General features: G+C 72.5%; 52 protein-coding genes and 1 pseudogene (1 of these 53 only partly in view). 20 read left to right on the top strand and 33 right to left on the bottom strand.

From position 1 onward, the window contains the following. From ACFPFQ_RS11310 to ACFPFQ_RS11320, 3 genes and pseudogenes are all read left to right on the top strand, one after another. Positions 1-534 (top strand): annotated as a pseudogene (locus ACFPFQ_RS11310) (hypothetical protein); the annotation flags it as partial. Positions 535-657: 123 nt separating this feature from the next. After that, entirely contained in the window at positions 658-1329 is a 672-nt protein-coding gene (locus ACFPFQ_RS11315) for a hypothetical protein (protein WP_379617632.1), read from the top strand. Beyond that, positions 1326-2510: a PrsW family intramembrane metalloprotease gene (locus ACFPFQ_RS11320; RefSeq protein WP_379617634.1), complete on the top strand. Its 1185-nt coding sequence runs from the start codon at positions 1326-1328 to the stop codon at positions 2508-2510. Before ACFPFQ_RS11315 ends, ACFPFQ_RS11320 begins: the two co-directional genes overlap by 4 nt. A gap of 10 nt (positions 2511-2520) precedes the next feature. Here the strand turns inward: ACFPFQ_RS11320 and ACFPFQ_RS11325 are convergent, their stop codons facing one another. Then, positions 2521-3312, bottom strand: a complete 792-nt coding sequence (locus ACFPFQ_RS11325; RefSeq protein WP_379617636.1) for a hypothetical protein — start codon at positions 3310-3312, stop codon at positions 2521-2523. A 130-nt stretch (positions 3313-3442) separates the two neighbouring features. Beyond that, positions 3443-4033 (bottom strand): helix-turn-helix domain-containing protein, encoded by a 591-nt coding sequence (locus ACFPFQ_RS11330; RefSeq protein WP_379617638.1) that lies wholly within the window; start codon positions 4031-4033, stop codon positions 3443-3445. Positions 4034-4140: 107 nt separating this feature from the next. Here ACFPFQ_RS11330 and ACFPFQ_RS11335 point away from each other — a divergent pair, with 107 nt between their 5' ends. After that, complete coding sequence (locus tag ACFPFQ_RS11335; protein ID WP_379617640.1) at positions 4141-5583, top strand: MFS transporter; 1443 nt, start codon at positions 4141-4143, stop codon at positions 5581-5583. A 15-nt stretch (positions 5584-5598) separates the two neighbouring features. On the opposite strand, the gene ACFPFQ_RS11340 is transcribed toward ACFPFQ_RS11335, so the two are convergent. From ACFPFQ_RS11340 to ACFPFQ_RS11350, 3 genes are all read right to left on the bottom strand, one after another. Next, positions 5599-6396: a molybdenum storage protein subunit alpha gene (locus ACFPFQ_RS11340; RefSeq protein ID WP_379617642.1), complete on the bottom strand. Its 798-nt coding sequence runs from the start codon at positions 6394-6396 to the stop codon at positions 5599-5601. 8 nt (positions 6397-6404) lie between these two features. Continuing rightward, on the bottom strand, positions 6405-7232 hold the full coding sequence (locus ACFPFQ_RS11345) for a uridine kinase (protein ID WP_379617644.1): 828 nt from the start codon (positions 7230-7232) through the stop codon (positions 6405-6407). Between the two features lie 274 nt (positions 7233-7506). Next, on the bottom strand, positions 7507-11649 hold the full coding sequence (locus ACFPFQ_RS11350) for an efflux RND transporter permease subunit (protein ID WP_379617646.1): 4143 nt from the start codon (positions 11647-11649) through the stop codon (positions 7507-7509). 79 nt (positions 11650-11728) lie between these two features. Between ACFPFQ_RS11350 and ACFPFQ_RS11355 the strand changes: the two genes are divergently transcribed. Beyond that, positions 11729-12190, top strand: a complete 462-nt coding sequence (locus tag ACFPFQ_RS11355; RefSeq protein WP_379617648.1) for a MarR family winged helix-turn-helix transcriptional regulator — start codon at positions 11729-11731, stop codon at positions 12188-12190. A gap of 11 nt (positions 12191-12201) precedes the next feature. Further along, positions 12202-12594, top strand: a complete 393-nt coding sequence (locus ACFPFQ_RS11360) for an alpha/beta fold hydrolase (protein ID WP_379617650.1) — start codon at positions 12202-12204, stop codon at positions 12592-12594. Positions 12595-12852: 258 nt separating this feature from the next. Here the strand turns inward: ACFPFQ_RS11360 and ACFPFQ_RS11365 are convergent, their stop codons facing one another. The 5 genes from ACFPFQ_RS11365 to ACFPFQ_RS11385 all read right to left on the bottom strand — a co-directional run bounded on the left by ACFPFQ_RS11365 (position 12853) and on the right by ACFPFQ_RS11385 (position 18626). Beyond that, a complete protein-coding gene (locus ACFPFQ_RS11365) occupies positions 12853-13860 on the bottom strand; it encodes a sugar phosphate isomerase/epimerase family protein (protein WP_379617652.1) in 1008 nt (335 codons plus the stop codon). Beyond that, positions 13860-15011, bottom strand: a complete 1152-nt coding sequence (locus tag ACFPFQ_RS11370) for a Gfo/Idh/MocA family protein (protein WP_379617833.1) — start codon at positions 15009-15011, stop codon at positions 13860-13862. The genes ACFPFQ_RS11365 and ACFPFQ_RS11370 overlap by 1 nt, the downstream gene beginning before the upstream one ends. A gap of 17 nt (positions 15012-15028) precedes the next feature. Further along, positions 15029-16093: a substrate-binding domain-containing protein gene (locus ACFPFQ_RS11375; protein ID WP_379617654.1), complete on the bottom strand. Its 1065-nt coding sequence runs from the start codon at positions 16091-16093 to the stop codon at positions 15029-15031. 20 nt (positions 16094-16113) lie between these two features. Further along, complete coding sequence (locus tag ACFPFQ_RS11380) at positions 16114-17058, bottom strand: ABC transporter permease (protein ID WP_379617835.1); 945 nt, start codon at positions 17056-17058, stop codon at positions 16114-16116. 86 nt (positions 17059-17144) lie between these two features. Further along, positions 17145-18626, bottom strand: a complete 1482-nt coding sequence (locus tag ACFPFQ_RS11385; protein ID WP_379617837.1) for a sugar ABC transporter ATP-binding protein — start codon at positions 18624-18626, stop codon at positions 17145-17147. A gap of 176 nt (positions 18627-18802) precedes the next feature. Here ACFPFQ_RS11385 and ACFPFQ_RS11390 point away from each other — a divergent pair, with 176 nt between their 5' ends. After that, positions 18803-19960 carry an ROK family protein gene (locus ACFPFQ_RS11390; RefSeq protein WP_379617656.1) on the top strand — a complete coding sequence of 386 codons (1158 nt, stop codon included), beginning with the start codon at positions 18803-18805 and terminating at the stop codon, positions 19958-19960. Positions 19961-20068: 108 nt separating this feature from the next. Here ACFPFQ_RS11390 and ACFPFQ_RS11395 read toward each other — a convergent pair whose 3' ends face one another. Genes ACFPFQ_RS11395 through ACFPFQ_RS11430 form a run of 8 tightly spaced genes read right to left on the bottom strand, consistent with a single transcriptional unit; the run spans position 20069 to position 28588 of the window. Beyond that, complete coding sequence (locus ACFPFQ_RS11395; RefSeq protein ID WP_379617658.1) at positions 20069-20845, bottom strand: hydroxypyruvate isomerase family protein; 777 nt, start codon at positions 20843-20845, stop codon at positions 20069-20071. Positions 20846-20876: 31 nt separating this feature from the next. Further along, the gene (alc, locus tag ACFPFQ_RS11400; RefSeq protein WP_379617660.1) at positions 20877-21887 is read right to left on the bottom strand and encodes an allantoicase; all 1011 of its coding nucleotides are present in this window, start codon (positions 21885-21887) and stop codon (positions 20877-20879) included. Position 21888: 1 nt separating this feature from the next. After that, on the bottom strand, positions 21889-23193 hold the full coding sequence (gene allB, locus ACFPFQ_RS11405; RefSeq protein WP_379617662.1) for an allantoinase AllB: 1305 nt from the start codon (positions 23191-23193) through the stop codon (positions 21889-21891). Beyond that, a complete protein-coding gene (locus ACFPFQ_RS11410; RefSeq protein ID WP_379617664.1) occupies positions 23190-23558 on the bottom strand; it encodes a gamma-glutamylcyclotransferase in 369 nt (122 codons plus the stop codon). The genes allB and ACFPFQ_RS11410 overlap by 4 nt, the downstream gene beginning before the upstream one ends. A gap of 15 nt (positions 23559-23573) precedes the next feature. Further along, positions 23574-25892: a xanthine dehydrogenase subunit D gene (pucD, locus tag ACFPFQ_RS11415; RefSeq protein WP_379617666.1), complete on the bottom strand. Its 2319-nt coding sequence runs from the start codon at positions 25890-25892 to the stop codon at positions 23574-23576. Further along, on the bottom strand, positions 25889-27229 hold the full coding sequence (locus ACFPFQ_RS11420; RefSeq protein WP_379617839.1) for an 8-oxoguanine deaminase: 1341 nt from the start codon (positions 27227-27229) through the stop codon (positions 25889-25891). Before ACFPFQ_RS11420 ends, pucD begins: the two co-directional genes overlap by 4 nt. 11 nt (positions 27230-27240) lie before the next feature. After that, on the bottom strand, positions 27241-27705 hold the full coding sequence (locus ACFPFQ_RS11425; protein WP_379617668.1) for a (2Fe-2S)-binding protein: 465 nt from the start codon (positions 27703-27705) through the stop codon (positions 27241-27243). Position 27706: 1 nt separating this feature from the next. Continuing rightward, positions 27707-28588: an FAD binding domain-containing protein gene (locus ACFPFQ_RS11430; RefSeq protein ID WP_379617670.1), complete on the bottom strand. Its 882-nt coding sequence runs from the start codon at positions 28586-28588 to the stop codon at positions 27707-27709. A 94-nt stretch (positions 28589-28682) separates the two neighbouring features. Between ACFPFQ_RS11430 and ACFPFQ_RS11435 the strand changes: the two genes are divergently transcribed. From ACFPFQ_RS11435 to ACFPFQ_RS11450, 4 genes are all read left to right on the top strand, one after another. Beyond that, positions 28683-30188 carry a PucR family transcriptional regulator gene (locus ACFPFQ_RS11435; RefSeq protein WP_379617672.1) on the top strand — a complete coding sequence of 502 codons (1506 nt, stop codon included), beginning with the start codon at positions 28683-28685 and terminating at the stop codon, positions 30186-30188. A gap of 49 nt (positions 30189-30237) precedes the next feature. Further along, positions 30238-30819, top strand: coding sequence for a TetR/AcrR family transcriptional regulator (locus ACFPFQ_RS11440; RefSeq protein WP_379617674.1), 582 nt, complete (start codon positions 30238-30240; stop codon positions 30817-30819). Between the two features lie 80 nt (positions 30820-30899). Continuing rightward, a complete protein-coding gene (locus ACFPFQ_RS11445) occupies positions 30900-31724 on the top strand; it encodes an alpha/beta hydrolase (protein WP_379617676.1) in 825 nt (274 codons plus the stop codon). Then, a complete protein-coding gene (locus ACFPFQ_RS11450; protein WP_379617678.1) occupies positions 31721-32335 on the top strand; it encodes a GNAT family N-acetyltransferase in 615 nt (204 codons plus the stop codon). Before ACFPFQ_RS11445 ends, ACFPFQ_RS11450 begins: the two co-directional genes overlap by 4 nt. Before the next feature lie 52 nt (positions 32336-32387). On the opposite strand, the gene pucL is transcribed toward ACFPFQ_RS11450, so the two are convergent. The 5 genes from pucL to ACFPFQ_RS11475 form a co-directional block, all read right to left on the bottom strand. Then, a complete protein-coding gene (pucL, locus tag ACFPFQ_RS11455) occupies positions 32388-33239 on the bottom strand; it encodes a factor-independent urate hydroxylase (protein ID WP_379617680.1) in 852 nt (283 codons plus the stop codon). A gap of 6 nt (positions 33240-33245) precedes the next feature. Further along, entirely contained in the window at positions 33246-33560 is a 315-nt protein-coding gene (uraH, locus tag ACFPFQ_RS11460; protein WP_379617682.1) for a hydroxyisourate hydrolase, read from the bottom strand. A 70-nt stretch (positions 33561-33630) separates the two neighbouring features. Further along, the gene (uraD, locus tag ACFPFQ_RS11465; RefSeq protein ID WP_379617684.1) at positions 33631-34101 is read right to left on the bottom strand and encodes a 2-oxo-4-hydroxy-4-carboxy-5-ureidoimidazoline decarboxylase; all 471 of its coding nucleotides are present in this window, start codon (positions 34099-34101) and stop codon (positions 33631-33633) included. Continuing rightward, positions 34098-36014 (bottom strand): 2-oxo-4-hydroxy-4-carboxy-5-ureidoimidazoline decarboxylase, encoded by a 1917-nt coding sequence (gene uraD, locus ACFPFQ_RS11470; RefSeq protein WP_379617686.1) that lies wholly within the window; start codon positions 36012-36014, stop codon positions 34098-34100. The genes uraD (ACFPFQ_RS11465) and uraD (ACFPFQ_RS11470) overlap by 4 nt, the downstream gene beginning before the upstream one ends. Before the next feature lie 138 nt (positions 36015-36152). Further along, a complete protein-coding gene (locus tag ACFPFQ_RS11475) occupies positions 36153-37748 on the bottom strand; it encodes a peptide chain release factor 3 (protein WP_379617688.1) in 1596 nt (531 codons plus the stop codon). Positions 37749-37854: 106 nt separating this feature from the next. On the opposite strand from ACFPFQ_RS11475, the gene ACFPFQ_RS11480 reads away from it, so the two are divergent. Together ACFPFQ_RS11480 and ACFPFQ_RS11485 are read left to right on the top strand one after the other, a co-directional pair. Then, positions 37855-38991 carry a serine hydrolase domain-containing protein gene (locus ACFPFQ_RS11480; protein WP_379617690.1) on the top strand — a complete coding sequence of 379 codons (1137 nt, stop codon included), beginning with the start codon at positions 37855-37857 and terminating at the stop codon, positions 38989-38991. Further along, the gene (locus tag ACFPFQ_RS11485; protein ID WP_379617692.1) at positions 38981-39352 is read left to right on the top strand and encodes a YchJ family protein; all 372 of its coding nucleotides are present in this window, start codon (positions 38981-38983) and stop codon (positions 39350-39352) included. The genes ACFPFQ_RS11480 and ACFPFQ_RS11485 overlap by 11 nt, the downstream gene beginning before the upstream one ends. On the opposite strand, the gene ACFPFQ_RS11490 is transcribed toward ACFPFQ_RS11485, so the two are convergent. The 6 genes from ACFPFQ_RS11490 to paaA form a co-directional block, all read right to left on the bottom strand. After that, positions 39349-39969: an L-threonylcarbamoyladenylate synthase gene (locus ACFPFQ_RS11490; protein WP_379617694.1), complete on the bottom strand. Its 621-nt coding sequence runs from the start codon at positions 39967-39969 to the stop codon at positions 39349-39351. The genes ACFPFQ_RS11485 and ACFPFQ_RS11490 overlap by 4 nt on opposite strands. Positions 39970-40196: 227 nt before the next feature. Next, positions 40197-41273 carry a 1,2-phenylacetyl-CoA epoxidase subunit PaaE gene (paaE, locus tag ACFPFQ_RS11495; protein WP_379617696.1) on the bottom strand — a complete coding sequence of 359 codons (1077 nt, stop codon included), beginning with the start codon at positions 41271-41273 and terminating at the stop codon, positions 40197-40199. 82 nt (positions 41274-41355) lie between these two features. After that, entirely contained in the window at positions 41356-41847 is a 492-nt protein-coding gene (paaD, locus tag ACFPFQ_RS11500) for a 1,2-phenylacetyl-CoA epoxidase subunit PaaD (protein WP_379617698.1), read from the bottom strand. Continuing rightward, positions 41841-42737 (bottom strand): 1,2-phenylacetyl-CoA epoxidase subunit PaaC, encoded by an 897-nt coding sequence (gene paaC / locus ACFPFQ_RS11505; protein WP_379617700.1) that lies wholly within the window; start codon positions 42735-42737, stop codon positions 41841-41843. Before paaC ends, paaD begins: the two co-directional genes overlap by 7 nt. Beyond that, entirely contained in the window at positions 42734-43021 is a 288-nt protein-coding gene (paaB, locus tag ACFPFQ_RS11510; RefSeq protein ID WP_379617702.1) for a 1,2-phenylacetyl-CoA epoxidase subunit PaaB, read from the bottom strand. Before paaB ends, paaC begins: the two co-directional genes overlap by 4 nt. After that, a complete protein-coding gene (gene paaA, locus ACFPFQ_RS11515) occupies positions 43018-43956 on the bottom strand; it encodes a 1,2-phenylacetyl-CoA epoxidase subunit PaaA (RefSeq protein WP_379617704.1) in 939 nt (312 codons plus the stop codon). The genes paaB and paaA overlap by 4 nt, the downstream gene beginning before the upstream one ends. Before the next feature lie 404 nt (positions 43957-44360). Here paaA and ACFPFQ_RS11520 point away from each other — a divergent pair, with 404 nt between their 5' ends. Next, the gene (locus tag ACFPFQ_RS11520; protein WP_379617706.1) at positions 44361-44690 is read left to right on the top strand and encodes a hypothetical protein; all 330 of its coding nucleotides are present in this window, start codon (positions 44361-44363) and stop codon (positions 44688-44690) included. Between the two features lie 81 nt (positions 44691-44771). Here the strand turns inward: ACFPFQ_RS11520 and ACFPFQ_RS11525 are convergent, their stop codons facing one another. Both ACFPFQ_RS11525 and ACFPFQ_RS11530 read right to left on the bottom strand, forming a co-directional pair. Then, a complete protein-coding gene (locus tag ACFPFQ_RS11525; protein WP_379617708.1) occupies positions 44772-45380 on the bottom strand; it encodes a TetR/AcrR family transcriptional regulator in 609 nt (202 codons plus the stop codon). 10 nt (positions 45381-45390) lie between these two features. Beyond that, positions 45391-46413, bottom strand: coding sequence for an enoyl-CoA hydratase/isomerase family protein (locus tag ACFPFQ_RS11530; protein WP_379617709.1), 1023 nt, complete (start codon positions 46411-46413; stop codon positions 45391-45393). Positions 46414-46507: 94 nt separating this feature from the next. Between ACFPFQ_RS11530 and ACFPFQ_RS11535 the strand changes: the two genes are divergently transcribed. Both ACFPFQ_RS11535 and ACFPFQ_RS11540 read left to right on the top strand, forming a co-directional pair. Next, positions 46508-47467: an alpha/beta hydrolase gene (locus ACFPFQ_RS11535; protein ID WP_379617711.1), complete on the top strand. Its 960-nt coding sequence runs from the start codon at positions 46508-46510 to the stop codon at positions 47465-47467. Then, a complete protein-coding gene (locus ACFPFQ_RS11540; protein ID WP_379617713.1) occupies positions 47464-48624 on the top strand; it encodes an alpha-hydroxy-acid oxidizing protein in 1161 nt (386 codons plus the stop codon). The genes ACFPFQ_RS11535 and ACFPFQ_RS11540 overlap by 4 nt, the downstream gene beginning before the upstream one ends. A 67-nt stretch (positions 48625-48691) precedes the next feature. On the opposite strand, the gene larA is transcribed toward ACFPFQ_RS11540, so the two are convergent. Continuing rightward, a complete protein-coding gene (gene larA / locus ACFPFQ_RS11545) occupies positions 48692-49963 on the bottom strand; it encodes a nickel-dependent lactate racemase (protein ID WP_379617715.1) in 1272 nt (423 codons plus the stop codon). A gap of 130 nt (positions 49964-50093) precedes the next feature. Between larA and paaZ the strand changes: the two genes are divergently transcribed. Genes paaZ through ACFPFQ_RS11560 form a run of 3 tightly spaced genes read left to right on the top strand, consistent with a single transcriptional unit; the run spans position 50094 to position 53754 of the window. Then, positions 50094-52121 (top strand): phenylacetic acid degradation bifunctional protein PaaZ, encoded by a 2028-nt coding sequence (gene paaZ / locus ACFPFQ_RS11550; protein ID WP_379617717.1) that lies wholly within the window; start codon positions 50094-50096, stop codon positions 52119-52121. Beyond that, positions 52121-53452, top strand: coding sequence for a phenylacetate--CoA ligase PaaK (gene paaK / locus ACFPFQ_RS11555; protein WP_379617719.1), 1332 nt, complete (start codon positions 52121-52123; stop codon positions 53450-53452). The genes paaZ and paaK overlap by 1 nt, the downstream gene beginning before the upstream one ends. Further along, the gene (locus ACFPFQ_RS11560) at positions 53449-53754 is read left to right on the top strand and encodes a hypothetical protein (protein ID WP_379617720.1); all 306 of its coding nucleotides are present in this window, start codon (positions 53449-53451) and stop codon (positions 53752-53754) included. The genes paaK and ACFPFQ_RS11560 overlap by 4 nt, the downstream gene beginning before the upstream one ends. 197 nt (positions 53755-53951) lie before the next feature. On the opposite strand, the gene ACFPFQ_RS11565 is transcribed toward ACFPFQ_RS11560, so the two are convergent. Further along, positions 53952-54218 (bottom strand): hypothetical protein, encoded by a 267-nt coding sequence (locus ACFPFQ_RS11565; protein ID WP_379617722.1) that lies wholly within the window; start codon positions 54216-54218, stop codon positions 53952-53954. Between the two features lie 203 nt (positions 54219-54421). Between ACFPFQ_RS11565 and ACFPFQ_RS11570 the strand changes: the two genes are divergently transcribed. Further along, positions 54422-56046, top strand: the 5' portion of a protein-coding gene (locus ACFPFQ_RS11570) for an SDR family oxidoreductase (protein ID WP_379617724.1). 82 nt of this gene lie beyond the right edge of the window; the window shows 1625 of its 1707 coding nt (coding positions 1-1625); its start codon is at positions 54422-54424; its stop codon lies beyond the right edge, outside the window.

A 56046-nucleotide genomic window follows, 5' to 3' on the forward strand; every position in this document is an offset into this window, starting at 1 on the left:
CCCGCGCCCGCGCCTGCGCCCGCCGCCGCGCCCGCACCCGCGCCTGCGCCCGCCGCCGCGCCGGCACCTGCGCCTGGCGAGGAGCCCGCGCCGCTGGCAGCGGCGGCACCGGTCGCACCCGATGTTCCCGCGCCGGATGCCCCAGCAGCCGAGGCCCCCGCACCCGAGGCCCCCGCACCCGAGGCGGCAACACCCGCCCCGAACATCGCGGCCCCGACGAATCCTGAGCTCGCACCCGTCGAAACCGCACCCCCGGCGGCACCGGACCAGGGCGCTTCCGGCGACAACGGAACCGGGGACAGCGCCGGATCCGGGGACGCTACCCCCAACGCTGCCGCCACCGACCCGGACTGGCGCCCCTCACCGTTCCCGCGCTCGGCACCCGCGGAGCAGTCCGACGGCAGCAACTCCGATGGCAGCGGCTCGACCGACCGTCAGGGCGCGTCCGACCAGCACGGCGCAGACAAGGGTGGCGCGCTCGGCGCGGTCACCGGGCTCGTCACCGACACGCTGGGCGCACTCCTCGGCGGCTAGAAGGAGCGCACTCCCGATCGGGGCAGGGCAATGCCCTTTCGGGACATTTCGGGATGATGTTGCTAGCGTCGCCTTCCCTCGTCTGCGCGGGAGGTGCGGGCGCTGCGTGACAGGCGGATGGCCATGTCCCATGTCCTGCACACGTCCTCGGTCGAGGATGGCGGTCCGCCCGACGGCTGGGTTCCGGTCGAGCGTCGCCGGCTGGGCCTCGATCGACAGAGCCTCCTGCCGGGCCTCGCGGTCGCGGTGGTCGGGATCCTGCTGTCCGGGGTGATCCCGTTCATCAACGATGCGGTCCCGTGGGACAACGCGATCGCGGCAGGCGATCGCGTGGCGCTGGGTCCGCAGCTGGTCGTGACGCCTCCGGTCGGCTGGCAGCTGGTCAACGGTGTCCGGGTGGGCGAGCGGACCGTCGCCGGGCCCGCTCCCGTGGCGGAGCTCACCGATGCGGGTGTGACGATGGTGCTGACGGCCGAGGCACTCCCCGGCGGCGTCGAGGCGCTGCTGACCACGGTCACCGACGACATCGCCGGCTCCGACCAGGGGGCCGGACTGCGCGTCGACGGCGATCCGGTGCACCTCATCACCGACAGCGGCCGCACCGGCGTGACGCAGCGGTGGAGTTCGCCATCCACCACCGGGATCGTCGCCGTGATCGCCGTCCCGCCCGCCGATGCCTCCCAGCGCCCGACCGGCGTCGTCATCCGGGTCTCCGGGAGTGGCAACGCCACGGACGTGGTGAACCCCGACGTCGAACGGACCCTCCGTAGCGTGGCCCGAGGTGAGGGACGATGAGCGCGCACACCGCCCCCACCGGGGAGGCGATGGACCGCCGGTTCCTGGCGATCCACGAATCCGGGTGGGGCACACCCTTCCACCTGGTCCAGCCCCGCAACCTCTGCTTCTGGGTGCTCCTGTGGGGCCTTGCCGCCGGCGCCATCCACATGATCCAGTACCTGGTTCCCGCCGGGCAGTACGGAGTGGCCCTGGGCAGCGGCATCCTGCTCTTCGGCATCTACACGGTGCCGTGGCTGCTGCTCCTGCACTACCACAACCGCTACACGTCGATCCCGGGTCGACCGCTGGTACTGGCCTTCATCTGGTCCTTCGTCGCCGGCACGTTCTGGATGGGGTTGCAAGGCAACCCGGCGATCCTCTCGCTCTACAGCAAGGCCTTCGGCCCGGCGTTCGGCCAGAACTGGGCCGCCGGGCTCACCGCCCCCTTCACCGAGGAGATCATCAAGGCCACCGCACTCGTGCTCGTCGTCGGACTGGCGCCGCGCCTGGTCAACAGCGCCTACGACGGCCTGATCATCGGCGCCTACTCCGGGCTCGGCCTGCAGATCGCCGAGGACATCATCTACGTCGTCAACGGCGCCGCCGGCTCGCACGGCACCAACCAGATCAGCGCCGCGGTCAGCACCCTGACCAACCGCGGCTTCGTCGGACTCTTCCAGCACGTCCTGTTCAGCGCCGTCTACTGCGCCGGGCTCGGCTGGCTCCTCGGCCGCGACAGCCGCCACCGGGTGCGCGGCGCGCTGCTCATCCTCGCCGTGACCGTGCTGCACTCCTGCTGGGACAACGCGGTCGCCCTCGGGACGCTACTCGCCGGCCCCCTCGGGCCGCTCGTACTCGACTGGCTGCTGCTCCCGATCATCGGCCTGCTGCTGCTGTGGGCGACCTTCCGGCTCGCCGCTCCACGCGAACAGGCCTGGATGCGGGACATCCTCGGCCCCGAGGTCGAAGGCGGCATCATCACCGAGGCCGAACTCCTCGCCGTCAGCGGCGGCTTCCGCGCCCGCCGCCGCCACATCCGGCAGGCCGAGCACCACCGTGCCGAGCGACACGTCATGCACGCCGTCAGCGACCTCGCCGCGGAACTCGCCCGCGGAGGCGGACGGGAAACCGCGCGGGTGGACCACGCCCGCGCCGAGATCGGCCGGCTCCGCACCCTTTCTGGCCCCGGGCCCGACTAGCTGCCTGCCCTCACGCAGGCGTCCGCCGGGATGTCTCCTCACCGGGAGGAGGTGGTGGCGCGGTGGTGGCGGAGTCGATGGCTGCCGGCTTGCCCGCGAAGAGGTCCACGAGTGCGTCCCAGCGCTCGCGGCGGCCCTCGGGGAACCGGCGACGTGACCGGCTGCGCCTGCGAGAGCCCTCGGCGTACCAGCGGCGCGCCCACATCGATCCCGGGCGGGCCAGCCTGCAGACGGCGACGAACGCGACCAGCGGGACGAACAGCCCGGTCACCGCGAGCACGGTTCGTCCCTTCAGGATCGCTCCGAGCACGAAGACGACGTTGACCGCGATGCTGATCCCGAGCACGACCTCACCGTCGCTCGTGTCCTGGTCGAAGGGCGAGAGCCCGAGCAGCATCATGACCCCGACGAGCACGGCGAGGAGCACGGCGTCGACCGAGCGCCGCCCCTCCGGGCCCCAGTAGACGTCGTCCAGCCGCAACCACAGCGCGAACTCGTCGAGCGTGAGCGCGGCACCGACGCCGAAGAGGACCGCGAGCACCTCCAGCCACGGGCTGCCGGGGCGGTAGGCGAACTCGACGGTCCCGGCACCGAGCAGGAGGAAGATCCCGAACACCTGGTGATGGAGGTGCACACCACCGACCGACATGTCGCGGAACGGACCGCGTCCGCGACGGATGAGATGGGTGATGGCGCGGGTGATCGCGAAGGTGACGACGAAGGCACCCAGCATCCAGAGCACCACGTGGGTGTCGGAGGCGAGCACCGCGCCGCTGCCGTCCGCGTCGTTCTCGAGATCCATGGCCGCACGCTCCTCCGGCACGGGTCGCGACGGTGCGAGACTACCGGCGACGGCTCGCCCGGCCACCCGACGCGCGACCACCCACCGACCGCGACGATCAGCGTGCCGCGGAGGCTGGTAGGCCGTCGGCCTACGAGGAATTCGCGCGCGGTTTCGCGCGCACGTGCATGCGCTCCCCCTGTCTCCCGAACAGGCTCAGTATCTCCACCGGCCTGCCGTCGGCGCTGCCGAACCAGTGGGGCACCCGGGTGTCGAACTCGGCGACCTCGCCCGCGCCGAGCACCAGGTCGTGCTCGGCGAGCACGACGCGCAGCCTGCCGTCCAGCACGTAGAGCCACTCGTAGCCCTCGTGGGTGCGGAACTCCGGTTCACCCCGGTCGGGGATGATCAGCTTGTAGGCCTGGAGCGGGCCGGGCCGGCGTGACAGCGGCACGAACGTGCCCCCGCTGGCCAGCCTGCGGGGGGTGAGCCGGACCCGCGGGTCGCCCACCTCCGGAGCGCCGACGAGGTCGTCGAGCGGCACCTGGTAGGCGCTCGCGAGCGGCAGGAGCAGTTCCAGGCTGGGACGGCGCTGTCCGGACTCCAGCCGAGACAGCGTGCTCTTGGAGATGCCGGTCGCGCCGGCGAGCGCGGCCAGGGTGAGGCCCCGCTGATCCCGCAGCCGCCGCAGCCGCGGCCCGACCTCGTCGAGAACGGCCTGGTGTGCCGGGGGTGAGTCCATGCGGCCATTCCACCGCGCCGTCCCGGAAACAGCAACGGAAGTTGCCGCTGCGCACCCCGCGGGCGCACCCTCCGCAGCATGAGCCCGCACCCCGAACGGAGTTCCCGATGAGATCCGGTCCCGCAGGAAGCCCCACCTCCCGGACCGCAGGAGCGTCGGTGCGGTGGGTGCTCGCCGCGCTGGCACTGTCGATGCTGCTGTCCTCGCTGGGCACCAGCATCGCCAACGTCGCGCTCCCCACGCTCGCGCAGGCCTTCGACGCCACGTTCCCGCAGGTCCAGTGGATCGTGCTGGCCTACCTCCTCGGCGTCACGACCCTGATCGTCAGCGTCGGCCGGCTCGGGGACATCATCGGGCGTCGCCGGCTGCTGCTCGCCGGGATCGGCCTGTTCACGGCGGCGTCCGTGCTGTCGGGGGTCGCCGCCGAGCTGTGGGTGCTCATCGCCGCGCGGGCCGCGCAGGGCGTCGGGGCCGCCGTGATGATGGCACTGACCATGGCGTTCGTCGGCGACACGGTGCCGAAGGAGCGCACCGGCAGCGCCATGGGGCTGCTCGGCACCACGTCGGCGATCGGCACCGCGCTGGGGCCGTCGCTCGGCGGCGTGCTGATCGCCGGGTTCGGCTGGCGGGCCATCTTCCTCGCCGGCGTACCACTGGGTGTCGCCACGCTGCTGATCGCGCTGCGCCACCTGCCCCCCGACCGGCCCGCGGCCTCCGCACGCAGCCACTTCGACGGCGTGGGCACGCTGGTGCTGGCGCTGACGCTCGCGGCCTACGCGCTCGCCATGACCGTCGGCAGCGGCTCCGCGATCCGCACCGTCGCCCTGCTGGCGGTGGCCGCGATCGGGGTCGCGGTGTTCGTCCGGACCGAGGCCCGGGTGGCATCACCGCTGATCCGGCTGCCCCTGTTCCGCGACCTCGTGCTGAGCGCGAGCCTCACGTCGAGCACGCTGGTCTCGACGGTGATGATGGCGACGCTGGTGGTCGGCCCGTTCTACCTCGCACGCACGCTCGGGCTCGGGGCCGCGCCGGTCGGGCTCGTCCTGTCGGTCGGCCCGGTCGTCGCGGCACTGACCGGAGTGCCCGCAGGCCGCATCGCCGATCGCATCGGCGTGCAGCGCATGACGATCGCGGGCCTCGCCGGGATCGTGGTCGGCGCTGCCTCGCTGGCCCTGCTGCCGTCCGGGGTGGGCGTCGTCGGCTACCTCGTGCCGATCGCCGTCACCACCGCCGGCTACGCGGTGTTCCAGACGGCCAACAACACCGCGGTCATGGCCGGCGTCGCCGCGGACCAGCGCGGTGTCGTCTCCGGCATGCTGAACCTGTCGCGCAACCTCGGCCTCGTCACCGGGGCCTCGGTCATGGGCGCCCTGTTCGCCTACGCAGCGGGCACCGCCGACATCACGACGGCCGGTCCCGACGCCGCCGCGACCGCCATGCGGGTCACCTTCGCCGTGGCGGCCCTGATCGTCGTCGCAGCCCTGATCGTCGCAGCGATCGGGCTGGTCGCGGGCGGCCGCGTCCACGCCCGGCACACGATCGTCGGTTGACCGGCTGCCGCAGTCTCAGCCGGCGACGACGAGGGTGCCGACCTGCTCGCCGGCCAGCGCCTTCGTGATCGAGCCGGGCACCAGCCCGTTGACGATGCGGATCTCGCGCAGGTGCTTCGCCCGACCGATGAGCTCGAGCACGATCGGGTCGACCGGCGACGCCGCCGGCCCGAGCGCCTGCAGCTCCGACGCGCTGATGCGGGGCACGAGATCGTCGCCGTCGAGCACGCCGTCCACGTCCTTGACGTAGACCAGCCGCGCGGCACCGTAGGCGTCGGCGAGCAGGAACGCGCCGGAGTCGCTGCGGTGCACCGGCAGCTTGCCGACGGCGGGCGGGAACTCGTGCAGCCCGTAGGGCGGGAAGCCGTTGGACACCGCCGCAGGCGAGGCCGCGAGGTGGGTGGCCAGCTGGTGGGCCACGGTGGCGTGCGACAGGTAGGACACACCCTCGGCTGCGAGCAGCGCGGCGACGAGGTGCCCGTTCTGCTCGGCCTCGACGGCGGCGAGCCCGGCGAGCACGCCGGTGGGCAGGCCCAGGTCCAGGCCGACGCCCATGACGTGGCGGGCCCGGATGCCGGCGCCGGTGAGGATGAGCATGCGGTGCTCGGGCAGCAGTGCGCGCAGCTCGTCGACCACGGGGAGCACGACGTCGCGTCCCCGGTCGATGATGGCGCGGCCGCCCAGCGTCACGACCTCGAGCCAGGGCAGCAGCCGGATCACGGGACGCTCGATCGGCTTCACCAGCTCGCGGTCGAGCAGGGTCTGGCGCATGAGCGCGGAGGGGACGTCCTTGGCGGCAAGTGTGTTGGTCATGATCGTCCTCACGCAGCCGTGATCAGGGTGCCGACGTGCTCGCCGTTGACGGCGCGGGTGATCGTGCCGGGCTTGAGCCCGTTGACGATCTGGATGGACCGGACGTGGCGGGCGTTGCGCATCAGCTCGAGCAGCGGGCGCTCCACCACGAGGTCGGGGAGGTCGAGTCCGATCAGCTCGTCCACGGTGATCTCGGGGATCAGCGTGGCGGCCGGGTCGGTCTTGGGGTTGGCCGTGTAGAGGCCGTCCTCGTCCTTGATGTAGATCATGTCGGCGCAGCCGTAGGTCTCGGCGACCAGGTAGCAGCCGGCGTCCGTGCGGTAGGGCGGGATCACGCCCGTGGCGGGAACGGGCTGCCACATGTCGTACGGGGGCATGCCCGCGAAGATCGCCGCGCCGGACTCGCGCAGGTAGAGCGCCAGCGCGCTGAACGCCGCGGCGCCGACCACCGGCACGCCGTGGCGCGCCATCAGGTAGCCCAGCATCTGCGCGTTCTGACCGGCGACCGCCGAGCCGACCTCGCTGAGCACACCGGTCGGCATCCCGAGCTCGGCCGCGAGCGAGTAGGCGTGGCGGGCCCGCGTGCCGCCGCCGGTGCCGATCAGCAGCCGGTGGGTGCGGATGACGTCGGCGAGCTCGGCGACCACCGGCAGCACCGCCGCCGCACCGCGGTCCATGAGGCTCTGGCCACCGACCTTGACGACCGTGACGTCGGGCAGGATCCGGTGATCCGGTGCGTCATCGCTGGCACGCTGCAGCTCCGGATCGTCGAGCGAGCGCTCCATCAGCAGCGCGGCGAGCGCCGACACGCTGCCCTCTGCGATGTCTCCAGCCATTCGATTCCACTCCCGATCCGTACCGTCTCTGACCTGCACCGATCGCTCACCCTAGCGGCCCGCGGCACCGCCGGGCACCAGCTCGACACACCCCGCCAACCGCCGAAGCGGCCCCGATCAGTGCCTCTCCCCGCGGAGGCGGCCACGGCCGATCCACCACGCCGCGACCGCGCCCCGCTCGCCCGAACCGGTGATCTGCCCCACAACCCCGTCGAGAACGACGTTGTCGTGATCAACAGGCCCTGATGATCATGGCAACGTCGTTCTCGACGGGTCATTGGTGGCCGTTGGTCGCGTGCCGGGGCGCCGTGGGGTCGCCGAGTTCGAACTCCGCGGTGGTGACCGCGCCGTCGCGCACCCGGACGGCCTGCACCGCAGGGGTGCCGACCGCGGCCGTCACGGTGTAGGTGCCGTCGGGCAGGCCGCTGACGCGGAAGGAGCCGTCGGACTCCGTGCGGCCGGTGGCCACCACGGCGCCGGTCTCGTCGGTGACGGTGGCGACCGCGTCGCTCACCCCGTGCCCGGCACCCGAGCGGACGGTGCCGGTCAGCACGCCGCTCGCCGGCACGGTGACGTCGCACCGCACGGTGCCCGTGGTGGGCACGGTCACCCGTTGCGCCACCGACGGCCCGCCGGGCATCGCGACGACCAGGTGCAGCTCGCCGCTGGGCACCTGGCCCATGCGGTAGCGACCGGCGGCGTCCGCCCGGGTTCCGGCCACGCGCTCACCGGCCATGTCGATCATCGTGACGAGCGCGGACACCCCGGCACCGCCGGACTGGCGGACGGTGCCCGCGACCACCGCGGGCGCCTCCACGCGGATCTCGCGGCGGACGGGTGCCTGCACCCACTCCGCCGTGGGCTCGCGGCCCTCGAACTGCGCCACCACCAGGTACTCCCCCGCCACCGGGAGGTCGAGCACGAAGCGCCCCTGCGGGCCGGACGGGCTGCTGGCCCGCTGCACCCCGGCGGTGTCGAACACCGACACCACCGCGCCCGGCAGGGGGTGACCGTCGTGCCCGGTGATCACGCCCCACACCGCGGGCCCGGCCGGTACCTGCTCCGGTTCGGGAGCCGGTGCCGGGGCCGGGGCGGCGAGCGCCACGGCGGCAACCGGAGCCGCTGGGACCGGGGCCGATACCGCCGCGACCGGGGCCACTGCGGCGACGTACTCCGCGACCGTCGCCTGCTCCTGCTCCTGCTCCTGCTCCTGCTCCTGCTCCTGCTCCGTGTCCACCGGGCGGTTGGCGGCGCGGCGCCCCCGCACCCGCTCGACCAGCACGTACAGGACCGGCACGAGCACCAGCGTCAGCAGGGTCGACGACACCAGCCCGCCGATCACGACGACGGCCAGCGGCTGCGAGATGAACCCGCCCCCGCCGGTGAGCCCGAAGGCCATCGGCAGCAGCGCGAAGATCGTGGCGACGGCCGTCATGAGGATCGGCCGCAACCGCTGCGCCGCGCCCTCGGTGACGGCGTCGGACACGGTGGCGCCGCGCCGCCGGTACTGGTTCACCAGATCGATGAGCACGATCGCGTTCGTCACGACGATGCCGATGAGCATCAGCATGCCGATCAGCGCCGGGACACCCAGCGGCGTGCCGGTGAGCAGCAGCAGCCCCAGCGCCCCGGTGGCCGCGAACGGGATCGCGACGAGCAGCAGCAACGGCTGCAGCAGGCTGCGGAACGTGATCACCATGACGAGGTAGACCACCGCGACCGCGAGCAGCAGCGCGAGGCCGAGCTGGCTGAACGCGTCGGACTGCTGCTGGCTGACGCCGCCGATCTGGGCGCTCGCCCCGGCCGGCAGCCGCAGGTCGTCGAGGGTCGTGCGCAGGTCGGTCGTGACGGCGCCGAGGTCGTCGGCAGCGGGCCGCGCCGTGATCTGGGCGCTGCGGGTGCCGTCGGTGTGGCTGATGCTGGGTGCGGTGCTGGTCTGCGTCACGCTCGCGACGTCACGCAGCGCGACCGGCCCGCGGGCCGTGGTCAGTGGCAGCGCCTGCAGCGCGGCCAGGTCGGCCGGGGCCGTGCCGGTGCGCAGCACCACGTTCTGGTCGACGCCGCCGATCGTGAGGGTGCCGACGGTCGATCCGCGCAGCGCAGTGGCCACGGACTGCCCGATCTGGGCCTCGGTGAGGCCCGCGTCGGCGGCCTTGCGGCGGTCCACGGCGACGTCGACCACGGGCTGGGCGGCCGCCAGGTTGTTGCGCACCTCGACCGCGCCGGGGATGGCCGCAACGGCCTTCTCCACCTGGTCGGCGGCCGTGGCGAGCACGGCCGGGTCGTCGGCGCGGACGTCGACGGCGAGCTGGCTGCTGCCGAACCCGCCCTGCCCGCCCGCGACGGTGAGCGTGCCGACCTCGTCGGTGCCGCCCAGCCCGGTCAGCCGGGCCCGCATGTCGTCGGCGACCTTCGTGGAGTCGGCGTCGGCGTCGAGCGTGACCGCGAACCGGGTGGCCGTCGACGCCGACTGGCCGGGCGGGGCGAACCCGCCCGACGCGCCTGCCGGCGAGCCGACCGTCACCTGGTAGCTCGCGACGCCCGGGGTCGCCTCGACCACCTTCTCGACGCGCTGGGCGGCGGCGTCGGCCGCGGGCAGACCGACACCCGGTGCGAGCTCCTGGCGCACCGACAGTGTGTTGCCGCCCGCGTCGCCGAGGAAGTTGGTCTTCATCAGCGGCACCAGTGCGAACGTGCCGACGAGGATCACCACGGCGATGCCGAGCGCGATCACCGGGCGCGCGATCGCGGCGTGCAGCACCGGAAGGTAACCGCGCTGCAGCCGGGTGCGGACGGGCACGGCCCCGGCGGGGACGTCCTCGGGCCGCGGCTCGATCACCGTGGGGCGTCGCAGCAGCAGCGAGGCGAGCACCGGAACCACCGTCAGCGAGACGACGAGCGACGCGAGCAGCGCCGCCGTGACCGTGACCGCGAACGGCCGGAACAGCTCACCCACCTGGCCGCCGACCAGCCCGATCGGCGCGAACACCGCGACGGTGGTGATCGTGGAGGCGGTGATGGCACCGGCCACCTCACGCACGGCGGTGAGGATCGCGGGACGGCGGGGCCCGCCGTAGCCGATGTGGCGCTTGATGTTCTCGATGACGACGATGGAGTCGTCGACCACCCGCCCGATAGCCACGGTGAGCGCGCCGAGCGTGAGGATGTTGAGGGTGTAGCCGCCGACGTTGAGCACGATCATGGCGATGAGCACCGACAGCGGGATCGACACCGCGGTCACGAGCGTCGCCCGCACCGACAGCAGGAACCCGAGTATCACCAGCACCGCGAACAGCAGGCCGAGCAGGCCCTCGGTGGTGAGGTCCTCCACCGACTGCTCGATGAACGGGGCCTGGTCGAACACGACCGTGGCCTGCGCGTTCTGGGCGGCGCCGCCGATCGCGTCGGTCACCTGCGGCAGGGCGTCGCGCACGGTGTGAGCCACCGTGACGGTGTTGGCGTCCTCGTTCTTGGTGACGCTGATGCCGATGCTCGTTACGCCGTTGGTGCGGGTGTAGCCGGTGGCGGGTGCGGGGGCCTCGGTGATCGTGGCGACGTCACCGAGCCGGACGGGAGCCGCGGGCGCCGCTGCGGTGGCGGTGCGGCCGGTCGGGGCGGGGGTGGCCGTGCGCCCGGTGCCGGCGGTCGGGGCGGCAGCGGTCGGGGTGGCGGCGGTGCTCGCGGCCGGGGTGAGGTAGAGGTCGCGCAGCTGGTCGACGGTGGTGATGGTGGCGCCGACCTCGACCGTCAGCGGGTTGGTGTCGGGCGTGAGCTGCCCTGCCGGCACGCGCACGCCGTTCTGCTGCAGCAGCGTGGAGATCGCCGTCGGGGAGATGCCCTTGGCCGCGAGCGCGGCCGGGTCGACCTGGATGGTGACCTGCGGTGCGCTGATGCCCGACAGCGTCACGTCCTTGACGCCGTCGAGCCCGGCCAGCAGCGGCCGCACGCGGTCGCGCAGGATCCCGGCGACCTGGTCGGCCGGCAGGTTCGACGACACCGCCAGCTGCACGACGGGCAGGCTGTCGGTGCCGCCGGTGACCACCGTCGGCGTCACATCGGTGGGCAGCCGCGCGCCCTGCGCCGCCCGTTCGGCCAGCGTGGAGAACGCCGTGAGGTCGGTGCCGTACTCGAGGTTCAGCGTGACCACCGAGGTGCCGCCGGTGCTGGTGGAGTGCGTGTCGGTGACGCCCTTCAGCTTCCCGACGGCGTTCTCGACCGGCTTCGTCACCTGCTGCTCCACCACCTCGGGCGACGCGCCGGGGTAGGGCGTCACCACCGTGGCGACCGGCAGGTCGAGCGAGGGCAGGAGTTCCTGCCGCAACGAGGTCGTGCTGATCACGCCGAAGGCGATGACGAGCACGGTCACCAATCCGACGATCGCGCGGTTGGCAACGCTGAGGCGGGCAAGCCAGGTCATGGACCCGAGTGAATACTATGCCTGAGACAAACCTTCACCGACTTGCTGAGACTTCACTGAGTCGGGAAGGTTCCAGGGGGTGAACGTGAGCGGTTCCGGTGATCCAGAGCGGGAGCGCCTCATCGCGGCCGTCACCGCCACGGAGGCCGAGCTGCAGCGCACGTTGGCCCGCGGCCAGAGCCCCTTGTTCGACAGCGGTCTCACCATGCAGCAGCTGCGCGTCCTGCTCTTGCTGGGCGCCGACGGGCCCCACGCCCAGAGCGAGCTCGCCCAGGCGCTGGCGGTCGGGCTGGCCACCGTCACCGGGCTCGTCGACCGGCTCGTGCGCCGCGGTCTCGTCGCACGCACCCGTGACCCGCAGGACCGCAGGGTGCACCGGGCCGCACTGTCGGACGAGGGCCGCGACCTGCTGGCCGGCATCCAGTCGGCGGGACAGGAACGGCGCAGGCGGCTGCTCGGCAGCATCGACATCGACGCGCTGCGCGGCCTCGCCATCGGCCTCGACGCCCTGCGAGCGGCACTGGAGGCGGACATCCGCTAGGAAGGCGGGCGATGACCACCACTTTCGTCCTCGTCCACGGCGCGTTCGGCAACGCAGGGGTCTGGAGCCCGACCGCCACCCAGCTCACCCTGCACGGGCACCGCGCGGTCGCCGTCGACCTTCCCGGGCACGGTTTCGGCGCCACGATCCCGACCGGATACCGCGGCACACCGGACGCCGACCGGCTCGCCACGGCACCCAGCGGTATGAGCGGGATCACCACCGCCGACGACGTGGCCGCGGTCGTCGCGACCGTCCGGGGCGCCGCCGCTCACGGGGCAGTGTTCCCCGGCTTCAGGCGCCCTCACCGGGCCGGCAGATCAACAGGAGGGGGGTGTGCCCTCCCGCCGACCTCCCTATCGGGCTATCACGCGCCCGCCCCACGCGCAGGCTTGGGAACGTGACATCACGGTGGCGGGGGGTGCGGGTGATCAACGCCCACTGGTTCGGTGTTGACCATGAGCCAGTGGGCGTTGATCAGCGCGTTCGCCGCCGAGCGCGTACTGGCTCATGATCGAACCGGAACCTGTGGGCGTTGATCACTCGCCCGGCGCGGCGGCGGGCTCTTGCGTTGCAGGAAAGTGGCTTTCCTGCAACGCGAGGGTGAGTGGCCCGACCCTCGTTGCCGTAAGGCCACCGTCCTGACGTCGCTCCGCCGCCCCTCAGCCGCCGCTGCTGAACGCCGCGTCGAAGGCCGCCGAGGGCGGGTCGAAGGCCGCGCGCCGCACGAACGCCAGCGCGTCGGGCGCCCCGACCAGCCGGTCCATGCCCGCGTCCTCCCACTCCACGGAGATCGGGCCGGTGTAGCCGATCGTGTTCAGCATCCGGAAGCACGCCTCCCACGGGACGTCACCGTGGCCGGTGGACACGAAGTCCCAGCCGCGGCGCGGGTCGGCCCACGCCAGGTGCGAGCCCATCCGGCCGTTGCGGCCGTTGCCGACCTGGCGCTTCGCATCCTTGCAGTCCACGTGGTAGATCCGGTCGCGGAAGTCCCACAGGAACCCGACGGGATCGAGGTCCTGCCACACGAAGTGGCTGGGGTCCCAGTTGAGCCCGAACGCCTCCCGGTGCCCGATCGCCTCGAGCGCGGCCACCGTCGTCCAGTAGTCGTAGGCGATCTCCGAGGGGTGCACCTCGTGCGCGAACCGCACGCCGACCTCGTCGAACACGTCGAGGATCGGGTTCCAGCGCTCGGCGAAGTCGCGGTAGCCGTCGTCGATCATCGACTGCGGCACCGGCGGGAACATCGCCACGGTCTTCCAGATCGACGATCCGGTGAACCCGATGACCGTGTCCACGCCCAGCTTCGCCGCCGCCCGCGCCGTGGTCTTCATGGCCTCGGCCGCGCGCTGCCGCACCCCCTCGGGCTCGCCGTCGCCCCAGACCCGGGCCGGCACGATGCCCTGGTGGCGCGCGTCGATGGGGTCGTCGCAAACGGCCTGGCCGGTGAGGTGGTTGGAGATCGCGTACACCGACAGGCCGTGCTTGGCGAGGATGTCGAGCCGGCCCTGGACATAGGAGTCGTCCTCGACCGCCGCCCACGGGTCGAAGTGATCACCCCAGCAGGCGATCTCCAGGCCGTCGTAGCCCCACTCCCCCGCCAGCCGCGCCACCTCCTCGAACGGCAGGTCGGCCCATTGCCCGGTGAACAGCGTGATCGGCCGTGCCACTACGCAACCTCCTCGATCGACTGCCAGCTGCTGCCACCCTCCGCCGAGCGGGACACGGCGTCGAGCACGAGCTGCACCTGCAGCCCGTCGGCGAACGACGGTGACGGGTCGGTGCCCGCGCCGAGGTCGCGCACGAGATCGGCGATCTCGTGGGTGAACGTGTGCTCGTAGCCCAGCCCGTGCCCCGGGGGCCACCACGCGCCCGCGTACGGGTGGGTCGGCTCGGTGACGAGGATCCGGCGGAAGCCCGCCGTGTCCGGGTCATCGGCGCCGTCGAAGAACTCCAGCTCGTTCATCCGCTCGAAGTCGAACGCGAGCGAGCCCGCGCTGCCGTTGACCTCCAGCCGCAGCGCGTTCTTGCGTCCCGTCGCGAACCGGGTGGCCTCGAAGTTGGCCAGCGCGCCGCCGGTGAAGCGGCCGACGAACAGCGCCGCGTCGTCGACGGTGACGGCCCCGCGCTGCTCCGACGCGGACGCCGACAGCCCGCTCGACGCCCCCGCGATCGGCCGCTCCTTGATGAACGTCTCGGTCAGCGCGCTGACCCCGGCGAGCCGGTCCCCGATCACGAACTGCGCCATGTCGACGATGTGCGCGCCGATGTCGCCCAGCGCCCCGGACCCGGCCTTGTCCTTCTGCAGCCGCCAGACCAGCGGGAACTCCGGGTCGACGATCCAGTCCTGCAGGTAGACCGCCCGCACGTGGCGCACCGTGCCGATGCGGCCCTGCTCCACCAGCCGCTGCGCCAGCGCGACCGCGGGGGTTCGCCGGTAGTTGAACGCCACCATGCTGCGCACCCCGCGCGCCCGCGCGCGTTCGGCCGCCGCGACCATCGCCCGCGCCTCGCCGACGGTGTTGGCGAGCGGCTTCTCGCACAGCACGTGCTTGCCGGCGTCCAGCGCGGCGATCGCGATCTCCGCGTGGGTGTTGCCCGGCGTGCAGATGTCGACGAGCTGCACGTCGTCGCGGGTGAGCAGCTGCTTCCAGTCGGTCTCGACGCTGCGCCAGCCGAGCTTGGTGGCGGCGGCCTGGGCCGCCGCCGCGTCCCGCCCGCACAGTACGGCCATGTCCGGAGCCAGCGGCAGGTCGAAGAACCGGCCGGCCGTGCGCCACGCCTGGGAGTGGGCAGCGCCCATGAAGGCGTAGCCCACCATCCCCACCCCCAGCGCGGTCACGACTCGAAGCCCAGCGGCAGGTAGGTGTCCACGTTGTCCTTCGTGATCGTGGCCGAGGCCAGCGTGATCGAGGTGGGGACCTCCTTCTCCACGAGGTCGCCCATCCCCTTGTTCTGCGCCACCAGCCGGGCCAGCGCGATCGCCGACGACGCCATCGACGGGCTGTAGGTGACGGTCGCCTTCAGCACGGTGTTGTCGGCCTTGATGTCTCGCATGGCGTTGGCCGAGCCGGCGCCGCCGACCATGAAGAACTCGCTGCGCCCCACCTGCTTGATCGCGGCCAGCACGCCGATGCCCTGGTCGTCGTCGTGGTTCCACAGCGCGTCGATCTTCGGGGCGGCCTGCAGCAGGTTGGCGGCGACCTTCTGGCCGCCCTGCGCGGTGAAGTCGGCGGCCTGGCGCGGCCCGACGGTGAAGCCGTAGGACTTCAGTGCGTCGGCGAAGCCCTTCGAGCGCGCCTGGGTCAGCGGCAGGTTGTCGATGCCGGCGATCTCGGCGATCACCGGGTTCGTCACGCCCTTGGCCTTGAGCTGCTCGCCGATGTAGGTGCCGGCGCTCACGCCCATGCCGTAGTTGTCGCCGCCGATCCAGGTGCGGTACGCCAGCGGCGAGTCGAAGATCCGGTCCAGGTTGATCACCGGGATCCCGGCCGCCATCGCCTTGCGCCCCAGCGTGGTGAGCTGGCTGCCATCGTTGGGCAGGATCACCAGCGCGCTGACCTTCTTGGTGATCAACGTGTCGACGGCCGCGATCTGCGCGGTGATGTCGTTGGTGGGATTCACCGCCTCGAACGTGACGTCGGGGAACTGCCCGGCCTGCGCCTTGGCGTTGTTCGCGATCGCGGCGATCCAGCCGTGGTCGGCCGCCGGAGCCGAGAAGCCGATGGTCACGGCCTTGCCCGCGGCCGCGTTGCTGCCGGTGGCGGCGGCGACGTTCGCCCCGCCACCGGCGGCGGCGGGCGGCGCGTTGCTCGTGCAGGCGGCGAGTGCTGCGGTGGCACCGACGCCGAGGACGCCGGCCAGCAGACCCCGCCGCCCCAGTGCGGGAAGGGTTTCGGACATGACGGGCACTCCTTCTGTGGTCACGATCGATCGGCTGACGAGCGCCGTGCACGGGTCTGGATCAGCACCGCGACGACGATGATCACGCCCTTGGCGATGTTCTGGACCTCGGTGTCGAGGTTGTTGAGGACGAACAGGTTGGTGATGGTGGTGAACACGAGCACGCCGAGGATCGAGCCGATCAGCGTGCCGCGCCCACCGGTGAGCAGGGTGCCGCCGATGATCACCGCGGCGATGGCGTCGAGCTCGTAGAGGGTGCCGTGGGTGCTCGACCCGGTCGTGGTGAGCGAGGCGATCATGATCGCGGCGATGCCGCAGCACAGCCCGGACACGACGTAGAGCAGGATCGTGTGCCGCTTGACGTCGAGCCCGGCCAGCCGGGCCGCTTCCGGGTTGCCGCCGATGGCGAACGTCCGGCGGCCGAACGTCGTGCGGTTGAGCACCACCCAGCCCACGGCCACCACCGCCGCGAAGATGTAGACCAGCAGCGGGATGCCCAGCAGCCGCGTGTTGGCGATCGCGACGATGGCAGGGTCGGTCACGATCTGGCTGCGCCGCCCCGAGATCCGCTCCGCGAGGCCCTGCGCGGTGATGAGCATCGCGAGCGTGACGATGAACGGCACGATCCGGCCGTAGGCGATCAGCAGGCCGTTGACCAGGCCGGCACCGGCACCGACAGCGAGCGCACAGAAGATCATCACGAACGGGCCGTACGACTGCGTCGCCACGGTGGTGGCCCACACCGACGCGAGCGCCATCACCTTCCCCACCGACAGGTCGATGCCGCCGCCGATGATCACGAACGTGACCCCGACGGTGATCACGCCGATGATCGAGGCCTGGGTGAGGATCGTGACGAGGTTCGACGCGGTCAGGAACGTGTCGGCGGTGCTGACCCCGACGATGCCGAGGATCACCAGCACCGCGACGAGTCCGAGGTTGCGTCCCGCGCCGCTGTCGAGCACGCGCGCGAGCGTCGACGCGCGCGCCTCGGCGGCGCGCTCCACGCGCGCGCGCTCGTCGGCCGCCGGCACGGCGGTGATCGGGTCACTCACGAGGTGGTCCCTTCCATCACGAGGTCGAGCACGCGGCTCTCGTCCAGCTCGGAGCTCGGGGCCGCGTGCACGATCCGGCCCTCCCGCACGACGAGCACCTGGTCGGCCAGCCCCAGCACCTCGGGCACCTCGCTCGACACCAGCACGATCGCGACGCCGTCGGCCGCCAGGCGCCGGATCAGCGCGTAGATCTCCGAGCGCGCGCCCACGTCGACGCCGCGCGTCGGCTCGTCGAGCAGCAGTACCGAGCAGCCCTGCAGGAGCCAGCGCGCCAGCACCACCTTCTGCTGGTTGCCGCCGGACAGCGTGTTGACCGGGCGGGTCGGGTCGGCCGGGCGCACGTCGAGGCGGGCGGTGACGGCACCGGCCGCGACCAGCTCGGCGTCGCGCCCCAGGAAGCCGCCACGGGAGAACCGCGCCAGCGCCGGCAGCGAGACGTTGCGCGCCACCGGCTCGGCCATGAGCAGGCCCTGGCTCTTGCGCTCCTCCGGGCACAGCCCCATGCCGGCGCGGACCGCGGCCGGCACCGAACCCGGGCGCAGCGCGCGGTCGCGCACGTGCACGGTGCCCGTGGTCGCGCGGCGGGCACCGTAGACCGTCTCGAGGATCTCCGAGCGGCCCGACCCGACCAGCCCGGCCAGCCCGATCACCTCACCGGCGCGCACCGTGAAGGACACGTCCGAGAACTCGCCGGCCCGGCCGAGCCCGGTGACGTCCAGCACGACGTCACCGAAGGGCGCCTCCTCCCGCGGTGGGAACGCGTACTCGAGCGACCGGCCGGTCATCAGCCGGATGACGTCGGCGGTCGGGGTGGTGCGGGCGGGGAGGTTGCGGGCGACCGTCCGGCCGTCCTTGAGCACGGTGACGCGATCGCCGATCTCGCGGATCTCCTCGAGCCGGTGGGAGATGTAGACCACCGCGACGCCCTCGGCCGTCAGCTCGCGGATCACGCGGAACAGGTTCTGCACCTCGTCGGGGTCGAGCACCGCCGACGGCTCGTCCATCACGATCAGGCGCGCGTCCCTGGCGAGCGCGCGGGCCATGCTCACCACCTGCTGGCCTGCGGCCGAGAGCCGGCCGAGCTCGCGGCGGGGCGGGATCTCCGGGTGGCCGAGTCGCCGCAGCAGCGCGCGGGTGACGTGCTCGGCGTCGCGCGGGCGGGTGAAGCCGAAGCGGGCGGGCTCGTGGCCGAGCACCACGTTCTCGGCCACCGAGAGGCCCGGGACGAGATCGAGCTCCTGGTGGATGGTGGCGATGCCCGCGGCGTCGGCGGCGTGGGGCGCGGAGAACGCGACGGGCACGCCGGCGAGGGTGAGGGCGCCCTCGTCGGGGCGGTGGGCGCCGGCCAGCACCTTGATCAGCGTCGATTTGCCGGCGCCGTTCTGGCCGAGCAGGCAGTGCACCTCACCGGCGTCGACGTCGAGGTCGACGCCGTCGAGCGCCCGGACCCCGGGGAACTGCTTGACGATGCCGCGCATCGTCAGCAAGCCAGCCATCGGAGGTGTCACGGGGGCACGGTAGGAGCGTTGACCAGCGCCGTACAACGACCGAATAATGACACTTCACGCTAAATATCCGACGAAATCGAGCCGTGATACCGACACCGCCACCCCTGCCGGCCCTGCGGCTGAGCGCACCGCCCATCAGCGGTCGCGTGGATCCGGGCATCACGCTGAGCACCGTCGCCCGCCTCGTGGCGTCCGGTGCGGCCGTGAGCAGGGCCGACCTGGTGCCGGCTGCCGGGCTCGCCCGCACCACCGTCGGTGCGGTCGTCGACGAGCTGCTCGCCAGGGGGATCCTGCGCCACGACGGGCTGCGCCCGACCGCGGGGCGGGGGCGACCGGCCGACCGGCTCGCGCTCTCCCCCGGCGGTGGGCTCGTGCTGCTCGCCGACGTCGGCGCCCGCGGCGCGCACCTCGCGGTGGTCGACCTCAGCCAGCGGGTGCTCGCCCACACCCACGTCGACGTCGACGTCCTGGACGGCCCGGACGCCGTACTCCGAGCGGTGGAGACCCAGCTCACCGATCTGCTGGCGCAGGTGGGCGGCGGCGCCCCGGTGCGCGCCATGGTCATCGGGTTACCCGGGCCCGTCGACGGGCAGCTCGGCATCCCCGTGCGTCCCCCGATCATGCCGGGGTGGCACGCCTACCCGGTCTCCGCGCGGCTGCAGCAGACCTTCGGGTGCCCGACGGTGCTGGAGAACGACGTCAACCTGCGGGCGCTCGGGGAGGCCCGCGCGCTGCCCGCCGACCAGGTGCCGCTGCTGTTCGTCAAGGTCGGCACGGGGATCGGCGGCGGGCTGATCACGCGGGAGGGCGTGTTGCACCACGGCGCCGACGGGGCGGCGGGCGACATCGGGCACGTCCGCGTGCGCGGCGCCCCCGACGACGCCTGCGTGTGCGGCAACGTCGGGTGCATCGAGGCCGTCGCGTCGGCGTCGGCGATCGTGCGGCGGCTCGGGCCCGGCGTCACGTCGATCGACGAGCTGCGCACGCGGCTGGGCCGCGGCGACCCCACCGCACTGGCCGTGGTGCGCGACGCTGCCGGGCTGATCGGCGAGCTCGTCGCGACGCTGGTGCATTTCTACAACCCGGCGCGGGTGACGATCGGCGGGTCGCTGACCGCGGCGAGCGACGAGCTGCTCGCCGGGGTGCGCAGCGTGGTCTACCAGCGCGCGCTGCCACTGGCCACCCGCAACCTGGTGCTCACCAACAGCGTGCTCGGCGAGTACGCCGGGCTGGCCGGGGCCACGGTGCTGGGGATCGAGCGGGTGCTCTCGGCGGAGTCGATCGGGACGTTGACGGCGCGGTGAGACGGCTGGCGCCCGCTCGAGCCGCCGGACGTCAGGAAGGTGGCCCTCCCGACGTTCAACGTCAGCAGGGTGGCCCTCCTGACGTGCGGGGGGCGGGCGAGTACCGCCTCAGCTGCGCACCCAGTCGAAGGCCCGTTCCGTGGTGGTGGTCGGGAGGTACTCCAGCGCGATGCGGCCCGAGTAGCCGGCGCCGGTGAGCGCGGCGAGGTAGCGGTCGAACGGGATGGTGCCGGTGCCGGGCTCGTGCCGGCCGGGCGCGTCGGCGATCTGGACGTGCCCGATCCGCGCGGCGTGGTCGGCGATGACCGCGGCGAGGTCGTCGCCGTTGACGGCCAGGTGGTACAGGTCGAACAGCAGCGCGACGTTCGGCGCCCCGACCCGGTCGATGACGGCGAGCGCGTCGGCGGCGGTGCGCAACGGGTAGGTCGCGACGCCGCTGAGCGGCTCGATCACCACCGTGCCGGGGAGCAGGGCAGCCGCGCGGGTGAGGTTCTGCTCGGCGAGGTCGTCCTGGTCGCGAGCATCGACGCCCTCGGCGCGGTTGCCGTAGAGCGCGTTGAACACCTCGATGCCCAGCCGCTTCCCGAGTCCCGCGGCGACGTCGACGCTGTCGCGGAACTCCCGCTCCCGCCCCGGCAGCGAGGCGAGCCCGCGCTCGCCCGCGGCCATGTCGCCGCCGGTGAGGTTCATGCCCACCAGCGCGACGCCGGCGTCCTCGACGGCGCGGGCGAAGGCCTCGACCTCGGCGTCGCCGGGGGCCGCGGTGGGGAACGGCCACCAGAACTCGACGGCGTCGAAGCCGGCGGCGGCAGCGGCGGCGGGCCGCTCGAGCAGCGGCAGCTCCGTGAACAGGATCGAGCAGTTGACGGCATAGGGCAGCGGCATGCGAGGTCCTTCGGTGTGGGTGGCCAGTCGGTCAGACGGCGCGCATCCAGCGCCCACCGAGGGCTTCCCGGCCGCCCGGGGTGAGGGCGCCGAACAGCCGCAACCGGGCCATGCCCCCGTCGGGGTGGATGTCCAGGCGCACGGCGTCGACGGCCGGGACGTCGCGCAGCACGATGCGGTGCCGGGTGTCGGGCGACAGCGCGGTGCGGGGGATCAGCGGGAACCACTCCCCCGCCCCCACCCTCCCCCGCAGCGTCGCCCAGCCGGGGGCGTTGTGCAGGAAGTAGGTGGTGTCGAGTTCGGCGACGGCGATCGTCGACTCACCCGCCAGCGCCACCTCCACCCAGTCGTTGCCGTCGTCGCGACGCCGGGCGGTCTCCCACCCCTCGGCCATCGACCGCGGCGGACCGGGCAGCAGCAGGTTGTTCGGCGAGCTGTAGAACAGGTTGGAGCAGCCGGTGACCCTGCCGCCGAACTCCATCGCGGCGAGGTCCACGGTGCCGAGCGCGTCGAGCAGCGCCGGGTCGGGCAGCGGCTCGCCGTGCACGCGCAGGCGCGCGACACCGCCGTCGGGGAAGATCCGCAACCGGACGTGCGTGACCCGCCGCTCGCTCGTCACCGCGAACGCGTTCGCCGTGTCGCCCTTGATCGCGGCGCGCGCCAGCAGCGGCTCCCACCGCCGGGCGGCCAGCAGGTCGGCCACCGACGGCTGCCCCGCGACCGCGAGCCCCTCCAGCGACACCTCCGGCGGGTAGTTGCCGGTGAACCACGACGTGTCGATCACCACGCCACGCACGACGCCCGGTGCCCCCAGCCGCACGATCGCCGTATCGAACCCGGACTCCCGACGCCGCCGGGTCTCCCAGCCGTCGTAGACCTTGCCCTTGTGCCCGAAGTCGGACGGGTCGAACGCCGCCGGTCCGGGCGAGATCAGGTTCTCCCGTGCCGCGAACGCCTCGTCGTTGGCGTACACGACGCCACCGCCCAGTGTCCGCACCGCGAGGTCGGGCAGTTGCCGGAAGTCCATCGGGTCGGAATCCATCTCAGTCCTCTCCTCGGACGAGCAGCCGACCCCGCGGCGGTGCCTCGTCCTCGATCGGCGCGCCGCGCAGCCAGGTCGAGCGCACGACGCCGCGCAGGTCGCGTCCGGCATAGGGGGTGATCGGGTTGCGGTGGCGCAGCTCCCCCACGGTGAACGGCTGCTCGGGTGCGAACACCACCAGGTCAGCGTCCTGACCTGCGGCGATGCGCCCCTTTCGGTGCAGCCCCACCAGCTCGGCCGGCCGGTGCGACATCCACGTCACCACCTCGGCCAGCGGGATGCCGCGCTCGCGCGCCTGCGTCCAGACCACCGGCAGGCCCAGCTGCAGCGACGCGATCCCGCCCCACGCCTGGCCGAAGTCGCCCGTCTCCAGCCGCTTGAGATCGGGCGTGCACGGCGAGTGATCGCTGACGATCATGTCGATGGTGCCGTCGCGCAGCCCATGCCACAGCGCGTCGCGGTTGCCGGCCTCGCGCACCGGCGGGCAGCACTTGAACCGGGTGTCACCATCGGGCACCTCCTCGGCGGTCAGCGCGAGGTAGTGCGGGCACGTCTCGACGCTCACCCGCACGCCCGACGCCCGCGCCGCCGCGAGCATCGGCAGCGCGGCGGCCGCCGACAGGTGCACGACGTGCACCCGCGCCCCGGTCTCCCCGGCCAGCCGCAGCAGCCGCGCGATCGCCGAGGACTCCGACGCCTCCGGCCGCGAGGCCACGAAGTCAGCGTACCGGCGCCCGGTGGCGTCCACGACCAGGTCGCCGTCCTCGGCGTGCGCGATCAGCAGCCCGTCGTACGCGGCCACCGCACGCAGCGCCGCCGACGGGTCGGGCAGCGCCGGGAACTCCGGGACGCCGCTGTCGATGAGGAAGCACTTGACCCCGAAAACGCCCGCGTCGTGCAGCGGGCGCAGCTGACCCTCGTTGCCGGGCACCGCCCCGCCCCAGAACCCGACGTCGACGCGGCACTGCCCGGCGGCCGCCGTGCGCTTGACGTCGAGCGACGCCACGTCCAGCGTCGGGGGCAGCGAGTTGAGCGGCATGTCGACGATCGTGGTGACGCCGCCCGCCGCCGCAGCCGCGGTGGCCGTGGCGAAGCCCTCCCACTCGGTGCGGCCGGGCTCGTTGACGTGCACGTGCGTGTCGACCAGCCCGGGCAGCAGTACCTCCTCCGGGCCGAGCACGACCTCGTGGGCGTCGACGAGCGTGTCGACCGGCAGCACCGCCTCGATGCTCTCCCCCACCACCAGCACGGCAGCGGGCTGCTCGACGCCGTCGACGACCACCCGCTGCGCGCGGAAGACGATCACTTCGTGTCCTGGTGCGAGCGCCAGCTCGCCAGCTCCGAGATGTCGGTGAGCGGCGGCAGCGCGGGGTACTCGACGCGCAGGATCATCGCCAGCGAGCCCGAGCCGTCGGCCAGCTCGATCACGCCCAGCTCCAGCCCGGCGGGCTCGCCGGGCAGCAGTACCTCGCGCAGCTGCTCGTAGCCCATCTCGTAGACCTCGCCCACGATGGCCGCGCCCCCCGCACCGACGTCCTCCAGCGCCGGGTAGCTGCCGTCGACCGCGTGAAAGCGGTAGCGCGGTGCGGTGGTGGTCTTCGCGACGAGCTCGGCGGAGCCGACGAGATGGTGGTCGGCCTGGCCGGACATGGCCGTGCCGTTGAGGAACATGCGCGGCATGGTGATTCAGACCCCCGTGATGTGTTCCGGCCGGACCGGCACGCGGTGCAGCGCCTTTCCGGTGGCGGCCCGGATGGCCGCCGCGACCGCGGGGCCGCTGCTGATCGTCGGTGGTTCCCCGACGCCGCGCACGCCGTAGGGCGCGTGCGGGTCGGCGTACTCCAGCACCTCGATCCGCATCGGCGGCATGTCGAGGATCGTAGGGATCAGGTAGTCGGTGAACGACGGGTTGCGCACCTTGCCGTCGGTGACGACGATCTCCTCCATCAGCGCGAGGCCCATGCCCTGCGCGCTGCCGCCCTGGATCTGGCCGACCACGGCGTCGGGGTTGATCGCCTTGCCCACGTCCTGCGCGGTGTCGAGCGCCACGACCTTGACCAGCCCCAGCTCGACGTCGACGTCGACGACGGCCCGGTGGGCGGAGAACGCGTACTGGACGTGCGCGTCGCCCTGGCCGGTCTCCGGGTCGATCGGACGTGTGGGGCGGTGGCGCCACTCGACGGTCTCCTCGACCGCGTCGGTGCCCAGCACCTCGGCCAGCCCGACGAGCACCTCGCCGGTCTCGGCGACGATCTTGTCGCCGTCCAGCCGCAGGTCCGAGCGCCCGACGACGGCGGCCGCGCGGGCCAGCACCGTCGCCCGCACCGCCTCGCAGGCGGCCTTCACCGCACCGCCCGTGACGTAGGTCTGCCGCGACGCCGAGGTGGAACCGCCGGAGCCGACGGTGGTGTCCTTCGGGTGCACCACCACGCGCTCGACGCCCAGCTCGGTGCGGCAGATCTGCTGCTCGACGGTGATCAGGCCCTGCCCGACCTCCGCGGCGGCGGTCTGGACGGTGGCCACGGGCTCGCCCGCGGTGATCTCGAGGCGCACCCGCGCCGTCGAGTAGTCGTCGAAGCCCTCCGAGAAGCCCACGTTCTTGTAGGTGACGGCGTAGCCGATGCCCCGCACGACGCCCTCGCCGTGGGTGGTGTTGGAGGCGCCGCCGGGCAGGTCCCGGATGTCGGGCTGCTCGGCCATCGCCGCCGGCAGCGGCATGTCCCGCACGATCCGGATCAGCTCGGCCACCGGCGCGGCGGAGTCGATCAGCTGGCCGGTGATGTTGACATCGCCCTCGCGCATGCCGTTGCGCGCCCGGATCTCCACCCGGTCCACACCCACGGTATCGGCGAGCTCGTCCATCAGCGCCTCGTGCGCGAACGCCGCCTGGACGCAGCCGAAGCCGCGCATGGCGCCGCAGGGCGGGTTGTTGGTGTACACGCCCCGCGCGTCGACATGCACGCTCGGGAAGTTGTAGGGGCCCATGCCCAGCGTGCCGCCGTTGCCGACCACCGCACCCGTCGAGGACGCGTAGGCGCCGCCGTCGAAGAGGATGTCGGCCTTCCCGTAGACCAGCGTGCCGTCGGGCTCGGCGCCGAACTCGTAGCGCAGCCAGGCGGGGTGGCGGTGCACGTGGCCGAAGAACGACTCCTCGCGGGAGTAGCTCATCTTCACCGGCTTGCCGGTGTGCATCGCGAGCAGGCAGGCATGGACGTGCATCGACAGGTCCTCACGACCCCCGAACGCGCCCCCGACGCCGGCGAGCGACAGCCGCACCTTCTCCGGCGGCAGGCCCAGCACGCGGCAGATCTGCCCCTGGTCGACGTGCAACCACTGGGTGGCGACGAAGAGGTCGACACCACCGTCCGCCGCGGGCACGGCCAGGCCGGACTCGGGGCCGAGGAAGGCCTGGTCCTGCATGCCGACCTCGAAGTCGAGCGCGACGACGACGGGCGCGGTGGGCGCCGGGTCGCCGCGGCGGATCTGCATCCTCCGCACCAGGTTGCCGTGCCCGTGCACCTGCGGTGCATCGGCGTCCAGCGCGTGGCGCGGGTCGGTGATCGCGGGCAGCACCTCGTAGTCGACGACGATCCGCTTGGCAGCCCGCCGCGCCGTCTCCGGGTGGTCGGCGGCCACCAGCGCGACGGGTTCGCCCTGGTAGCGCACGACGTCGACGGCCAGTGCCGGGGTGTCGAGGTGCTCCAGTCCGGTGGCGTTCTCGCCGGGCACGTCGTCGGCGGTGAGCACGGCGTACACACCGGGCAGCGCGAGCGCGGCGGCGATGTCGATCGACACGATCCGGGCGTGCGGGTGCGGGCTGCGCAGCGTGACACCCCAGCACATGTCGTCGTGCCACAGGTCCGACGAGTACGCGAACTCGCCGGTGACCTTGAGGACGCCGTCGGGGCGCAGCGGGCTGTCCCCGATCTTGCCGGGTGTGGTGGTCTGGGCCGAGGTCGTTTGGGTCGAGGTGGTTTGGGTCGAGGTGGTTTGGGTCGACGTCATGATGCCTTCTCCAGCAGCGTGCGATGGACGCTGACGCACTCGCGTGCGATCGCGGCGGTGTCGACGGTGACGACCCGGTCGCGCTCGACGACCGGCCGCCCGTTCACGAGCAGCAGCTCCAGCGGTGGCGGCGAGCCGAGCACGAGCGCCGCCACCGGGTCGGCGACGTCGGCGTGGCCGAGACCGTCGACGCGCCAGAGCGCGAGGTCGGCGAGCTTGCCCACCTCGATCGAGCCGATCTCGGACGCGCGACCGAGCACGGCGGCGCCGCCCATGGTGGCGAGCTCGAGCCCGTCACGCACCGACAGCGCGGTGGGGCCGCCGACGAGCCGGGCGAACAGCACCGCGTGCCGGGCCTCCTCCAGCAGGCTGCCGGCCTCGTTGCTCGCGGCGCCGTCGACGCCGAGCCCGACGCGGGCGCCTGCGTCGCGCAGGTCGCGGGTACGGGCGATGCCGGCACCGAGCCGCGCGTTGGACGACGGGCAGTGCGCCACACCCGTCGCCGTGTCGCCGATCTTCTTCACCGCGGAGTCGTCGAGGTGGATGGCGTGGGCGAACCAGACGTCCGGGCCGGTCCAGCCGAGGCTCTCGACGTACTCGAGCGGGGAGCAGCCGAACCGCTCGCGGCAGAAGTCCTCCTCGTCGATGGTCTCGGCGAGGTGGGTGTGCAGCCGCACGCCCAGCTCCCGGGCCAGCTCGGCGGACTCGCGCATGAGGTCCCCGGTCACGGAGAACGGTGAGCAGGGAGCCAGCGCCATCTGCAGCATCGAGCCCGGTGCCGGGTCGTGCCAGCGCGCCACGGCAGCGGCCGACGCGGCGAGGATCGCGTCGCGGTCCTCCACGACGTGGTCGGGCGGCAGCCCGCCGTCGCGCTGCCCGAGGTCCATCGAGCCACGGGTGGCGTGGAACCGCAGGCCGACGTCCTGCGCCGCGCGGATCTCGGCGCCGAGCACGTCACCGCCCTCGCGCGGGAACACGTAGTGGTGATCGCTCGCGGTGGTGCAGCCGGTGAGCGCGAGCTGGGCCAGCGCGCCGCCGGCGGCCGTGTGCACCGCGTGCTCGTCGATGCCGGCCCACACCGGGTAGAGCGTGGTGAGCCACTCGAAGAGCGTGGAGTCGACGGCGAGACCGCGCGTGACCCACTGGTAGAGGTGGTTGTGCGTGTTGACGAAGCCGGGGGTCAGCAGGCAACCGCGGGCGTCGACGACGGTGTGCTCGCCGGTGCGCGGGGCCGGGCCGGACCCGACGGCGGTGATCCGGTTGCCCTCCACGACCACGTGGCCGTCGGCGAACTCCGCACCGGTCACGGTGACGACGTGAGCGCCCTCGATGATCATGTTCCCGTTGCTCACTGCCGAGCCTCCGCTGCGGTCCGGACCGCGTCCAGGATCTTCTCGTACCCCGTGCACCGGCACAGGTTCCCGGCCAGCGCCTCCCGGATCTCCGGGTCGCTCGGGTGCGGGTTGCGCTCCAGCAGGTCGTGCGTGGTGACGACCAGGCCGGGTGTGCAGAAGCCGCACTGGACGGCGCCGCGGTCGACGAACGCCTGCTGGACGGTGTCGAGCCGCTCGCCGTCGGCGAGGCCCTCGACCGTCGTGACCTCGCGGCCCTGCGCCTGCCCGGCCGCGACCAGGCAGGAGCACACCGGCGTCCCGTCCAGGTAGACGGTGCAGGAGCCGCATTCGCCCTGCTCGCAGGCGTTCTTCGAGCCGGGCAGGCCGAGGCGCTCACGCAGCGCGTAGAGCAGGCTCTCGCCCTCCCACACGTCGTCGGCCTCGCGCCTCGTGCCGTTCACGGTCAGCTGGATGCGCATCTCAGGCGGCCTTCCGGTTCTCGGTGCGGTAGTCGTCCCAGGCCCAGGTGGCGGCGCGGCGCGCCATCACCGACAGGGCGTGCAGGCGGTACGCGGCACTGCCGCGCACATCGTCGATGGGGGCGGCGGCGTCCCGCACCCGGCGGCCGAACTCGGTGGCCAGCCCGTCGGGCAGCGCGGCGCGGGAGTCCCACAGGCCCGCAGCCGCCAGCTCACCGGCGAGGAACTCCTCGGCGGCGAGCGCGCGACGCGGGGTCGGGGCGGCGCTGCCGATCCCGGTGCCCACGGCGCGGCGGTCGGGGTGCAGGGCGAACCCGAACGCGGTCACGGCGATCACCATCGCGTTGCGGGTGCCGATCTTGCAGAACTGCTGCGGGCCGGTCGGGGGCGTGATCAGCACGGCGCTGATCAGCTCGTCGGGTGCGAGCGCGTTGCGCTTCACGCCGGTGTAGAAGTCGGCGACCGGTACCTGGCGCACGCCGCGGACCGAGGCCAGCTCGACGACCGCGTCCGCGGCCAGCAGCGCCGGGTGGCTGTCACCGGCGGGCGAGGCGGCGCCGAGGTTCCCGCCGACGGTGCCGCGGTTGCGGATCTGCGGCGACCCGACGGTCCGCGACGCCATCGCGAGACCGGGCAGCGTCGCGCCCAGCTCGTCGATCACGCGGGCGTACGTGACGCCGGCGCCCAGCCGCACGACAGGGCCGTCCAGCGACCACTCCCGCAGCTCGGGTACGCGGGTCAGGTCCAGCAGCGCGCCCGGGCGCCGGTGGTCGAAGTTGATCTCGACCATCACGTCGGTGCCCCCGGCGATCGGCAGCGCGTCGGGGCGCTCGGCCTTGGCCGCGAGAGCGTCGGCCCAGGTCGTCGGCACGAGGAAATCCATGGGGAGAAGTAGACAGCCGCCGCGGGCCGGGCAGTAGCCGCGACGATGACGAATCAGCCCACCGCGCACCACGGATGGGTTGTAGGTTCCTCCAATGCTGTTGCGGGAGTTGCTCGCCCGCCCCGAACTGGGGCTGCGGCTGCTGCACGCCCCCGAGGCGTCGCTCGACCGTCCGGTCCGTTGGGTGTACACGACCGACCTCCTCGATCCCGCCCGCTACCTCTCCGGTGGCGAGCTCGTGATCAGCGGCATGGTCTGGCGCAACGGGCCCGGCGACGCCGAGTGCTTCGTCGCCGCCATCGCCGCGGCGGGCGCGGCGGCGCTCGCTGCGGGCGATGCGGTGTTCCACGGCGTTCCCGATGACGTCGTCGACGCCTGCCGCCGCCACGGCGTCCCGCTGCTCGCCGTGCCGGAGGAGGTGTCGTTCTCCGCCGTCACGGAGTACGTGGTCGGCTCGCTCACCGCGGCGCGCGGTGACCGGCTCGCGCTGTCGCTGGGCCGCCAGCGCCAGCTGCTCTCGGCCGTCGCGGGCGGGCTGGGCCTCGACGAGCTGGCGGTGCAGGTCGCAACGGCCACCGGGCTCACGTGCCGGGTCCTCAGCGCCACCGGTCGCGCACTCGCCGGACCACCGATGGCGCAGCTCGACGAGGCCGTCACCACCTACCTGACCGCCCCGCGGCTGCCGGCCGTCAGCGCCGGGCCGCACTCGCTGTTCGCTGTCGGGCCGGCATCGGAGTCCCGGCTCACCGGCTGGTTCGTGGTCGTCGAGGGCGCATTCCCGGACTGGCACAGCGAGATCGCCGACGCGGTGGGTGAGCTGGTGGCGCTCACCGCGCTGGACCGCGCGCGGCGCGGCGAGGGCCTGCGGGTGGCCCGCGACATCGCCGACGACGCCGTCGCGCTGATCGCCGAGGGGGCCGGCAGCCAACCGGAGACCACCGTGCGGCTGCGCCAGGCCGGCATCGACCCGGCCACCCCGCTGACCGTCGCGGTGGCGGGCTTCCCCGACCGGCCCGACCTCGCCGAGACCGCCCGCTCGGTGCTGGTGGACGCCGTGTCGCACGTCGGGCCGCCCGCGGTCGGCCTCCACGACGGCATGGCCGTGGCGCTGCTGGCCGGCGACCCGGCCGCGCTGCACCCCGCGCTCGCCCGCCTGGAACCGGGCCTGGGCCGCGACCGCCTCACCGTCGGGGTGAGCCGTCCCGCGCTGCCCGACGCGCTTTCGGGCGCACTGCAGGAGGCCCGCCACGCCCGGGACCTGGCGGCCACCCGCCCGGGCCGGCTGCACGTGGTCGCTGCGGCCGAGGTCACGTCGCACGTCGCCCTGCTCGCCGCGGTGCCCGACCGGCTGCGCCGCGCGTTCGCCGCCCGGATCCTCGACCCCGTGCTCGCCTACGACGCGCGCACCAACGCCGGGCTGCTGGAGACGCTCGAGGCGTTCCTGGACTGCTCGGGGTCGTGGAGCAGGGCGGCCGAGCGGCTGCACCTGCACGTCAACACCGTGCGGTACCGGATCGGGCGGGTGGAGGAGCTGACCGGCCGCGACCTCGGCAGGTTCACCGACCGCGTCGACGTGTTCCTCGCCCTGCGATCCCTCTAGCTCGCTTTGTTTCTTGCAGTCAGACGAACGGTCGTGCTACTACTTCTCCATGAGCAAGGGTGCAGCGACACGTGACGTGATCCTCGAGGAGGCCGGCAGGCTGGCGGGCCACGTCGGGCTCGGCGGGTTGACGATCGGTTCGCTGGCCACGCAGACGGAGCTGTCCAAGAGCGGACTGTTCGCCCACTTCGGGTCGAAGGAGTCACTGCAGCTGCAGGTGCTGCGCCACACCGCGGAGCGGTTCGCCATCGAGGTCATCCGCCCCGCGCTGCGGGAACCCCGGGGCGAACCCCGGCTCCGCGCCTTGTTCGAGCGCTGGCTCACCTGGAGCTCCGACGAGGGCGGCTGCCTGCTCACCGCGTCCTCGTTCGAGCTGGACGACCAGCCCGGACCCGTCCGGGAGCAGCTCGTCACCAACCAGCGCGACTGGATGGACACGATCGCCACCATGTTCACCAGCGGCGTCACCGAGGGCCAGTTCCGGGCCGATGCCGACCCCCGCCAGTTCGCACAGGACCTGGAGGGCGTGATGCTGGCCTTCCACGTCACCACCCGGCTGCTGCGCGATCCCGACGCGGCCACCCGGGCCCGCCGGGCGCTCGACGTCCTGCTGACCGCCGCGCGCTCCTAGCGCCACCTCATCAAGGAGAACCGATGACGCTCTCGACTCAAAATAGAACGATCGTTCGTGCCATTCACTCCCGTTGGAACATGGTGGAACGGTTCGCGCCCGGGATCGGGGTGCGCGCTGCGACCCGGATGTGGTTCACGGTGCCGCCCGCGATGCCACGCTCGTTGCTGCCACCACCACCGCGCGGGCGCGACGCGCACCTCGAGCTCGACGGCCGGATGCTGTACTCGACCGTCTGGGGTGCGGGCCCGCCGGTCTACCTCGTCCACGGCTGGGGCGGCCGGTCCGAGCAGCTGGGCGGCTTCGTCGCGCCGCTGGTCGCGGCCGGGCACCGGGTGGTCGCGTTCGACGCCCCGGCCCACGGCGCGTCCGGTCCCGGCCGGTTCGGGGCCACGAGCACGATCCCGGAGTTCGCCTCGGCACTGCACGCGGCGGTGCTCGCCCACGGGCGTCCGCACGCCGTGATCGCGCACTCGATGGGCGCCACCGCCACCGCCTTCGCGCTGCGCGAAGGGGTGCGGCCGGGCCGGTTGGTGCTGCTCGCACCCATGGGCGACCCGCGGGCGATGCTGGGCGCCTTCGCCGACCAGCTCGGGCTCGGCACGCGGGTGCGAGCGGGCCTGGAACGCTCGGTGCAGCACCGGATCGGCCTGCCCTTCGAGGCGTTCGACGTGGCGGCGACGGCAGGCGTCGTCGCGGTGCCGCCCACCCTCGTCGTCCACGACCGCGGGGACCGGGAGGTCGCGTCCGCGGAGTCGCGCACGATCGCCGCGGCCTGGCCCGGTTCCCGGCTCGTGCTCACCGAGGGTCTCGGGCACCGCAAGCTGCTGCGCGACGCGGGCGTGCTCGAAGACGTCGTCGGTTTCGTGCGGGCCCCACTGCGAGACCACCGGGGCCCGGCGTGAGCGCGCCGCCCGTCGACGCCCCTCCCCTCGATGCCCCTCCCGTCGATGCGCTGTGTCGCAGGACTCCGGCCGACCCGGTCACGATCCGTCCGCTGCAGCGCTGCGACGCCGCGCACGCCGTCGACACGGTCTTCGCGGCGCTGTCGCCGCGCAGCCGCTACCTGCGCTTCCACTCCCCCGTCCCGCGGCTGGTCGCCACGGTCCGCGAGCAGCTCATCGACATCGACGGGCGGCGCCGCGCCGCGGTGGTGGCCGAGGTGGCGGGCGCCGACGGGCCGGTGCCCATCGGGATCGCCAGGGTGATCGGTACGGGTGGCGAGACGACGGCCGACCTGTCCGTCGCGGTGGCCGATGCGTGGCAGCGCCGCGGCGTCGGGCGCCGCCTGCTCACCGCGCTGACCGAGCTCGCCACCGATATCGGCTACACGCACCTGCGCGGCTCGGTGCTGCCCGAGAACGTCGCGATGCTGACCCTGGCCACGTCGCTGTCGCCGATGACGCGCCGCCGGTTCGACGGCTACACCGTCGAGCTGCTCATCCCCATCGGCGCCGCGGCGTGGACGGTGACCGAGGAGGACGTGCTGGCCGACCTGCTGTCCCGCTCGACCTGACCCGAACGCCCACTGGTTCCGGTTCGATCATGAGCCAGTGGGCGCTCGGCGCTCAGTCCTCCCGCGTGACGGTCGCCTCGATCAGCCCGTAGGGCCGGTCGGCCGCGTAGAACACCTCGTTGGGGTTCTCCAGGCCGAACGGGCCGAGGTCCACCACGAAGTGGTGGCGGTTGGGTGCCGACATGCTGATCTCCGCCACCTCGGGGTGGGCCTCGAGCACGGCCTTGCCCATCTCCCACAGCGTCTGCTGCAGCGCCAGCGAGTGCACCACGGCGAACTGCTCCAGCAGGATGCGGCGGACGTCGGCCCACGACTCGTCCCAGTTCACGTCGACATCGTCGACGAACGTCCAGTTCGCCACCAGCGACGTCGACATGATGCGGTCGTGGGTCTCCTGCAGGGTCGTGTACTCGTCGACGAGGAATCCGGCGAACTCCGAGCCGGTGCTCTTGAGCAGCACCAGGTCCTTCAGGCCCGACACCACGTGCGCACGCTCGGCGTCCACGGTGACGACCGTGGTGCGCACCTCCGAGCCCCGCCGCGTCCAGGTGTGGTCGTGGCCCACACCGCCGACGGGCACGCGGTCCCAGGCGTACTCGTCCACCGCGATCCGGGCCCCGGTGACCGGCGCGACGGTGTCGACGAAGTGGCGGCCCAGCGTGATCGCGTAGGTCTCGATCTCGCGCAGCCCGTGGGACTTGGCGAAGGCGTAGCAGGTGTTCTTCTGCGTGTCGGTCGGCAGCACCTTCGACTGATCGCCGTGCAGGTGTGCCGCCGCGAAGTCGCCACGCAGCGCCGTCGAGACGGTGACGTCCCGCAACTCGTGGCGCGCCCCGTCGCGGTAGATCCGGACGACGCGGTTCTCCGCCTTGCCGTACTGGTTGGCCCCCAGAACGATGCTCATCTGTGCTCAGCTCCCGCGATAGGTCGAGTAGGCGAACGGCGACAGCAGCAGCGGCACGTGGTGGTGCGCCGCCGCGTCGCGGACGGTGAAGGTCACGGCCACCTCGGGGTAGAACCCCTCCTGGCCGGTGGCGGCGTGGTAGCCGCCGGTGTCGAAGGTGAGGCGGTAGTCGCCTGCCGCGAGGTCCGGGAACCCGGACGCCCGCCCGTCGGCGTCGGTGACGACAGCGGCGAGCACCTCGTCGCCCCGGGTCAGCCGGACGGCCACCCCGACGGCTGGGCGGCCGAGCGCTGCGTCGAGCACATGCGTCGAGAGGCTCAACGCATTCCCTCGCTTCGCTCGGTCAGCGCTTCGCGCAGGCGCTGTGACATTGATCCGCTCGCAAGCTCGCTCATGCGAACGACCCCCGCAGCCGGATCCGGTTGATCGCCGCCAGCTCCCCCAGCGCCACCTTGCGTTCGGTGGCCGGGTCGTTGTCCAGCCGCGACCGCAGCGTCGCGAGCAGGTCGGCGGCACTGCGCCCGCTGGCGCACACCAGGTAGACGTGCCCGAAGCGCGCCTCGTACTCCCGGTTGCCTGCTGCCAGCGCGTCGAGCACGGCGTCGGCGGCGGCGGCAACGGCGCTCTGCTCGCGCTGCGACCGACCGGTGGCCGTGCGGTCTCCGATGCGCGGGTGCGCGGCCATGGCGGGGTCGAGGTCCTCGTCGGTCAGTGCGTCGTCGGCGGCGGCCAGCAGCGCCTCGACCGAGCCATAGGGCCGGCCGGCGGCCACGACCGCGGCCCAGCGCGGGGCGTTGCAGCAGGACTGCAGCTCACCCAGCGCCGCGGCGACCGGCAGTGCGTCGAAGGTTTCCAGGTTCACCCGTTGTCCCCATATGCTCTCGACCCCGCGCCGCCGAACCGGGCGCTGTGGATCGGGTTCGCGTCCGCCACGAGGTCGGCGAAGCGGTGGTTGGCCACCTTCGCGATCTCGATCAACGCGGCAGCCTGCTCCTGTGCGGGCGAGTTCGCCAGCCGCAGCGCGCCGTCTCTCAGGATCTGTTCCCGGTTCGACGCCTCCCGCACGCACACGATCAACGGCATCCCGAACCGCTCCCGGTACGCGGCCGCGAGCGCCGCGAACTCCTTCTGGTCCTCCTCCGACAGCCGGGTGAGCCCGGCGGTGGCCTGGTCGCGGGCCGAGTCGGTGTCGTCGTCCGGGTCACCGCCGAGGTCGGGGTAGTGCGTGATCAGCTCGCGCTGCTCGGCGTTCGGTGCGGAGAACAGCGCCTCCTGGAACGCCGCACGCAGGTCGGACGTGTCGGCGAAGGGCCGGTGGTCGTACGCGCGCCCCACCACCTCGTTGGGTCCTTGGAACAGCCGTCCGAAGGTGGAGACGAACTCCGGGCGCGACATCGAGTTGACCTGGTCGAGCCGCACCGACGCGCCGGGCGACCCCGCGACGGCCGGACCGTAGTTCTTGCCGATGTGGTGGAACACGATGTTGAGCACGATCGCCGTCAGGCTGCCCAGCGTGATGCCGGAGCCGAAGATCACCTGGGCCCACTCGGGCACGGCCTTCGCGACGTCGGGCTGGGCCGTGACGAACATGGCGAGCCCGACGCTGGTGCCGACGATCACGACGTTGCGGTGGTCGTTGAAGTCCACCCGCGACAGCGTCTGGAAGCCGACGACCGCCACCGTGGCGAACATGGCCAGCGCGGCGCCGCCGAGCACGGGGTGCGGGATGCCCGCGACGATCGCCCCGGCCTTCGGCACGAGCCCGATCAGGATCATGAAGACACCGGCCGTCGCCACGACGAACCGGCTCTGCACCCGCGTCAGGCGCACCAGGCCGACGTTCTCGGCGAAGCAGGTGTAGGGGAAGGAGTTGAGGACGCCGCCGATGGTGGTGGCGAGGCCGTCGGCGCGCAGGGCGCGGGCGATGTCGTCACGGGTGATGCGCTTGTCCACGATCTCGCCGGTGGCGAAGACGTCGCCGGTGGTCTCGACGGCCGTGATCAGCATGACGACGACCATCGACACGATCGCGGCCACCGTGAACTTCGGGACACCGAAGAAGAACGGGGTGGTCACGCCGAACCAGGACGAGTCGGCGACCGACGCGAACGTCGCATCGCCGAGCGACCAGGCGACGAGCGTGCCCAGCACGAGGCCGACCAGCACCGCGACCGTCGCCATGAACCCGCGGAAGACCCGTTGGATCACCACGATCACGAGCAGGGTGCCCAGGGCGTAGGCGAGGTTGCGCCAGTTGCCCGGCTCCGGGTGCGAGCCGCCGCCGACGGCGTCGAGCGCCGCGACGGGCAGCAGCGCGAGCCCGATGATCGTGATCACCGACCCGGTGACGACCGGCGGGAAGAACCGGATCAGCCTGCTGAAGAACGGCGCGACGAAGAACGTGGCGAGCCCCGCCACGATCACCGAGCCGTAGATCACCAGCAGGCCCTCGGTGCCGCCGCCCGCCGCCATGCCGATCGCGATCATCGGCGACACCGCCGTGAACGTGACGCCCTGCAGCAGCGGCAGCCGCACCCCGATCTTCCAGAACCCGACGGACTGGATGATCGAGGCGATCCCGCAGGTGAACAGGTCGGCGTTGATGAGGTGGATCAGCTCGCGCTCCGAGAGCCCGATCGCGCCGGCCAGCAGGATCGGGACGATCACCGCCCCGGCGTAGAAGGCCAGGACGTGCTGGAAGCCGTAGACGGCCAGCTTCCCGACCGGGAGGACTTCGTCGACCGGATGCGTCCGACGTTTCGCGGTTCCGCGCACAGGGCACCTCGCAGCAGCTCGGGTGGGATCGGGCAACGATCGCCGATCACCCCGAGACCCGGCCACCCCAGGATCCGACGAACCCCGAAGGTGTGGTGCACCCCACCCTTGTGCGATCCCACGAGGGCCGCACCCCGGCTACCGGTCCGCGGAGCCTGCGGGCAGCGCCTCGAGCATCAGGTCGGGGAACTTGCGGCGGATCGTCTCCAGCCGCCACTTGTTGACGAACACCGCGAGCAGGGCCCCGTCGGTGCGCCGGGTGAGCACCTCGACCTCGGCCTGCTTGCCGAGCTCCTCGGCGCCGGCGGCGTCGGTGCGGCGGGTGATCGAGTAGTTGAGCGTCTCCAGCGTGACGGGCGCGCCGAACTCGTCGGCCATCCGGCTGGCCACCACCTCGAACTGCAGCGGCCCGACGGCGGCGAGCACCGGGCTCTGGTCCCCGCGCAGGTCCGAGCGCAGCACCTGGATGACGCCCTCGCTGTCGAGCTGGTCGATGCCGCGGCGGAACTGCTTGAACCGGCCGGCGTCGGCGCCGCGGGCCACCGAGAAGTACTCCGGGGAGAAGCTCGGGATGGCCGGGAAGAGCACCGGGTCCGACGCGTAGAGCGTGTCGCCGGGACGCAGCGCACCCGCGTTGACGAGCCCGACGATGTCGCCGGGGAACGCCTCCTCGACCGTGGTGCGCTGCTGGCCGAACACGGCCTGGGCGTACTTCGTGGCGAACGGGCGGCCGGTGGCGGCGTGCACGAGCACCATGCCGCGCTCGAAGCGTCCCGAGCAGATGCGTACGAACGCCATCCGGTCGCGGTGGGAGCGGTCCATGCCCGCCTGCACCTTGAACACCAGCCCGGACAGCGGTGTCTCCAGCGCGCGCGGCTCACCGTCGGCGTCCAGGCGGGCCTCGGGCGCGGGGGCGAGATCGACGAGCGCGTCGAGCAACCGTCCCACCCCGACGCCCGACAGCGCGGCACCGAAGAGGACGGGCGTGGCGGTACCGGCGAGGAAGTCCTTCTCGTCGAACGTGGCGCCGATCTCCTCCAGGAGCGCGATCTCCTCCTGCGCGGCGGGCCAGTGGTCGGGCTCCTCGGCGGCGGCCTGCTCGGCGGGCACGACCGTGACCTCGCCGCGCGTGGCGCCGCCGGCCGTGCGCGTGTAGCGGCGCAGCTCGCCGGTCTCGATCTCGACGACGCCCCGCAGGTCACCCGCGATGCCCAGCGGCCAGGTGATCGGCATCGGCCGCAGCCCGATCGTCTGCTCCACCTCGTCGAGCAGCTCCAGCGCCTCGCGGCCGGGCCGATCCCACTTGTTGACGAACGTGAGCACCGGGATGCCGCGCGTGCGGCAGACGTCGAACAGCTTGAGCGTCTGCGGCTCGAGGCCCTTGGCGGCGTCGAGCAGCATCACCGCGGCGTCGACGGCGGCGAGCACCCGGTAGGTGTCCTCGGAGAAGTCGCCGTGGCCGGGGGTGTCGAGCAGGTTGATCACATGGTCGCGGTAGCCGAACTGCAGCACGGCGGAGGTGATGGAGATGCCGCGCTTGCGCTCCATCTCCATCCAGTCCGACGTGACGCCGGCCCGGCCGGACTTGCCGTGCACCGCGCCCGCGGTGTCGATGGCCGACGCGTGCAGGGCGAGCGCCTCGGTGAGCGTCGACTTGCCCGCGTCGGGATGGCTGATCACCGCGAACGTCCGGCGCCGCAGCGCCTCGGTCGACACGCCGGACAACTGCTCCACCACTTTCGACTTGACCACTCGCGACTCGGGAAAGTCCCAGTTTACGGGCAACGCGGCTCCGCGACACCGGCGGCCGGATGCGGTGGGCCGCGGTTAGGGTCGGGGCATGGTTGATCTCGCCGCGGGAGCGGCAGAGCTGCACGACACGATGGCGGCGCACATCGCCACCGGGCGCCCACCCGGGCTGGTCATGGCCCTGGAACGCGGCGACGAGCAGCACGTGGACGTCATCGGCTCCACCACGCTCGAGGGCGCCGAACCGGTGCGGCGGGGCACGATCTTCCGCATCGCCTCGATGACGAAGCCGGTCGCGGCGGTGGCCACGATGATCCTCGTGGAGGAGGGCCTCCTCGCCCTCGACGCGCCCGTCGACGACCTGCTGCCCGAGCTCGCCGACCGGCGGGTGCTGCGCCGCGCGGCCGGCCCGCTCGACGACACGGTGGCGGCGCTGCGGCCGATCACGCTGGCAGACCTGCTGACCTTCCGCTGGGGCTACGGCGCCCGGGGTGACAGCACGCCGCTCGACCTGGCCGCGCGCGAGCAGGGGCTGGCGGGCGACGCGCTGAACACGCGCCGGTTCGGCCCCGACGAGTGGCTGCGCCGGCTCGGCACGCTGCCGCTGCAGGCCCAGCCCGGCGAGCGCTGGTCCTACGACGTCGGTTTCGACGTGCTGAGCGTGCTGCTGGCGCGGGCCACGGGAGGTCCGCTCGCGACGCTGCTGGCCCAGCGGATCTTCGACCCGCTCGGCATGGTCGACACCGGGTTCTCGGTGCCCGCTGACCAGCGGCACCGGTTCCTGCCCTGCTACGCCGTCGACGAGGCCACCGGCGAGCAGCGCGTCGCCGACCCCGTCGACGGGGCATGGAGCCACGAGCCGCTGTTCCCGTCGGCGAGCGGCGGCCTCGTCTCGACGATCGACGACTACCTGGCCTTCGCCCGGATGCTGCGCGGACCCGACCCGCTCGTGTCGCCCGCGACGCTGGCGCTGATGACCACCGACCACCTGACACCGGCCCAGCGCGACCCGATGCTGCGCGATCGCGGTTGGGGTCTCGGGATGGCGGTGGGTGGTGGCGGCTCCGCGACGCGCTACGGCTGGGACGGCATCACCGGCACCGTCTGGTTCAACGACAGCGCGCAGCGCTCGACCGCGATCCTGCTCACGCAGCAGTCGGCGGGCGACGCGGTGCGTCCGATGTTCCAGGACTTCCGCGACGGGGCAGGAGACGCACTTGCCCACTGAGCCGCGTGCCGGTTGCCCGTGCGGGCTGCCCCAGCCCTACGGCGCCTGCTGCGGCCGGTTCCACGCGGGCGACGCCGCGCCCACCGCGGAGCTGCTGATGCGCTCGCGCTACACCGCGTTCGCCGTGGGCGACGCGGCCTACCTGCGCCTGACCTGGGACCCCACCACCCGCCCGCGCCGCACCGGCATCGACCCCGCCGACCGCTGGACGGGCCTGGAGATCCTCGACCGCACCGGGGGCGGCCTGCTCGATGTCGAGGGCACGGTGGAGTTCCGCGCCCACTACGACGGCGGCGTCGTCGAGGAGAACAGCCGCTTCCGCAAGGACGGGGGCCGCTGGCTCTACGTCGGCCCCACCTAGGCGAAGCGGGCGGGGTCGCCTGCGCCGACGCGGATGATCTCGGGCTCTTCGCCGGACAGGTCGATCACCGTGGTGGGCTCGGTGCCGCAGTCGCCGGAGTCGATGACGGCGTCGACGACGTGGTCGAGCCGCTCCTTGATCTCCCAGCCCTGGGTGAGCGGCTCCTCCTGATCAGGCAGCAGCAGGGTGCTCGACAGGATCGGCTCCCCCAGCTCCGTGAGCAGCGTCTGCGTCACGACGTGATCGGGGATGCGCACGCCCACCGTCTTCTTCTTGGCGTGCATCAGCCGGCGCGGCACCTCCTTGGTGGCCGGCAGTATGAACGTGTAGCTCCCCGGGGTCGACGCCTTGACCAGCCGGAACATCGCATTGCTGATCTGCACGAACTGCCCGAGCTGGGCGAAGTCGCGGCACATCAGCGTGAAGTGGTGGCTGTCGTCGAGGTGGCGGATCTCGCGGATGCGCTCCAGCCCCTCCCGGTTGCCGAGCTGGCAGCCCAGCGCGAAGCAGGAGTCGGTGGGGTACGCGATCAGGCCGCCGCCCTTGAGGACGTCCACGACCTGCCCGATCGCGCGCCGTTGCGGATCGACGGGATGCACATCGAAGTACCGGGCCATGGGCACGAGCTTAGGGAGTTGCCGCCACAGCGCCAGCGTCCCGCCCCGGACGGCCCGAGGTTAGGGTCGCCTCATGACCGGGATCGAGGAGCGAGCGACTCCTCGACCTGCATCCCGACGCGCAGGTGCGGATCTTCCCGGACGGCGGCCACTCGCTGCTGGTCACACGGCCGCAGGACTACATCGCCGAGGTGCGGACATTCCTGCGTGACCAGTACCGCACGTGATCAGCTGTCGTAGTCGACGGTCACCAGATCCGTGGTGGGCCGCGACTGGCAGGTGAGCACGAAGCCCGCTGCCAGCTCGTCGTCCTCCAGTGCGAAGTTGCGGCGCATCACCACCTCCCCGTCGGTGACGCGCGCCCGACACGTCCCGCAGACGCCGCCCTTGCACGCGAACGGGAGGTCACCGCGCACCTTCTGCGCGGCGTCGAGGATCGACTCCCCCCGCGGCAGCGTGAGCGTGGTGGTACGGCCGTCGAGGATGACCGTGACGTCGCTGGTCTCGCCGTCGATCACCTCGTCGGCGCGGACGAGCTCCGGCGGCGGCTCGTCGACGTAGAACAGCTCGCGGTGCACCTGCGCCTTCGCCACGCCCAGCTCGACCAGCACCGACTGCGCGTCGGTGGTCATGCCGAGCGGGCCGCACAGCCACCACTGGTCGGTGCCGGAGACGTCGACGAGCGCCGTCAGGATCAGCCGCAGCCGATCGGCGTCGAGCCGACCGGAGAAGATGTCGGCGGCCATCGGCTCCCGCGAGAGCACGTGGATGAGCTGCAGGCGCGGACCGTGGGTGTTCTTGAGATCGGCGAGCTCCTCGGTGAACATCACCGTGTCGGTGCGCCGGTTGCCGTAGAGCAGCACCACCTCGGTGTCGGGGTGCGCCTCGAGCACGCTCGCCGCGATCGAGAGCACCGGCGTGATGCCGGACCCCGCCGCGATCAGGCCGTGGCGGCTGCCGGCGGCGATCTCGGGCGTGAACGACCCGGACGGGGGCGCCACCTCGATCTCGTCGCCCGCCGCCAGCCGGTCGACGAGCCACTCCGAGAACAGCCCGCCCGCAACCCGGCGCACGCCCACCCGCGGGGCGGACCCGGCGGCGGCGCAGATCGAGTAGGAGCGGCGCTCCTCGACGCCCTCGACGGTCGTGCGCAGCGTCAGGTACTGGCCGGGGCGGAACGCGAACTCCGCCCGCAGGTCGTCGGGCACCTCGAAGGTGACGGCCACGGCGTCGTCGCAGAGTCGTTCGACGCCACCGACGCGCAGGGTGTGGAAGCCGGTGCGAGTGGGCGCGGCGAGCGTCACGGCTACAACTCCATCTTCAATGGTCGTTTCCACACCCGCTCCGCTCCTCACTCGCTGACGCTCGCTGCGATGCTCACGGGCGCTACAACTCCTTCATGTGCTGGAACGGCTCCCGGCACGCCGTGCACCGCCGCAACGCGGTGCAGGCCGTGGGGCCGAAGCGGGAGAGCTCGTCGGTGGCAGGCGATCCGCAGCGCGGGCAGCGCACCACGGCCGACGGCGGTCGCAGCACGAGCGCCACCGGTCCGGCCGGGCGCGGGGCGACCGCGCCGGGCGGGGCGACGCCGTACTCGGCGAGCTTGCGACGGCCGTCGTCGGAGATCCAGTCGGTGCTCCACGGCGGTGACAGGACGGTGCGCACCTCGATGCGGGCGTAACCGGCCGCCGCGAGCCGCGCGCGCAGGTCGTCGCGCATGATCTCGATGGCCGGGCACCCCGAGTACGTCGGCGTGATCGTGACGGTGACCCCGTCACCCTCCTCCTCGACTCCACGGATCACGCCGAGGTCGTCGAGCGTGAGCATCGGCATCTCCGGGTCGAGCACCTCGGCCACGATCGTGCGCGCGGTCACCACGTCGCCCCGGGGTGCTGGCGGGCCAGGCTCTGCATCTCCGCGAGCACGTGCCCGAGCTTCTCGGTGTGACGGCCCTGCCGACCGCCGGGCCCGGCGATCCCCGGGATCTGCGGACGCTCCAGGGTGGCGGCGGCCAGCACCTGGTCGAGCACCGCGTCGACCTCGTCGCGCAGCTGCGCCGGGTCGACCGCGACACCCGCGGCCACCAGCCGCTGCTCGATCTCGGACGTGCGGAACAGCTCGTCGACGTAGGGCCAGATGCCGATCAGTGCGGCCTGCATCTTCTCGTGCGACTCGGCGGTGCCGTCGCCCAGGCGCAGCGTCCACTGGACGGCGTGGTCGCGGTGGTAGGTCAGCTCCTTGACGCCCTTGCCGGCGACGGCGGCGATCACCGGGTCGCGCGAGTCGAGCAGCCGCGCCAGCAGCGCCAGTCGCCACGTCGAGAACACGAGCAGCCGGGCGATGGCGCGTGCGAAGTCGAGGTCGTCGCCCAGCTCGGCCAGTGCCACGTTGCGGAACTGCGCGTCCGTGCGCTGGTAGGCGAGCTCGTCCTCGTCGCTGCCGGCCCCGAGGTGCGCGGCCCTGGCCAGCAGCACCCGCGCTTGCCCGATCAGGTCCAGCGCGGTGTTGGCGAGCGCCATCTCCTCCTCGAGCTCCGGGGCGTTGCTCACCCACTCCGAGAGGCGGTGGCCGCAGATCAGCGCGTCGTCGCCGAGCATGAGGCAGTACTGCGCGAGGTCGGTGGCGTCGACGCCGTCGGGCACCGCCGCGCTGATCTCCTCCTGCACGTGCTCGATGCCCGTACCGAACGCGCCCTGCCCGTACGCCCAGCTGGCGTCCGCACCGTGCTCCTCGGTGAGCGAGTCGTAGACATTGTCCTCGGCGCTCACAGGTGCGGCACCTCCTCGGGAATGACGTAGAACGTCGGGTGCCGGTAGACCTTGTCGCCCGCGGGAGCGAAGAACGGGTCCTTCTCCGCGGGGCTCGACGCGGTGATGGCGTCGGCGCGCACCACCCAGATGCTGACGCCCTCGTTGCGGCGCGTGTAGACGTCGCGGGCGTTGCGCAGCGCCATCTCGTCGTCGGCGGCATGCAGGGAGCCGACGTGCACGTGGTTGAGGCCGCGCTTGCCGCGCACGAACACCTCGTAGAGGGGCCAGTCCCGGCGGCTCATGCTGCGCTCTCCCGTCGTGCGGCCTGCTTCTGGGCATAAGCGGTGGCGGCTTCCCGGACCCAGGCGCCCCGGTCGTGGGCGCGCTTGCGGTGCTCGACGCGCTGGGCGTTGCACGGGCCCGAACCTGAGAGCACCGCCTTGAACTCCGACCAGTCGGGCTCGGTGTAGTCGTGCGCCTTGCGCTCGTCGTTCCACACGAGCCCCGGATCGGGCAGCGTGATCCCCAGCGCGGCCGCCTGGGGGACCGTCATGTCGACGAAGCGCTGGCGCAGCTCGTCGTTGGTGTGGCGCTTGATGTTCCACTTCATCGACTGCTGCGTGTTGGGCGAGTCGCCATCAGGCGGGCCGAACATCATCAGCGACGGCCACCACCAGCGGTTCGTGGACTCCTGCACCATCTCGCGCTGGGCGGCCGTGCCGTTGACCATCGCCAGCAGCAGCTCGAAGCCCTGCCGCTGGTGGAACGACTCCTCCTTGCAGACCCGGATCATCGCGCGGGCGTAGGGGCCGTAGGAGCAGCGACACAGCGGCACCTGGTTGCAGATGGCGGCACCGTCGACGAGCCAGCCGATGACGCCGATGTCGGCGTAGGACAGCGTCGGGTAGTTGAAGATCGACGAGTAGCGCTGCCGGCCCTCGATCAGCATCTCGGTGAGCTCCGCGCGGTCGACGCCGAGCGTCTCGGCGGCGGCATAGAGGTACATGCCGTGCCCGGCCTCGTCCTGCACCTTGGCCAGCAGGATCGCCTTGCGGCGCAGCGAGGGCGCCCGCAGGATCCAGTTGCCCTCCGGCTGCATCCCGATGATCTCGGAGTGCGCGTGCTGGGCGATCTGGCGGATCAGCGTCTTGCGGTACGCCTCCGGCATCCAGTCGCGCGGCTCGATCCGTTGATCGGCCGCGATCGTCTCGTCGAACCGGGACTCGAGCGCACTCACCTCGAGCTCGTCTACTGCGGAGCCGTCCACCAGACCTCCTACCGAATGTTCGTTCGGCCGCGTGTTGGGCTCATCGTGCCCCACTGCGCACTCCCGCGCAAGGCGACAGGGGGCCCGCCCGTCGGCGCGCCGCCGCGCCCGGCGGCACTGCACGCCGCCGCCGTCGCCGACCGCCACATTTCGCGACACCCCGTCACGAGCCTTCCGGAGCGGTCTTCGCAGGATTTCGGCGCATTTTCCGGAGCTTCCTATCCATTCGGCCAGGAGGACGCCCCGATCCGACCACCCGGTTCACCCATTCCCATGCCCGCGTAAGCGGACGGATTCCTGCTGGTTACCGAGGCGTAACGCGGCCCATATCACATCACCCATTTCCCCCGAAATGATTCCGTAACCTCGATATCGTGACAATGAGTGATCACGTTGCAACCGAAAGGGTCGGCGCGGATGGGTTGTCGGGACGCGCCCCGGAAACCATTCTTCTCGACGTCCATGTCGAGCAAGGGAGACAGGAAATGAAGAAGAAGATCGTCGGCGCTGTACTGGCCGGCGTCGCCGGCGCTGCGCTCATCGCGATCGGGACGGGCACGGCCAACGCCGACCCGACCTGCCTGATCGAGAGCGCGCAGGGGGCCGTTGCCAACCCGGCTGCTGCCCTCACCGGCACGCTGTCCGACCCGGCGGGCGCCGTCAAGGCGGACGCCGCGTGCGCCCAGGCAGTCCTCACTCCCTGATCGGGCCTCACTCCCTGATCGGGACCAGACCCGTCGAGGTGGGCCCGTGCAACGTCGCACGGCCCGCCTCGGCGGGACCGATCAACTCGCCGCGGGCAGGATCCCCTGGAAGACCGCGTGCGCCACGTCCTCCGGCAGCTCCGCAGCACCCGGCCGGCCGGGGCGATACCACTCGACCACCGAGTTCACCAGCCCGGACAGCAGCCGGGCGGCCAGTGCCGGCTCCACACCCGCCCGGATCTCCCCCGCGTCGACGGCAGCCCGCACCAGCGCGGCGATCTGCGCGTCGAACGCGCGGCGCTGCTCCAGCGCCCACCGCTCGGTCTCGGTGTTGCCCCGCACCCGCAGCAGCAGCGTGACGTAGGGCAGCTCGGCCACCAGCAACCGGATCTGCCCGACCACGATGTGGCGCAGGCGCTGCGTGGGCGTCCCCTCCTGCGCACCGGGTTCGGCCAGCAGCACGAACAGGCCGTTGAGCGCTCGCTCCAGCGCTGCCCGCAGCAGCGCCTCCTTGCCCGTGAAGTGGTGGTAGAACGACGACTTCGTGATGCCGGCGGCGCGGGAGAGGTCCTCCATGCTGGTGGCGTCGTAGCCGCGGGTGATGAACTCCCCCACCGCGATCTCGAGCAGCGGGCCCGCGCCGCCCGTGGGCCGGCGCACCCGCTTGCCCGCCTCGGCGTTCGCGGTCACGGGCTGCCGCTCACTTGCCCTGGAACGTCGGGCGTCGCTTCGCGAGGAAGTCGGCGACCGCGTCGACGTGGTCGGACGTGGCCGCCAGCCGGGCCTGCGCGGCACCCTCGGCCGCCAGCACGTCCGGCATCGCCGACACCGCGCCGCGGCGGACCGCCCGCTTCACCTCGACGTAGGCCTTCGTGGGCCCCGCGGCGAGCCGCCTGGCCAGCACCAGCGCGGCCGGCAGCACCTCCTCGGCGGGCACAACGGAGCTGACGAGCCCCCAGCTCGCGGCGTCCTCGGCGGTGAAGGTCTCGTTGAGCAGCAGCAGTTCGGTGGCGCGGGAGACACCCACGGCGTGTGCGAGGCTCGCCGAGAGCCCGGAGTCGGCCGTGAGCCCGATGCCGGTGAAGGCCGTGGTGAACTTCAGGCCGGCGGCGGCGACGCGCAGGTCGCAGGCCAGCGCGAAGCCGAGCCCGGCCCCCGCGCACGGCCCGTTGATCGCGGCGATCACCGGGAACGGCAGGTCCAGCAGCCCGAGCACGATCGGGTTGTAGTGGCGCTCGACGGTGTCGAAGGCCGTGGCCGGGTCGTCGGCGAGCGCCGCGGCGTGCTCGCCGAGGTCCTGACCGACGCAGAAGGCCTTGCCCGCACCGGTGAGCACCAGCGCGCGGATCGAGTCGTCGGCCTCGAGCCGCAGCACGGCCGCGAGCACCGCGTCCTTGAGCTCGGTGGTGAGCGCGTTGTAGCGGGCGGGGCGGTTGAACGTCAGCACCGCGACGGCCGGATCCTCCTCGTCGCGGCTCACCACGACCGCACGGTCGGCCAGCGCCGCGAGCTCGGCGGCCGGGATCTCGGTGGTGGGAGGATCGAGGGCGGGGCCGGCAGCGGGAGCATCGGCCGCGGGCGTCGCGACCACAGCGGTGTCGGCAGCAGCGGAATCGGCAGCAGCGGAATCGGCAGCGTTATCGGCTGGGGTCTCGGCGGTGGCGGCAGGAATCTCGGCCGCAGTAGGCTCGGCGTCGGTGCTGTCGGCTGTTGGCTCGGACATCCGGCCACCCTAGCCGCCGAACGAACGATCGGTCGAGCATCCGGCGCGGCGTGGTCATGGCGGGCGCGGGCGCGCTGATCTACGGTCGGCGCTGATGCCTCTCCTGCCTGCGGTCCGGGTCCTGTTGTGGTTGGCCGCGCGAGCGGGCGATCCCGACCCCGCCGCGTCCCACGTCGAGCTGCGCGCGGCGAGCACGCGCAACATGGCCACGGTGCACCGGCTGTCGCGCACCCCGCCGGCGCCCGCATCCGTCGTGGACCACGAGGTGCCGGTGGCGGGCGGCACCATCACCGTCCGGGTCTACACCCCGCGCGGCACCGGCCCTTTCCCGGCGCACGTCTACGCCCACGGCGGGGCGTTCTGGCTGGGCGACCTGGACCAGTACGACCCGCTCTGCCGCTGGTACAGCGCCAAGGTCGGGTGCGTGGTGGTGTCGGTGGACTACCGCCTCGCGCCCGAGCACCCCTACCCCGTCCCCGTGCAGGACTGCTACGCCGCACTGCGCTGGACCGTGGCGTCGGCGGCCGAGCTCGGCATCGACCCGAGCCGGGTCTCGATCGGCGGCTCGTCAGCGGGTGGGAGCCTGGCGGCCGCCACCACGCTGATGGCGCGCGACCGGGGCGGGCCGGCGCTGGTGTTCCAGCTGCTGGAGGTCCCGGTGACCGACGCGACGCTGAGCGCGCCGTCGATGGCCGAGTTCGCCGAGGGCTACCTGCTGACCCGCGCCGACATGGAGCGTGGCGTCGGCTACTACCTGGGCGACGGGGCCCGGGCCCGCGAGGACTACGCGTCGCCGCTGTTGGCCGCCGACCTGACCGGGCTGCCGCCCGCGCTGATCATGACAGCCGAGTTCGACCCGCTGCGCGACGAGGGCGAGGCGTACGGGCGCCGGTTGGCGCAGTCCGGGGTGCCGGTTACCGTCACGCGCTACGCGGGCCACGTCCACGGCTCCACCTACCTCACCCGGCTCCTGCCCTCGGCCCGGCGCTTCCTCGCGCAGGGCTGCGCGGCGCTGGCGGCCGCCTACCGGAGCAACCGGAGCGTCGATCGATGAACTACGCCGACCACCAGCTGGGGATCTACCTGCAGGGGATGTTCGCCGACCAGAAACCGGCGATCACCACCGACCTGGCGGCGCTGGAACACGCCGCGGCCACCGTGCTCGCGCCGGAGGCACTGGGCTACATCACGCCCAGCGCAGGCTCCGGTGCCACCGCGGCGGCCAACCGGGCGGCGTTCGACCGCTGGCGCATCGTGCCCCGCATGCTGCGCGGCAGTGCCCAGCGCGACCTGTCCACCACCGTCCTCGGCACGGCGATGCCCGCGCCGGTCATGATCGCGCCGGTCGGCATCCAGACCCTCGCGCACCCCGACGGCGAGCTCGCCACCGCGCGTGCGGCGGCGGCGCTGGGCCTGACCTACGTCCACTCGACCCAGTCGGCGCACTCGTTCGAGCAGGTGGCCGAGGCGTCCGGGGACGGCGCACGGTGGTACCAGCTCTACTGGCCCACCGACCCGGACGTCTGCGTCAGCTTCCTGGAACGCGCGAAGGCAGGCGGTTACACCACGCTCGTCGTCACGCTGGACACCACGCTGCTGGGCTACCGCCCCCGTGACCTCGACCGCGGGTTCCTGCCGTTCCTGCACAACGTCGGGATCGCCAACTACCTCACCGACCCGGCGTTCCTCGCAAAGCTCGCCAAGCCCGTCGACGAGGACCCGCGCGCGGCCACGCTGCACTGGGCGCAGATGTTCCCCAACCCCGGCCTGAGCTGGGCGGACCTGCCGTTCCTCCGTGAGCACTGGGACGGGCCGATCGTGCTCAAGGGCATCTGCGCCGTCGACGACGCGCGCCTGGCCGCCGACCACGGCATGGACGGGATCGTCGTGAGCAACCACGGCGGCCGCCAGGTCGACGGGGCAGCGGGCTCGCTGGACGTGCTGCCCGGCATCGCCGAGGCCGTCGGCGACCGGCTCACGATCCTGTTCGACTCCGGCGTCCGCACCGGCTCCGACGTGTTCAAGGCACTCGCGCTCGGGGCGCAGGCGGTGCTGATCGGCCGCCCGTTCCTCTACGGACTGGCGCTGGCCGGGCAGGCGGGCGTCGACCACGTCCTGCGCTGCCTGCTGGCCGAACTCGACCTGACCCTCGCCCTCTCGGGGTACGGCACCCACCGCGACCTCACCCCCGAGGCCCTGCTCCCCACCTGAACCCGTCGAGAACGACGTTGCCATGATCGAAAGGCCCTGTTGATCATGGCAACGTCGTTCTCGACGGTCAGCTCGTGAGGTAGGGGATCGTCTGAGGGCCTTCGGGCAGCACGCAGAGGCGTGCGTCCGGCCCTGCTGCGGCGAGCGCGTCGGCGATGGTGGCCCCGATGTCGTGGGTCTGCTCCAGGTGCGCGGTGGCGAGGTCGGCATCGCTGAGGAACCCGGTGTGCATCACGACCCGCGACGTGGCCTGGATGCGCGCCTGCACCTGCACCTGCCACTGGTCGGGCACCGTGGTGGTGCGGGCGCCGATGTCGGCCAGCAGTGCCTGCGGTGACGGCGCCGAGGCGAGCACCTCGCGGTAGGAGCCGTGGTCGGGGAAGCCGTCGCGGCACTCCGCCGCGCAGATGATCACCCCACCGGGCCGCACCACCTGGTACCCGGCCGAGAGGCCCTTGACGGCCTGGTAGAGGTTCTGGTCGAGCGGGAAGCCGGAGTTGGTGGTGACCACCACGTCGAACGGCGCCGGGACGGGCCGCATCGCGATCTCCCGCGACCGGGTGGTGGCCGCCTCGTGCATCGCCGCCAGGTCACCGCCGAACGCGGCGACGATCGCCTGGTCGCGGTTGAGCACCACGTCGAGGGCGAACGTGACGCCGGTGGCGGCCGCGATCGCGCGCACGTCGTCGTGCACGGGGTTGCCGTGGATGACGCCCCAGGTGGCCCGCGGGTCCCCGATCCGCGCCGCGTCGTGCAGCACCAGCACCGTCTCCAGGGCGGCGAGCCCCGGCGCCACGAGCTTGGGCCCGCCGGAGAAGCCGGCGAAGAAGTGCGGCTCGACGAACCCGGTGGTGATGCGCACGTCGGCGTCGACCCACTCGCGGTTGAGCCACACCGGCACACCGTCGCCGAAGGTGCCGACCCAGGCGAGCGACGCCCGGTCCCGCGCATCGTGGTTGACGATGCGGACGGTGTCCACGACCGCGTCACCGAACATCTGCCGCAGCTCGGCGTCGGTGTTGCCGCGATGGGTGCCGGTGGCGACGAGCACGACGACGTCGTCGAGGTCGACGATGCCGTCCAGCTCGGCCAGCACGGCCGGGATCATCAGCTCCCGGGGCTGGGGCCGGGTGCCGTCACACGCCGAGATGGCGACGGTCTGCCCCGGGCGCACCCGCTCCCGCAACGGCGGCCCGGCCACCGGCTCCCGCAACGCCGCCCGCAGCACCGCGGCCGGATCGGGCGCGGCGGCGTGGAAGACGGGCTCGACGACGGTGGTGACCGTCGGGTCCACGTCGAGGCCCAACCCGGATCGGCCGTACGCCAGCTGCACTCGCATCAGTCGAGCCTAGAAGGGAAGGACCGGGCTCCGATCGGACCCTGTCCGCACGCGGCTCTGCGTGCTAGCGTCTGGCCGAACGAACGGTCGGTCGAGAGATTCGGTCAGAGAGTCACGGAGGCCTCCACTGATGGCATCGGTTCTGCGCAGCTACGTTCGCGGCGGCTGGTTCGCCCCGTCCGAGGAAGGCCGCCCGCTGCACGACGCGGTCACCGGTGCGGAGATCGCCCGGATCACGTCGGCCGGCATCGACATGGGTGGCGTGCTCGACCACGGCCGTCGCACCGGCGGCCCGGCACTGCGCTCGCTCACGTTCCACCAGCGGGCCGGCCTGCTCAAGGCGCTCGCGGGGCACCTGCGCGAGCACCGCGAGGAGCTCTACGCGGTGTCGGCGCAGACGGGCGCCACACTCGGCGACTCGAAGTTCGACGTCGACGGCGGCATCGGTGTGCTCGCCGCCTACGCGTCGAAGGCCAAGCGCGAGCTCCCCAACGACACGATCTACGTCGACGGCGACGTCGAACCGCTCTCCCGCGGCGGCACGTTCCTCGGCCAGCACATCGCCACATCGCTGCGCGGGGTCGCGGTGCAGGTCAACGCGTTCAACTTCCCGGTGTGGGGGCCGCTGGAGAAGTTCGCGCCCGCGTTCGTCGCGGGCGTCCCGACCGTGGTCAAGCCCGCGAGCCCGACGGCGTTCCTGACCGCCAAGCTCGTCGAGCTCATCATCGACTCCGGGCTGCTGCCCGAGGGCACCCTGCAGCTGATCTCCGGCAGCGTCGGCGACCTGTTCGACCACCTCACCGGCCAGGACCTCGTCTCGTTCACCGGCTCCGCCACCACCGCCGCGACGCTGCGCACGCACCCGGGCATCGTCGCCAACAGCGTGCGCTTCTCCGCGGAGGCCGACTCACTCAACCTCTCGGTGCTGGGCCCCGACGCCGGTCCGGGCACGCCCGAGTTCGACCTCTACGTCAAGCAGCTCGTGTCGGAGATGACCGTCAAGGCCGGGCAGAAGTGCACGGCGATCCGCCGCGCGTTCGTGCCCGCCCAGCACGTCGACGCCGTGGTCGAGGCGGTCTCGGCGAAGCTCGCCACGATCACCGTCGGCAACCCGGCCACCGCCCGGATGGGAGCGCTCGCCAGCCTGGAGCAGCGCGAGGAGGTGCGCCGCAGCGTCAAGGCGCTCACCGACACCGGACGGCTCGTGTTCGGCGACCCCGACAAGGTCGACGTCCTCGACGCCGACGCCGAGCGCGGCGCGTTCCTGTCCCCCATGCTGATCGTCGGTGACCCGGAGCGGGCCGAGCCGCACGCCGTCGAGGCCTTCGGGCCGGTCTCCACCGTGCTCCCCTACAGCTCCACCGACCAGCTGATCGACTACGCCGCCCGCGGGGAGGGCAGCCTCGCCGGTTCCGTCGTCACCGGTGACACCGCCTTCGCCCGCGACGTCGTGCTCGGCATCGCGCCGTGGCACGGCCGGCTGCTGGTGCTCAACGGCGTCGATGCGAAGGAGTCCACGGGCCACGGCTCACCGATGCCGCAGCTCGTGCACGGCGGCCCCGGCCGCGCCGGTGGCGGCGAGGAGATGGGTGGCATCCGCGGCGTACTGCACCACATGCAGCGCACCGCCGTGCAGGGTGACCCCGACACGCTCACGGCGATCACCGGCCGCTGGGTGGCGGGCTCGCAGCGCTCGATCACCGACGTGCACCCGTTCCGCAAGCACCTCGAGGAACTGTCGATCGGCGACACGATCGTCGCCGGCCCGCGCACCGTCAGCCAGGAGGACGTGGAGCACTTCGCCGAGTTCACCGGCGACACGTTCTACGCCCACATGGACGCCGAGGCCGCCGCGGCCAACCCGCTCTTCGGCGAGCGCGTCGCCCACGGCTACCTGATCGTCTCGATCGCCGCGGGCCTGTTCGTCGACCCCGATCCCGGCCCCGTGCTCGCCAACTTCGGCGTCGACCGGCTGCGGTTCCTCACCCCCGTCAAGTTCGGCGACGCCCTGACCGTCACGCTCACCTGCAAGCAGGTGACACCGCGCGACAGCGCCGCCTACGGCGAGGTCCGCTGGGACGCCGACGTCACGCGCCAGGACGGTGAGTCGGTGGCCCGCTACGACGTGCTCACCCTCGTGGCCAAGAAGGAGTCGTGATGGCCGCTCCCACCCGCCGCGTCGGCGACGCCCCGCCCGTCGACATGCTCGACGACGCGGAACGGATGAGCGCCGACCAGCTCCGGTCGCTGCAGCTGGAACGTCTGCAGTGGACACTGCGGCACGCCTACGACAACGTGGGCCACTACCGGCGCAGCTTCGACGCCGCCGGCGTGCACCCCGACGACTGCAAGGAGCTCGCCGACCTCGCGAAGTTCCCCACCACGTCGAAGGCGGACCTGCGGGAGAACTACCCCTTCGGGATGTTCGCGGTGCCGCAGGACGAGGTGCGGCGCATCCACGCGTCGTCGGGCACCACCGGTCGTCCGACGGTGGTCGGCTACACCGAGCGTGACATCGACACCTGGGCAGGCGTCATGGCCCGCTCCATCCGGGCCGCGGGCGGGCGCCCCGGGCACAAGGTGCACAACGCCTACGGGTACGGCCTGTTCACGGGCGGTCTCGGCGCGCACTACGGCATCGAGAAGCTGGGCGCCACGGCCATCCCGATCTCGGGCGGCATGACGCCGCGGCAGGTCCAGCTGATCCTCGACTTCCGGCCCGAGGTCATCATGGTCACGCCCAGCTACATGTTGACCATCGTCGACGAGTTCGAGAAGCAGGGCGTCGACCCGCGCTCGTCGTCGCTGCAGGTGGGGATCTTCGGCGCCGAGCCGTGGACCGAGCAGATGCGCCTCGAGATCGAGGAGCGCATGGACATCCACGCCGTCGACATCTACGGGCTGTCCGAGGTGATGGGCCCGGGCGTCGCGCAGGAGTGCGTCGAGACCAAGGACGGGCTGCACATCTGGGAGGACCACTTCTACCCCGAGGTGGTCGACCCCCTCGACGGCGTCCCGCTGCGCGACGGCGAGGAGGGCGAGTTGCTTTTCACCTCGCTCACCAAGCAGGCGCTGCCGATCATCCGCTACCGCACCCGCGACCTGACGCGCCTGCTCCCGGGCACCGCACGGCCCGGGATGCGACGGATGCAGAAGATCACCGGCCGCAGCGACGACATGATCATCCTGCGCGGGGTGAACGTCTTCCCGACCCAGATCGAGGAGGTCGTGCTGCGCACCCCGGGGCTCTCCCCGCACTTCCAGATCGTGCTCACCACCGAGGGCCGGATGGATGCGCTGACGGTGCGGGTCGAGTCACGTCCCGACACGCCCGCCGAGCGGCGCACGATCGCCGCCTCTGAGCTCGTCGTCGCGGTCAAGGAGACGGTCGGGGTCAGCGTCGGCTGCGAGATCGTGGAGCCCGAGACGCTGGAGCGCTCCGTCGGCAAGCTGCAGCGGCTCAAGGACTACCGGACCCGCGGCACGTGACGATCCCCTGCCCGGGCTGCGCGCAGGCCGTGCCCGTCACCGAGTTCCTGGCGGAGTGCACGACCTACGCGTACGGCCCGGGCTCGGTGTGCTGGACGTGCCCGGCGTGCGCCGACCTCAACCAGTTCCGGATCGTCGACGGTTCGGTCGAGATCGGGTACGTCTACCTCGCGGGGGCGGCGCACTTCGCCACGATGGACGAGGTGGCCGTGCCCGGACTGACCGTGGTGCCGAGCCCGGAGCAGCTGCTCGTCCACCTGGGCGAGCGCACCTGGACGATCGCGGCCGGGCGGTACGGCTGACGGCTGCTCGACCGCCCGCGGCCCCCGTTGCAGGAAAGCCACTTTCCCGCAACGTCATTGCGGCAAAGTGGCTTTCCTGCAATCCGGGACGGACGGGCCAAGCGTTTCGCGAGCTTCGTGTACGCCCCGCAGAGTGGCATCGACATCTGCGAGGCGCACGCGGAGCCCGCGAAGCGCTACCGGTACCGACGCGGCGATCATGCGGCGACGAGTACCGGGGCGAGGTGCGCGAAGCCCTCGTCGGTGACCTTGGCGGCCACGCGCTGGCCGGCGACGCAGACGGTGACGGGGGCGATCAGGCCGCAGCGGGCGAGGCGGTGGGCGGCGTTCTGGTCGCAGCAGCAACGGCCGTCGATGAACAGATCAGGCTCGACACCCCACGCCAGCTCGGCGGTGCCGGCGGCCACGGCACGCAGGATCGCGCGGTCCCGGCCGGTGAGCGAGACGTTCTCCCTGAGCTCCATGACTTCTCCTTCGTCGGTGTGTGCAATCAGGATGGAGACTGCGGCGCCGTAGCGGACTCATCGCTGCGATGAGGACCGAATGTGATCCGAGCCACCCTTTCCTCACCATCGGGTAAGCCCCGTAGTGGACCCCTGGTGTACGCACCGTGCCAGGTCAGCGGTTCAGCCTCGGACGCTATTGACACGGTTTCTACGATGACTACATGTCTCAGAGTGGCGTCACCACGTCCGACGGTCTGCGGCTCGCCGTCACCGAGCACGGGGACCCGGCCCTGCCGACCGTCGTCGCCGTGCACGGCTACCCCGACGACCACACCGTCTGGGACGACGTCGTCACCGCGCTCGCGGTCGACCACCACGTCGTCACCTACGACGTGCGCGGCGCCGGTGCGTCCGACGCGCCGCGCCACCGGTCGGGCTACGACCTCGACCAGCTCACCGACGATCTGCTCGCCGTCATCGACGCCGTCAGCCCGGGCCGTCCGGTGCACCTGCTGGGCCACGACTGGGGCGCCATCCAGACCTGGAACTCCGTCACCGACGAGCGGCTGACCGGCCGGGTCGCGTCGTTCACGTCGATCTCCGGGCCGTGCCTCGACCACGTCGGTTCCTGGTTCCGCCGCCGCCCCACCCCGAAGAACCTGCGCGAGATCGCCCGCCAGGCCCGCTCGTCCTGGTACATCGCCGCGTTCCGGCTGCCGGTGCTGCCCGAGCTGGCGTGGCGCTCCGGGTTGTTCGGCCGCGCGATGGTGCGCATGGAGGGCATCCCGACCCCGTCCCCGCGCGACGGCGTCAACGGGCTCGGGCTCTACCGCCGCAACATGGCCACGCGGCTGGCCGCGCCGCGGCGGCGCCGCACCGCGGTTCCCGTCCAGGTGATCGCCCCGACGGGTGACGGCTACGTCACCACCCCGATGCAGACCGACATCGCCCAGCACGTCGAGACGCTCTTCGTGCGCCGGGTCCCCGGCGGGCACTGGCTGCCCCGCAACCGGCCCGACGTGGTGGCGCGCGCCGTCCGCGAGCTGGTGGCCGACGTCGAGACGGGCACGCAGGCCCCCGCGCTGCGCCGGGCCCGTGCCGGCACCGGTCGCTGGACCGACCGCGTCGTCGTCGTGACCGGCGCCGGCAGCGGCATCGGCCGCGAGACGGTGCTCGCGTTCGCCCGCCGCGGCGCCGAGGTCGTGGCCGCCGACCGCGACGCGACGACGGCGAAGGAGACCGCGGAGCTCGCCAGCGCGCTGGGCGCCCGCGCCACGTCCTACCAGGTCGACGTCAGCGACGGCGCGGCGATGGCCGAGTTCGCCGAGCAGGTGGCGGCCGTGCACGGCGTGCCAGACCTGGTGGTCAACAACGCCGGGATCGGCATGGCCGGGGCGTTCGCCGACACCACGCTCGCCGACTGGGAGAAGATCATCGACGTCAACCTGTGGGGCGTGATCCACGGGTGTCGCCTGTTCGCCGCGCAGATGCGCGAGCACGGCGAGGGCGGCCACATCGTCAACATCGCCTCCGCGGCCGCGTTCACGCCGCAGCGCACGCTGTCGGCCTACGCCACCACGAAGTCGGCCGTATACACGCTCTCGGAGTGCCTGCGCGCCGAGCTGGCCGAGCACAACATCGGCGTCACGGCCGTCTGCCCCGGCTTCGTGCACACCAACATCACGGCCACCACGAAGTTCGTGGGCGCCGACGAGGCCACCGAGCAACGCCGGCAGTCGGCCACCACCGCGCTCTACGCCCGCCGCAACTACACCCCCGACCGGGTCGCCACCCAGATCGTGCGGGCCGTCGAGCGCGACATCGCGATCGCGCCGGTCACGCCGGA

This window comes from Pseudonocardia sp. GCM10023141 (assembly GCF_042653605.1).

Excerpts from the sequence above, each read along its gene's own strand:
- ACFPFQ_RS11480 (WP_379617690.1), top strand. The coding sequence starts at position 37,855 with ATGGTTGATCTCGCCGCGGGAGCGGCAGAGCTGCACGACACGATGGCG.
- paaK (WP_379617719.1), top strand. The coding sequence starts at position 52,121 with ATGGCCGCTCCCACCCGCCGCGTCGGCGACGCCCCGCCCGTCGACATG.
- ACFPFQ_RS11360 (WP_379617650.1), top strand. The coding sequence starts at position 12,202 with ATGACCACCACTTTCGTCCTCGTCCACGGCGCGTTCGGCAACGCAGGG.
- ACFPFQ_RS11370 (WP_379617833.1), bottom strand. The coding sequence starts at position 15,011 with ATGGTGGGCTACGCCTTCATGGGCGCTGCCCACTCCCAGGCGTGGCGC.
- ACFPFQ_RS11445 (WP_379617676.1), top strand. The coding sequence starts at position 30,900 with ATGGTGGAACGGTTCGCGCCCGGGATCGGGGTGCGCGCTGCGACCCGG.
- ACFPFQ_RS11430 (WP_379617670.1), bottom strand. The coding sequence starts at position 28,588 with ATGGATTTCCTCGTGCCGACGACCTGGGCCGACGCTCTCGCGGCCAAG.
- ACFPFQ_RS11420 (WP_379617839.1), bottom strand. The coding sequence starts at position 27,229 with ATGATCATCGAGGGCGCTCACGTCGTCACCGTGACCGGTGCGGAGTTC.
- ACFPFQ_RS11350 (WP_379617646.1), bottom strand. The coding sequence starts at position 11,649 with ATGACCTGGCTTGCCCGCCTCAGCGTTGCCAACCGCGCGATCGTCGGA.
- ACFPFQ_RS11395 (WP_379617658.1), bottom strand. The coding sequence starts at position 20,845 with ATGCCGCTGCCCTATGCCGTCAACTGCTCGATCCTGTTCACGGAGCTG.
- ACFPFQ_RS11340 (WP_379617642.1), bottom strand. The coding sequence starts at position 6,396 with ATGACCAACACACTTGCCGCCAAGGACGTCCCCTCCGCGCTCATGCGC.
- ACFPFQ_RS11315 (WP_379617632.1), top strand. The coding sequence starts at position 658 with ATGTCCCATGTCCTGCACACGTCCTCGGTCGAGGATGGCGGTCCGCCC.
- ACFPFQ_RS11565 (WP_379617722.1), bottom strand. The coding sequence starts at position 54,218 with ATGGAGCTCAGGGAGAACGTCTCGCTCACCGGCCGGGACCGCGCGATC.
- ACFPFQ_RS11410 (WP_379617664.1), bottom strand. The coding sequence starts at position 23,558 with ATGTTCCTCAACGGCACGGCCATGTCCGGCCAGGCCGACCACCATCTC.
- ACFPFQ_RS11535 (WP_379617711.1), top strand. The coding sequence starts at position 46,508 with ATGCCTCTCCTGCCTGCGGTCCGGGTCCTGTTGTGGTTGGCCGCGCGA.
- ACFPFQ_RS11425 (WP_379617668.1), bottom strand. The coding sequence starts at position 27,705 with ATGCGCATCCAGCTGACCGTGAACGGCACGAGGCGCGAGGCCGACGAC.
- ACFPFQ_RS11375 (WP_379617654.1), bottom strand. The coding sequence starts at position 16,093 with ATGTCCGAAACCCTTCCCGCACTGGGGCGGCGGGGTCTGCTGGCCGGC.
- ACFPFQ_RS11325 (WP_379617636.1), bottom strand. The coding sequence starts at position 3,312 with ATGGATCTCGAGAACGACGCGGACGGCAGCGGCGCGGTGCTCGCCTCC.
- ACFPFQ_RS11540 (WP_379617713.1), top strand. The coding sequence starts at position 47,464 with ATGAACTACGCCGACCACCAGCTGGGGATCTACCTGCAGGGGATGTTC.
- ACFPFQ_RS11435 (WP_379617672.1), top strand. The coding sequence starts at position 28,683 with ATGCTGTTGCGGGAGTTGCTCGCCCGCCCCGAACTGGGGCTGCGGCTG.
- ACFPFQ_RS11440 (WP_379617674.1), top strand. The coding sequence starts at position 30,238 with ATGAGCAAGGGTGCAGCGACACGTGACGTGATCCTCGAGGAGGCCGGC.
- ACFPFQ_RS11530 (WP_379617709.1), bottom strand. The coding sequence starts at position 46,413 with ATGTCCGAGCCAACAGCCGACAGCACCGACGCCGAGCCTACTGCGGCC.
- ACFPFQ_RS11335 (WP_379617640.1), top strand. The coding sequence starts at position 4,141 with ATGAGATCCGGTCCCGCAGGAAGCCCCACCTCCCGGACCGCAGGAGCG.
- ACFPFQ_RS11385 (WP_379617837.1), bottom strand. The coding sequence starts at position 18,626 with ATGCGCGGCATCGTCAAGCAGTTCCCCGGGGTCCGGGCGCTCGACGGC.
- larA (WP_379617715.1), bottom strand. The coding sequence starts at position 49,963 with ATGCGAGTGCAGCTGGCGTACGGCCGATCCGGGTTGGGCCTCGACGTG.
- ACFPFQ_RS11345 (WP_379617644.1), bottom strand. The coding sequence starts at position 7,232 with ATGGCTGGAGACATCGCAGAGGGCAGCGTGTCGGCGCTCGCCGCGCTG.
- alc (WP_379617660.1), bottom strand. The coding sequence starts at position 21,887 with ATGGATTCCGACCCGATGGACTTCCGGCAACTGCCCGACCTCGCGGTG.
- pucL (WP_379617680.1), bottom strand. The coding sequence starts at position 33,239 with ATGAGCATCGTTCTGGGGGCCAACCAGTACGGCAAGGCGGAGAACCGC.
- pucD (WP_379617666.1), bottom strand. The coding sequence starts at position 25,892 with ATGACGTCGACCCAAACCACCTCGACCCAAACCACCTCGACCCAAACG.
- ACFPFQ_RS11320 (WP_379617634.1), top strand. The coding sequence starts at position 1,326 with ATGAGCGCGCACACCGCCCCCACCGGGGAGGCGATGGACCGCCGGTTC.
- ACFPFQ_RS11330 (WP_379617638.1), bottom strand. The coding sequence starts at position 4,033 with ATGGACTCACCCCCGGCACACCAGGCCGTTCTCGACGAGGTCGGGCCG.
- paaZ (WP_379617717.1), top strand. The coding sequence starts at position 50,094 with ATGGCATCGGTTCTGCGCAGCTACGTTCGCGGCGGCTGGTTCGCCCCG.
- ACFPFQ_RS11490 (WP_379617694.1), bottom strand. The coding sequence starts at position 39,969 with ATGGCCCGGTACTTCGATGTGCATCCCGTCGATCCGCAACGGCGCGCG.
- paaB (WP_379617702.1), bottom strand. The coding sequence starts at position 43,021 with ATGAGCCGCCGGGACTGGCCCCTCTACGAGGTGTTCGTGCGCGGCAAG.